Annotated in this window: 56 protein-coding genes (1 of these 56 running past the window's edge); 34 read left to right on the top strand and 22 right to left on the bottom strand. The window is 52.6% G+C overall.

Translation table 11 applies throughout. From position 1 onward, the window contains the following. Nucleotides 1–1120 (top strand): RHS repeat domain-containing protein (locus tag RIC05_RS02115; RefSeq protein ID WP_350047218.1); only part of this gene is annotated, 1120 nt, incomplete at its 5' end. A gap of 5 nt (nucleotides 1121–1125) precedes the next feature. Further along, complete coding sequence (locus RIC05_RS02120) at nucleotides 1126–1728, top strand: DUF4304 domain-containing protein (protein ID WP_350047219.1); 603 nt, start codon at nucleotides 1126–1128, stop codon at nucleotides 1726–1728. A gap of 267 nt (nucleotides 1729–1995) precedes the next feature. Here the strand turns inward: RIC05_RS02120 and RIC05_RS02125 are convergent, their stop codons facing one another. Further along, nucleotides 1996–2784: a hypothetical protein gene (locus tag RIC05_RS02125; RefSeq protein ID WP_350047220.1), complete on the bottom strand. Its 789-nt coding sequence runs from the start codon at nucleotides 2782–2784 to the stop codon at nucleotides 1996–1998. A gap of 143 nt (nucleotides 2785–2927) precedes the next feature. Between RIC05_RS02125 and RIC05_RS02130 the strand changes: the two genes are divergently transcribed. Genes RIC05_RS02130 through RIC05_RS02175 form a run of 10 tightly spaced genes read left to right on the top strand, consistent with a single transcriptional unit; the run spans nucleotide 2928 to nucleotide 10838 of the window. Beyond that, the gene (locus RIC05_RS02130) at nucleotides 2928–3677 is read left to right on the top strand and encodes a prepilin peptidase (protein ID WP_350047221.1); all 750 of its coding nucleotides are present in this window, start codon (nucleotides 2928–2930) and stop codon (nucleotides 3675–3677) included. 20 nt (nucleotides 3678–3697) lie between these two features. Continuing rightward, nucleotides 3698–5413 (top strand): GspE/PulE family protein, encoded by a 1716-nt coding sequence (locus tag RIC05_RS02135; RefSeq protein ID WP_350047222.1) that lies wholly within the window; start codon nucleotides 3698–3700, stop codon nucleotides 5411–5413. A 14-nt stretch (nucleotides 5414–5427) separates the two neighbouring features. Continuing rightward, nucleotides 5428–6642, top strand: a complete 1215-nt coding sequence (locus tag RIC05_RS02140) for a type II secretion system F family protein (protein WP_350047223.1) — start codon at nucleotides 5428–5430, stop codon at nucleotides 6640–6642. Beyond that, nucleotides 6642–7106, top strand: a complete 465-nt coding sequence (gene gspG, locus RIC05_RS02145; RefSeq protein WP_350047224.1) for a type II secretion system major pseudopilin GspG — start codon at nucleotides 6642–6644, stop codon at nucleotides 7104–7106. Before RIC05_RS02140 ends, gspG begins: the two co-directional genes overlap by 1 nt. Nucleotides 7107–7117: 11 nt before the next feature. Further along, on the top strand, nucleotides 7118–7573 hold the full coding sequence (locus RIC05_RS02150; RefSeq protein WP_350047225.1) for a GspH/FimT family pseudopilin: 456 nt from the start codon (nucleotides 7118–7120) through the stop codon (nucleotides 7571–7573). A 3-nt stretch (nucleotides 7574–7576) separates the two neighbouring features. After that, the gene (locus RIC05_RS02155) at nucleotides 7577–7987 is read left to right on the top strand and encodes a type IV pilus modification PilV family protein (RefSeq protein ID WP_350047226.1); all 411 of its coding nucleotides are present in this window, start codon (nucleotides 7577–7579) and stop codon (nucleotides 7985–7987) included. Nucleotides 7988–7995: 8 nt separating this feature from the next. Further along, entirely contained in the window at nucleotides 7996–8619 is a 624-nt protein-coding gene (locus RIC05_RS02160; protein WP_350047227.1) for a prepilin-type N-terminal cleavage/methylation domain-containing protein, read from the top strand. A 23-nt stretch (nucleotides 8620–8642) separates the two neighbouring features. Next, a complete protein-coding gene (locus RIC05_RS02165; RefSeq protein WP_350047228.1) occupies nucleotides 8643–9728 on the top strand; it encodes a PilN domain-containing protein in 1086 nt (361 codons plus the stop codon). Next, nucleotides 9725–10327, top strand: coding sequence for a GspMb/PilO family protein (locus RIC05_RS02170; protein ID WP_350047229.1), 603 nt, complete (start codon nucleotides 9725–9727; stop codon nucleotides 10325–10327). The genes RIC05_RS02165 and RIC05_RS02170 overlap by 4 nt, the downstream gene beginning before the upstream one ends. Further along, nucleotides 10314–10838: a hypothetical protein gene (locus tag RIC05_RS02175; RefSeq protein ID WP_350047230.1), complete on the top strand. Its 525-nt coding sequence runs from the start codon at nucleotides 10314–10316 to the stop codon at nucleotides 10836–10838. Before RIC05_RS02170 ends, RIC05_RS02175 begins: the two co-directional genes overlap by 14 nt. Nucleotides 10839–11433: 595 nt before the next feature. Here the strand turns inward: RIC05_RS02175 and RIC05_RS02180 are convergent. The 7 genes from RIC05_RS02180 to RIC05_RS02210 form a co-directional block, all read right to left on the bottom strand. Then, nucleotides 11434–11892, bottom strand: a complete 459-nt coding sequence (locus RIC05_RS02180; RefSeq protein WP_350047231.1) for an acyl-CoA thioesterase — start codon at nucleotides 11890–11892, stop codon at nucleotides 11434–11436. A 22-nt stretch (nucleotides 11893–11914) separates the two neighbouring features. Beyond that, entirely contained in the window at nucleotides 11915–12394 is a 480-nt protein-coding gene (locus RIC05_RS02185) for a MarR family winged helix-turn-helix transcriptional regulator (protein ID WP_350047232.1), read from the bottom strand. A 28-nt stretch (nucleotides 12395–12422) separates the two neighbouring features. Then, entirely contained in the window at nucleotides 12423–13745 is a 1323-nt protein-coding gene (locus tag RIC05_RS02190) for a TRAP transporter large permease (RefSeq protein WP_350047233.1), read from the bottom strand. After that, nucleotides 13745–14305: a TRAP transporter small permease gene (locus tag RIC05_RS02195; protein WP_350047234.1), complete on the bottom strand. Its 561-nt coding sequence runs from the start codon at nucleotides 14303–14305 to the stop codon at nucleotides 13745–13747. Before RIC05_RS02195 ends, RIC05_RS02190 begins: the two co-directional genes overlap by 1 nt. Nucleotide 14306: 1 nt before the next feature. Beyond that, a complete protein-coding gene (locus RIC05_RS02200; protein ID WP_350047235.1) occupies nucleotides 14307–15359 on the bottom strand; it encodes a TRAP transporter substrate-binding protein in 1053 nt (350 codons plus the stop codon). A 139-nt stretch (nucleotides 15360–15498) separates the two neighbouring features. Continuing rightward, nucleotides 15499–16278, bottom strand: coding sequence for a crotonase/enoyl-CoA hydratase family protein (locus tag RIC05_RS02205; protein ID WP_350047236.1), 780 nt, complete (start codon nucleotides 16276–16278; stop codon nucleotides 15499–15501). A 30-nt stretch (nucleotides 16279–16308) separates the two neighbouring features. Continuing rightward, complete coding sequence (locus tag RIC05_RS02210; RefSeq protein ID WP_350047237.1) at nucleotides 16309–17073, bottom strand: SDR family NAD(P)-dependent oxidoreductase; 765 nt, start codon at nucleotides 17071–17073, stop codon at nucleotides 16309–16311. A gap of 243 nt (nucleotides 17074–17316) precedes the next feature. On the opposite strand from RIC05_RS02210, the gene RIC05_RS02215 reads away from it, so the two are divergent. The 6 genes from RIC05_RS02215 (at nucleotide 17317) to RIC05_RS02240 (ending at nucleotide 24094) form a co-directional block, all read left to right on the top strand. Beyond that, nucleotides 17317–19182 carry a feruloyl-CoA synthase gene (locus RIC05_RS02215; RefSeq protein WP_350047238.1) on the top strand — a complete coding sequence of 622 codons (1866 nt, stop codon included), beginning with the start codon at nucleotides 17317–17319 and terminating at the stop codon, nucleotides 19180–19182. A 1-nt stretch (nucleotide 19183) separates the two neighbouring features. Next, nucleotides 19184–20434, top strand: coding sequence for a thiolase family protein (locus tag RIC05_RS02220; protein WP_350047239.1), 1251 nt, complete (start codon nucleotides 19184–19186; stop codon nucleotides 20432–20434). A gap of 222 nt (nucleotides 20435–20656) precedes the next feature. After that, a complete protein-coding gene (locus RIC05_RS02225) occupies nucleotides 20657–21676 on the top strand; it encodes a TRAP transporter substrate-binding protein (RefSeq protein WP_350047240.1) in 1020 nt (339 codons plus the stop codon). A 68-nt stretch (nucleotides 21677–21744) separates the two neighbouring features. After that, nucleotides 21745–22341, top strand: coding sequence for a TRAP transporter small permease (locus RIC05_RS02230; RefSeq protein ID WP_350047241.1), 597 nt, complete (start codon nucleotides 21745–21747; stop codon nucleotides 22339–22341). Continuing rightward, nucleotides 22334–23629 carry a TRAP transporter large permease gene (locus RIC05_RS02235; protein ID WP_350047242.1) on the top strand — a complete coding sequence of 432 codons (1296 nt, stop codon included), beginning with the start codon at nucleotides 22334–22336 and terminating at the stop codon, nucleotides 23627–23629. The genes RIC05_RS02230 and RIC05_RS02235 overlap by 8 nt, the downstream gene beginning before the upstream one ends. 9 nt (nucleotides 23630–23638) lie before the next feature. Then, the gene (locus tag RIC05_RS02240) at nucleotides 23639–24094 is read left to right on the top strand and encodes a DUF3237 domain-containing protein (RefSeq protein WP_350047243.1); all 456 of its coding nucleotides are present in this window, start codon (nucleotides 23639–23641) and stop codon (nucleotides 24092–24094) included. 226 nt (nucleotides 24095–24320) lie between these two features. Here the strand turns inward: RIC05_RS02240 and RIC05_RS02245 are convergent, their stop codons facing one another. Further along, nucleotides 24321–25199, bottom strand: a complete 879-nt coding sequence (locus RIC05_RS02245; protein ID WP_350047244.1) for a LysR family transcriptional regulator — start codon at nucleotides 25197–25199, stop codon at nucleotides 24321–24323. A gap of 118 nt (nucleotides 25200–25317) precedes the next feature. Between RIC05_RS02245 and RIC05_RS02250 the strand changes: the two genes are divergently transcribed. Next, nucleotides 25318–26481 (top strand): mandelate racemase/muconate lactonizing enzyme family protein, encoded by a 1164-nt coding sequence (locus RIC05_RS02250; protein ID WP_350047245.1) that lies wholly within the window; start codon nucleotides 25318–25320, stop codon nucleotides 26479–26481. Nucleotides 26482–26591: 110 nt separating this feature from the next. Here RIC05_RS02250 and RIC05_RS02255 read toward each other — a convergent pair whose 3' ends face one another. Further along, nucleotides 26592–27353: a GntR family transcriptional regulator gene (locus RIC05_RS02255; protein WP_350047246.1), complete on the bottom strand. Its 762-nt coding sequence runs from the start codon at nucleotides 27351–27353 to the stop codon at nucleotides 26592–26594. A 313-nt stretch (nucleotides 27354–27666) separates the two neighbouring features. Here RIC05_RS02255 and RIC05_RS02260 point away from each other — a divergent pair, with 313 nt between their 5' ends. The 8 genes from RIC05_RS02260 to RIC05_RS02295 all read left to right on the top strand — a co-directional run bounded on the left by RIC05_RS02260 (nucleotide 27667) and on the right by RIC05_RS02295 (nucleotide 36258). Continuing rightward, a complete protein-coding gene (locus tag RIC05_RS02260) occupies nucleotides 27667–28665 on the top strand; it encodes a TRAP transporter substrate-binding protein (RefSeq protein WP_350047247.1) in 999 nt (332 codons plus the stop codon). A 72-nt stretch (nucleotides 28666–28737) separates the two neighbouring features. Further along, a complete protein-coding gene (locus RIC05_RS02265; RefSeq protein WP_350047248.1) occupies nucleotides 28738–29292 on the top strand; it encodes a TRAP transporter small permease in 555 nt (184 codons plus the stop codon). Beyond that, complete coding sequence (locus RIC05_RS02270) at nucleotides 29289–30575, top strand: TRAP transporter large permease (RefSeq protein ID WP_350047249.1); 1287 nt, start codon at nucleotides 29289–29291, stop codon at nucleotides 30573–30575. The genes RIC05_RS02265 and RIC05_RS02270 overlap by 4 nt, the downstream gene beginning before the upstream one ends. Continuing rightward, nucleotides 30572–31594: a 4-hydroxythreonine-4-phosphate dehydrogenase PdxA gene (locus tag RIC05_RS02275; protein WP_350047250.1), complete on the top strand. Its 1023-nt coding sequence runs from the start codon at nucleotides 30572–30574 to the stop codon at nucleotides 31592–31594. The genes RIC05_RS02270 and RIC05_RS02275 overlap by 4 nt, the downstream gene beginning before the upstream one ends. A 170-nt stretch (nucleotides 31595–31764) precedes the next feature. Next, nucleotides 31765–32937, top strand: a complete 1173-nt coding sequence (locus tag RIC05_RS02280; protein ID WP_350047251.1) for an L-rhamnonate dehydratase — start codon at nucleotides 31765–31767, stop codon at nucleotides 32935–32937. Nucleotides 32938–32948: 11 nt separating this feature from the next. Continuing rightward, nucleotides 32949–33935 carry an AraD1 family protein gene (gene araD1, locus RIC05_RS02285; protein WP_350047252.1) on the top strand — a complete coding sequence of 329 codons (987 nt, stop codon included), beginning with the start codon at nucleotides 32949–32951 and terminating at the stop codon, nucleotides 33933–33935. 20 nt (nucleotides 33936–33955) lie between these two features. Then, nucleotides 33956–35470, top strand: a complete 1515-nt coding sequence (locus tag RIC05_RS02290; RefSeq protein WP_350046339.1) for an aldehyde dehydrogenase (NADP(+)) — start codon at nucleotides 33956–33958, stop codon at nucleotides 35468–35470. Nucleotides 35471–35532: 62 nt separating this feature from the next. Beyond that, on the top strand, nucleotides 35533–36258 hold the full coding sequence (locus RIC05_RS02295; RefSeq protein WP_350046338.1) for a ribonuclease activity regulator RraA: 726 nt from the start codon (nucleotides 35533–35535) through the stop codon (nucleotides 36256–36258). An 85-nt stretch (nucleotides 36259–36343) separates the two neighbouring features. On the opposite strand, the gene RIC05_RS02300 is transcribed toward RIC05_RS02295, so the two are convergent. The 5 genes from RIC05_RS02300 to xylF form a co-directional block, all read right to left on the bottom strand. Then, nucleotides 36344–37624 carry an ROK family protein gene (locus RIC05_RS02300; protein WP_350046337.1) on the bottom strand — a complete coding sequence of 427 codons (1281 nt, stop codon included), beginning with the start codon at nucleotides 37622–37624 and terminating at the stop codon, nucleotides 36344–36346. 114 nt (nucleotides 37625–37738) lie between these two features. After that, nucleotides 37739–38923, bottom strand: a complete 1185-nt coding sequence (locus RIC05_RS02305; protein WP_350046336.1) for a fumarylacetoacetate hydrolase family protein — start codon at nucleotides 38921–38923, stop codon at nucleotides 37739–37741. After that, nucleotides 38920–39783, bottom strand: a complete 864-nt coding sequence (locus RIC05_RS02310) for an ATP-binding cassette domain-containing protein (protein WP_350046335.1) — start codon at nucleotides 39781–39783, stop codon at nucleotides 38920–38922. The genes RIC05_RS02305 and RIC05_RS02310 overlap by 4 nt, the downstream gene beginning before the upstream one ends. Before the next feature lie 11 nt (nucleotides 39784–39794). Then, nucleotides 39795–41060 carry a sugar ABC transporter permease gene (locus tag RIC05_RS02315; protein ID WP_350043099.1) on the bottom strand — a complete coding sequence of 422 codons (1266 nt, stop codon included), beginning with the start codon at nucleotides 41058–41060 and terminating at the stop codon, nucleotides 39795–39797. Between the two features lie 100 nt (nucleotides 41061–41160). After that, the gene (xylF, locus tag RIC05_RS02320; protein WP_350046334.1) at nucleotides 41161–42192 is read right to left on the bottom strand and encodes a D-xylose ABC transporter substrate-binding protein; all 1032 of its coding nucleotides are present in this window, start codon (nucleotides 42190–42192) and stop codon (nucleotides 41161–41163) included. Nucleotides 42193–42433: 241 nt separating this feature from the next. Here xylF and RIC05_RS02325 point away from each other — a divergent pair, with 241 nt between their 5' ends. Continuing rightward, on the top strand, nucleotides 42434–43195 hold the full coding sequence (locus tag RIC05_RS02325; RefSeq protein WP_350046333.1) for an SDR family NAD(P)-dependent oxidoreductase: 762 nt from the start codon (nucleotides 42434–42436) through the stop codon (nucleotides 43193–43195). Between the two features lie 88 nt (nucleotides 43196–43283). Further along, complete coding sequence (locus RIC05_RS02330) at nucleotides 43284–45446, top strand: dihydroxy-acid dehydratase domain-containing protein (protein ID WP_350043096.1); 2163 nt, start codon at nucleotides 43284–43286, stop codon at nucleotides 45444–45446. Between the two features lie 101 nt (nucleotides 45447–45547). Here RIC05_RS02330 and purU read toward each other — a convergent pair whose 3' ends face one another. The 6 genes from purU to RIC05_RS02360 form a co-directional block, all read right to left on the bottom strand. Further along, nucleotides 45548–46432: a formyltetrahydrofolate deformylase gene (gene purU / locus RIC05_RS02335; protein ID WP_350043095.1), complete on the bottom strand. Its 885-nt coding sequence runs from the start codon at nucleotides 46430–46432 to the stop codon at nucleotides 45548–45550. 83 nt (nucleotides 46433–46515) lie between these two features. Continuing rightward, nucleotides 46516–47820 carry a type III glutamate--ammonia ligase gene (glnT, locus tag RIC05_RS02340; RefSeq protein ID WP_350046332.1) on the bottom strand — a complete coding sequence of 435 codons (1305 nt, stop codon included), beginning with the start codon at nucleotides 47818–47820 and terminating at the stop codon, nucleotides 46516–46518. An 86-nt stretch (nucleotides 47821–47906) separates the two neighbouring features. Then, entirely contained in the window at nucleotides 47907–49235 is a 1329-nt protein-coding gene (locus tag RIC05_RS02345) for an FMN-binding glutamate synthase family protein (protein WP_350046331.1), read from the bottom strand. 47 nt (nucleotides 49236–49282) lie between these two features. Beyond that, nucleotides 49283–49969 (bottom strand): GltB/FmdC/FwdC-like GXGXG domain-containing protein, encoded by a 687-nt coding sequence (locus RIC05_RS02350; RefSeq protein WP_350046330.1) that lies wholly within the window; start codon nucleotides 49967–49969, stop codon nucleotides 49283–49285. A gap of 84 nt (nucleotides 49970–50053) precedes the next feature. Beyond that, on the bottom strand, nucleotides 50054–50950 hold the full coding sequence (locus tag RIC05_RS02355; RefSeq protein WP_350043091.1) for a class II glutamine amidotransferase: 897 nt from the start codon (nucleotides 50948–50950) through the stop codon (nucleotides 50054–50056). 118 nt (nucleotides 50951–51068) lie between these two features. Beyond that, complete coding sequence (locus RIC05_RS02360; protein ID WP_350059736.1) at nucleotides 51069–51794, bottom strand: helix-turn-helix domain-containing protein; 726 nt, start codon at nucleotides 51792–51794, stop codon at nucleotides 51069–51071. A gap of 356 nt (nucleotides 51795–52150) precedes the next feature. Between RIC05_RS02360 and RIC05_RS02365 the strand changes: the two genes are divergently transcribed. The 5 genes from RIC05_RS02365 to RIC05_RS02385 all read left to right on the top strand — a co-directional run bounded on the left by RIC05_RS02365 (nucleotide 52151) and on the right by RIC05_RS02385 (nucleotide 57428). Continuing rightward, a complete protein-coding gene (locus RIC05_RS02365) occupies nucleotides 52151–53284 on the top strand; it encodes an aminomethyl transferase family protein (protein ID WP_350046328.1) in 1134 nt (377 codons plus the stop codon). An 82-nt stretch (nucleotides 53285–53366) separates the two neighbouring features. After that, nucleotides 53367–53978 (top strand): dimethylamine monooxygenase subunit DmmA family protein, encoded by a 612-nt coding sequence (locus RIC05_RS02370; RefSeq protein WP_350046327.1) that lies wholly within the window; start codon nucleotides 53367–53369, stop codon nucleotides 53976–53978. Then, complete coding sequence (locus RIC05_RS02375; RefSeq protein ID WP_350046326.1) at nucleotides 53975–54940, top strand: PDR/VanB family oxidoreductase; 966 nt, start codon at nucleotides 53975–53977, stop codon at nucleotides 54938–54940. The genes RIC05_RS02370 and RIC05_RS02375 overlap by 4 nt, the downstream gene beginning before the upstream one ends. A 14-nt stretch (nucleotides 54941–54954) precedes the next feature. Further along, nucleotides 54955–55995 (top strand): heme-dependent oxidative N-demethylase family protein, encoded by a 1041-nt coding sequence (locus RIC05_RS02380; protein WP_350046325.1) that lies wholly within the window; start codon nucleotides 54955–54957, stop codon nucleotides 55993–55995. A 68-nt stretch (nucleotides 55996–56063) separates the two neighbouring features. Then, nucleotides 56064–57428, top strand: coding sequence for a trimethylamine monooxygenase (locus RIC05_RS02385; protein ID WP_350046324.1), 1365 nt, complete (start codon nucleotides 56064–56066; stop codon nucleotides 57426–57428). Between the two features lie 143 nt (nucleotides 57429–57571). On the opposite strand, the gene RIC05_RS02390 is transcribed toward RIC05_RS02385, so the two are convergent. Continuing rightward, nucleotides 57572–57671, bottom strand: partial view of a trimethylamine N-oxide demethylase gene (locus RIC05_RS02390; RefSeq protein ID WP_350046323.1) — the 3' portion only. Its footprint extends 2285 nt past the window's final position; only the last 100 of its 2385 coding nucleotides appear in the window; its start codon lies off the right edge, out of view; its stop codon occupies nucleotides 57572–57574.

Raw genomic sequence — 57671 nt, forward strand, 5'->3', positions numbered from 1 at the left:
TGTGAGTGAAGCGATGTCTTATGACGCGCATGGTGCGCGCCGCGAGGCAACATGGGAATCGGCCCTTCTGTCGATCCGTCCGGTTGACACGCCGCGTGGCTTTACGGGGCATGAGCATCTTGATGCGGTTGGCATCATCCACATGAATGGCCGGATCTATGATCCGGAACTGGGCCGTATGCTTAGTCCCGATCCGAATGTGCCGGATCCGACCATCACCCAGGAGTTCAACCGTTACGCCTATGTGCGGAATAATCCGCTTTCTTATACCGATCCGACCGGGTTCTGGACAGCTCAGACACATAGTGAGAGTTGGGGTTCTTTCCCCGGAGACGGTAGCAGTGCATTTGACCGGATGGCGTGGGACAACCATTTGGCTGAACGCAACAAGAATTCCTCAAATCAACTTGCCGGAGGAAGCAGAGACGTCTTTGTTTCTGGTGCAAGTGGCAAGGATATGCTTCAGCGTAACGTTCAGTTAGCGAGAGCTTATAGTATTGGTACGCAGTTCTTGGCGGGTTCTTATGAGTATTCTATAGGTTCATTGGTTGATTTCTTAAATACCCCTTTGGATGCTACTCTTGAGTTAGCGGGAGTGGACTTCAGGTTTGGCGGTACGCCCGAGTTAATGGAATATGTCGGTGTTGAGGCGCCGAATTCAATCGAAGAACAGGTAGCTCGGGCAGGGGGGCAAGTTATTGGAGGAAGTCTAACGCTCGGATTAGCAGAATTGAGTGCTGTCACCAGATTTTCTCAAGTTCCGGTACCTAGGATGGCAATACAAACAGTCAACGAAGTCTTGGAGGAGGGGCTTAGTGCAAGTATTTACAGATCAGCGAAAGGTGCCAATAATCCAGCAGTTCGCAGTGCGCTTGAAAAAGGACGGTTGGCTCACAAGGAGTTCGCAAGAAAAGTTAGCCAAAAGCCTGGGTGGCAATCTGAAAAAACTATAATTGGACCTAACGGTGAAAAGCTCAGACCAGACGCGATTACGCGTGCTGGTAGGCCAGTAGAATTGAAACCCAATACGCCAACGGGTAGAAGGCAAGGAGCGAAGCAAATTGCGAAGTATAAAGAGGCGACAGGGGCGAATGGTCGTGTCGTGTACTATGGAGATTAAAGTAGATGAAGTTAATGCAAGAGTTTGTGAAAGCCGAGTTGGCTCCATTCTTCAAGTCATTAGGGTTTAAGAAAAAAGGTTTAATGTGGAATCGTAGTGTCTCCGGAAAGGTGGAAGTGTTAGGCCTTCAAGTTGCAACATATTCAAAGGAGGGCATGGAGGAATATTTTACTATCAATATGGGTATATTCGAGGAAGAGCTATGGAGGGTTTGTTGGGATAAGGAGGTGCCTAAGTTCCCGAGAACTGAGGAATGTTTTCCACGAGTAAGGGTGGGGCAACTGTTGCTGGAAAATGGGCATTCTTCAAAAGATAAATGGTGGGAATGTGCCGCGTGCACTGTCAATTCTGTACTTGGAAAGGACGTAAGGGGTGTAGTATCCGAATTCTGCTTACCATTTTTTACGGATATGGCGGAATTTGGATCTGTACGCGAGTTGTACAATGGATTGAGCGGGAAAATAGATCCAGTTGATAAGGTTTATTTAGCTATAAAGTGTCATTGGGCTGGGGATGAAAATGCCTCGGAAGAGTTGCTCAAAGAGGTATCTAGCCTCTCGGAGGGGTGGAAGAATAGGGTTGAAGTGGTTCGTTTGAAATTGAGGTGAGATAGACCTCGCCGTTCCGGGCGAATGGGGCAGATGCGTCGCGAACAACTGACCGGCATGTGGTTCTGATTATTGTGTAATTAACATATGCAAACCTAGGTAGAGTATGGTTGTCGCTACTTTGTATAGGTTGTGTGTTTGTCGTAGCAGTGACTGATATTGAACGAACGCTTTCAAGCGTTGAAGGACAGTCTGATTAGACTGCGAAAACGGGGACAGATTTAATTGTTGATGGGAGAACAGTCCAAAACAAGCACGGAATCTGCGTCACATCCAAATGATCTGCACGGGTGCTTCCTTGGGGCCTGTAAGCACAATCCGAACATTGACGTCCCGCAAGGTTTTTCCTGATTGTTGAAGTCGTATTTTCATCTGTACGGCCGAGAGCGGTGATTTTTGAGTTGTGTTGGAGTCAGTAAGTCTAATAATTCCATTTTGGGTTTCAGAAGCGGTCGCAGAACGCTTGCCATCGAAGGAAGGTTGGAGGGTTTCTTCGTTTTGTCGGGAGTGACCAATGGGGCCCGATGAGGTGGGCGAGGATGGTATGATATGGATGAGGCTGTTGACGAGGTCATCATCCATACCGTCAATGGACAGAAGTTGAGCGCGCCTTGATTTATTCTTATTTTCGCTGTCGATATTAGCTGACGACGAGGCATTATTGACCTGAACGGGGCTGCTTGGGATTTGTGAGACGGTGAGGATGTCGTTGGCAATGTTCTTGGCTTCGTCAGCAGAACGTCCATGGGCCATGATAAGTTCAATTAACAGGGAAGCCGAGAGGTTTTGGCTGGTTGTTTGACCTGCACCCTTATCGGTTTCGACGGTCATTCGTATGTCAAACGCGTTTTCTTGCCATGCATAAACAGCGCCTCCGGCCTGCCAGAAGCCCTGTCCCCGTTCGGTCAGAAATCCGTGCGCGACGCGCAGAGCCGTCGCTTCGATCGTTGCGTCGGCCTGGGCGGTAAGTTGCAAGTTCCTGCTGTGGGCCAGATCTACACGCACAAGCATTCCGAAATGCCCGGCGATCATCCCAATCAGAACAAGGCCGAACATAACGCTCACCAGAGCGTAACCTCGCCGTGAGCAACTGTTGCGCGCAGGATGAGGAAAAGAATCCTCGACGGTTGTGCCGTTCGGCGGTATGTCGGATATGCTGACTTTCACGAGACCATGTTCGTTAAGGAAAACCGTTACCGATGAGCCATATGCTGGCCAGCTTCCTGATTATTATAGGGCCCTTTGTCGGAAGTTTCATTGCTGTTTTAACAGTTCGTTGGTCGCGAGGGGAAGGTTTTGTTCTGGGTCGCTCGCGCTGTGAGGGGTGTGGTCACGCACTTGGTGGTTTGGAAATGGTACCGGTGCTAAGTGCCGTGGTCTTAAGATGGCGGTGTCGTGGTTGTGGGGGGCGTTTTTCCAAACGGGATACTGTTATTGAACTTGCGGCCTTGGGTATTGCCATTTGGGCGTTTTTTGCTTTGCCGGGTGACTTGCTGGTTGTGGGGGTCCTGCTTGGCTGGGGGCTACTTGTCCTTGCGATCATTGATTTTGAGAATTTCATTCTGCCCGATCTTGGGATTCTGATCATTCTTGTTGGCGGTATTACGGTGTCGTTCTTTTGGTACCCAGAACGCCTGAATGAGATCGCAATTGGGGTGTTTGTCGGCGCGGGTGGCATGTGGCTTGTTCGCTGGTTGTACAGGCAGTTGCGCGGTCAGGAGGGCGTTGGGTTTGGGGATGTCAAGCTTATGGGGGCGATTGGTGCCTGGGTCGGTTGGCAAGGATTGGGGAGCGTTATTCTGATTGCAGCAATCACGGGGCTGGTTGTGCATGTTGTGGTGCTTGGCAAGGGGCGTCAGACCAGTCGGCATAATATGGTGCCATTTGGCAGTTATTTGGTGTTGGCGTGCTGGATTGTTTGGCTACATGGTCCGCTTGTGACCGGATAAATAAGGGGCTGGGGAAACAAGTGCCACTGATTACAGACTTGAAAGCGTTCGAAGAGGCGCTTGGCGAGAGGCTTGTCGCGACGGGGAAGCTTGACGCCGGTGCATTGCTGCGCGCGCGTTCCGTGCGACAGGAAACAGACGAGCCATTGCATCGTCTGATGCCAAAGCTTGGTCTTGTTGCTGAGGGGGATCTGGCCCGGGCGATGGCCAACGTGCTTGGCTTGGCGTTGATGTTGCCAGAAGATGTTCCAGACACGGTTCTGCTTGGAGAACATTTTCGCCCGGAATTCTTGCGAAATGCAGGGGCGCTGATCCTTTCTGAGGATGATGATTGCGTATTGGTCGCCTTGACGGATCCGTTGAACGAGTTTGTTCTGCAGGCTGTTCAAAACCTTGCGGGCAAGGTGGTGAAGGTGCGCATTGCCATTCCGGCCGAACTTGAACAGGCGATCTTGCGTGTTCATGGATCGGCAGAGGAAATATCTGCTGTCGCAACGGTGGGGGTGGATGATGGCATTGATCTTGCCGCAGATGTTGCACGACTGCGTGATTTGGCCAGTGGAGCACCGGTTATACGGCTGGTGGGGCAGATGATAGCCCGGGCTGTTGAGATGCGGGCATCAGACATCCATATTGAGCCGTTTGAGAATATGCTTAGGGTCCGGTTCCGTCTTGACGGTCATCTGCGAGAGGTCATGAGCCCGCCACTGTCCATGCATGCAGCATTGGTTTCGCGCATCAAGATTATGGCCAATCTGGATATCGCAGAACGGAGGTTGCCGCAGGATGGAAGGGTCAATACCAGTGTGCGAGGGGCGCCTGTTGATTTGCGCGTGTCCATCATCCCGGGGTTCGGTGGCGAAACCGTTGTTTTAAGGGTGCTTGATCGCAATACTGTCAGGTTATCCTTTGACGCCCTTGGCATATCGGCGGATCATCAGTCACAGCTTGACCGGTTGTTTGCCCAGCCACATGGTATTGTTTTGGTCACTGGGCCGACCGGTAGTGGTAAGACAACATCGCTTTACGCGGCACTTTCCAAACTTAATGTGCCTGATGTCAAGATTTTGACGGTTGAGGACCCGATTGAATATCAGATTTCGGGCATTAATCAGGTGCAGGTAAAGCCTAGTATTGGGCTCACATTCCCGTATGTGTTGCGTTCTTTCCTGCGTCAGGACCCTGATATTTTAATGGTCGGTGAAATCCGTGATGCGGAAACAGCAGAAATTGCGGTTCAGGCTGCCTTGACGGGGCATTTGGTGTTTTCCACGCTTCATACGAACGATGCCGCCAGTTCGGTCGTGCGTTTAACAGATATGGGTATTGATAATTATCTGGTCAGTTCGACGCTTATTGGCGTTGTCGCACAGAGGCTTGTAAGGCGGCTTTGCGAAGAATGTAAGGAGCCGATCCAACTGACGCCGGAAATGGTAGAGCATTTTCAGCTTGCGGAACTGGATCAGAATCAGAAGCTTCCCAAACATATTCACCGTGCAGCAGGAGCAGGATGCGAGAAATGTGGTCAAACGGGATATCGTGGCCGGACAGCATTGCTGGAAGTTCTGGAGATGAATGATGAAATTGGACGGCTTGTCCTGCAGAATATTTCGGTAACTTCACTTCGTGAAGCGGCAATTGATGCCGGTATGACGACGCTTTATGCGGACGGGATGCGACGTGTGTTGGCTGGTGATACAACGATTGAAGAAGTCTTGCGTGTCGCGAAGCGCTAAGTGGAAAATGGATTATGCCACAGTTCAAGTTTACGGCCATTGACGAGACTGGGAAGAAAACCGAGGGGCGGCAAAGTGCTGAAAACAGCGAAGCTTTGACGCAACTTCTGCGTAAACGTCGCCTTATCCCGATTAATGTCGAACAGGCTGACCGTGGCGGCATCTTCGGTGGTTTGGAATTGCACAGCACCAAGCGATTGAAAGAGGTTGATCTGGTTTTGTTTATGCGAAATCTGTCAACCTATGTTGATGCAGCATTGCCATTGGACAAAGCGTTGGCAATGATTGCCGATATCAAAGGAAACAGTGCCGTTTCGGATTTGGCGAAGCGTATTCTTTCTCATGTGAATGATGGCGGTACTTTGTCCGGCGGCCTGGCAACAGAGGGAAACCTTTTTCAACCGCAATATGTCGCATTAATTCAGGCAGGAGAAGCTGGGGGGAAGCTGAAATCAGCTATGTCTGACGTTTCAAATCAGATGGAAGGTGCATTGGTATTGCGTCAGAAGCTCGCCAATGCTCTGCAATACCCTGTGCTTGTTCTGATGGTTGCACTGGTTACGATTACGATTCTGGTGTCTGTGGTTTTGCCACAGTTTGCGCCAATTTTTGAACAAGCAGGGGATAGTATTCCACCCCTTACGTCGGCGATGTTGTCGCTGTCCCAGTTCATGCGGAGCTATGGTTGGTTACTGCTTCTTGGATTGGTGCTGGCTGCATTGATGGTCATTCGCGATGTTCGGTCGGAGCACGGGCGTCAAAGATGGGACAGATGGCTGCTTGCGATACCACTTATTGGCGAAATGATCGGTAAGGCGGACGCGGTAAGGTTTTGCCGTACGTTGGGTGTTCTGCTGACGTCTGGAGTCTCCACGCTTCGCGCATATGACTTGTCTCTTGCGACAATATCTAATCGTCACTTATCCAAAAAAATGGGCCCGGTTCGCGGCAAGATTGAACGCGGTGAGGGTATTGCTTTACCTGTTGCCACAGCGGATGTCTTTCCAGCGATTGTCGCACAGATGACGCAGGCCGGTGAACAAAGTGGAAAAATACAATCAATGCTAGTAAAAGTGTCCGAGATTCAGGAGAACGAGTTAAGCCGTCAGATCGACCAGTTCATGAAGATGCTTGTGCCAGCAATCACGATTGCACTTGGTGTTGTGGTTGCCCTGATTTGTGGGTCAATTCTGAGTGCTATCCTTAGTATTTATGACATTCCAATGTAATGAGTTTTGGTCTTATGTGTTCAGGTAAACAGAAAAAGTATACCGATCGAAAAGTTCGGCAGCAGTCGGGTTACACACTGATCGAGTTGTTGGTCGTTCTTGTTATCCTTGGTGGGATCATTGCAATAGCAGCGCCGCAAGTGTTCAAATATCTTGATAGCGCCAAGGCAGATACGGTGAAAATCCAGATTAGCCGTTTGTCAGGTGTGCTTGATCTATATCGGCTTGATGTCGGCAGGTATCCAAACGCAACAGAAGGGTTGGGAGCATTGATTGAAACGCCCCAATCGTCAGATGGTTGGAATGGTCCGTACCTGAAGAAAGATGACGCCCTTACTGATCCTTGGGGAAACAAATACGAATATCGCATTCCGGGAACTCACGGCGAGTTCGATATTTATTCCCTTGGCGCTGATGGAAGAGAAGGTGGGGATGGCATAAACGCGGATCTGGGAAGCTGGTAGTGCAAAGCCGGATGGATGACGGCTTCACGCTTATCGAGCTAATGGTCGTTTTTGCAATTGCGGGATTGATCCTGTCTTTCGCGCCAATCAACTGGACGGGCATTATCGGAGGGCGCTCATTTGATCGCGATATTGAGGATGTGACCCGTATGCTTGATGATACGAGAATGAGTGCCATTCTAGGGGGAACTGAGAGGCGGGTTTTGTTTGATGTCGTCACGGGAAACTGCAGTAGCGACGCTGGCAATGAAATCAAGGCTACCCAAAAGGCCTGTTTTGATAACGAGACGGAGGTTTCTTTTGTTTCGGCCAGACAGGAACAGATAGACGAGAATACATCTGCAATTCGCTTCTTTGCGGATGGTAGTTCAACGGGAGGACGGATCGTCGCGCAAAGAAATGGTAAGCAGGTTCAAATCATCGTTGACTGGCTTACGGGTGATGTAACTGTTAGCAAGCCGGACTGAGAGGTGAATCCGTTGGTTTGTTTTCGGGAATTTGGGGTTAAAGGTGTACGTGGATTTACGCTGCTAGAAAGCCTGATCGCGATCACCATTCTAGCCCTTGCGCTTGTACCCATATACGGCAAGTTTTCTGATGGTGTCATGGCGATATACCGAAGTGAAGAAGCGGCTTATGGTGCACTTTATGCCCAGTCCTATCTTGCTTCTGTCGGAAGCTTGTACTCTTTGGAAAATGGGCGCCACATTGTCCATGAAGATAACGGGTATGAAGTCGACATTCATATAAGTGACGGTGCTAGTTCACGTGAGGTGAATGATAACCGCAGGTTTTCTTTGTTCGATGTTCATGTCGTTGTGAAACTTGATGCACGGACGGTCGCTGAGCTGCGCGGTCTAAAAGCCAAGGTCCTACCGTGAGAGATTTGATGGGAACGCGGCGGGCCGGCTTTACCCTTATTGAGTTATTGATTGTCTTGGTTATCGCGGGGACAATTTTTACAGCCGTTTTTGGGGGGCTGAGTTTCGGATCGCGCATATGGGATGTTAGCTACAAGAGTATTGAAGCGCGTTCCAAAATCATAGTCGTACAGCAGATTGTTCGACGACAACTGGCAGATATTGTTCTGTTGACCGAGACTCATCCAACCAAAAATGGAGAAGAGGAGCGCTCATCAATCGTTGGAAATTCAACGCGATTGCAGATGATTTCAGGTTATCCAAGGGCACTCTCTAATGGATCGGCGAACGAATTCGCCTTTTATCTTGATGGAGCTCAGATGGTGATGGAATGGTGGGCTGTTGATACATTAGGCCGACGATCAAATGCAGAACAGCTTCACGAAAAAAGGGTTTTGCTTGATGGCGTTAGTTCTCTGACTTTTCGGTATTTGCCGCGTGGCCCCGCAGGACCCCTGTGGCAATCATTCTGGCAGCGGAACACCGCAATTCCGGATTTAGTGGAAATGAATGTTGAATTTGCAGATACCAGACTTGAGTGGCCGAAATTTCTGGCTGAACCGAGATGGGCCAATGAACCACGGTTCTACTAAAGTGACTTGTTGGAGTGCAATAGATGGCTATTGATCGCTATCTGGATAGTGTCTTTCGAGGTGTGGCATGGTGGTGGGAAGGACTTCTTGGTTGTCTCCCCTCCCGAGTGGTAGGCTTTTTTACAAGAGAAAATGAAATTGTTTTCCTCACGCTATTGCACAATAAGCCCAATGTAACTTATCGGTTCAGAGATATTAATGGCAGTGCGCAGGATATATCTACTCTCGAAAGTAAACTTGCGTCTTTGGCAAAATGGGGAGACGGATATGAGTTATCGATCGAGACCAATCCTGATGACGTGTTCTGCCGAGCAATAGAATTGCCTGCCACCGAGGTTGATCGTTTAGAGGCTTATGTCCACCGTCATTTCTCAGAGATCTGTCCATACGACCCAAGCACAGTTAAGTTCCAATGTAATGTTCGCTCGGCTAATGTCGATGCAGGTACGGTATTGGTTGATGTCACATTCATGTTCTCCGACATTGTTGAGCGTTGTAGAGGTTTACGTCTGGGGGGAGAGTTGCCCAGAAAAGTATCCATTCGCACAAAATTTGGCAGTGAAGATATAAGGTTGCATCGTTGGGATGAACAGCCGAGAACGCCTGTTTTTAAGAACGGCGTAATCGCACTTGTATTGTTGACTGCAATTGTACTGCCCTCGGCGACGCTTCATTACGCTGAGGCATACTTTAGATCTCAATACGATGATCTGTTAGTTGAACAGGAAGCAATAAAACGCGACGTTAATGAGTATATGGAACTCGTACAAAGTGCAGATGAGTTAAGAGCTGAGGAGCTGGCCATCAATCAAACACGTGGTCGGTCGAATACTGTGAGTTCGGTTCTTGATACAGTTGCTGGAGTGCTACCAATCGAGAGCTGGTTACAAAAATTGGAATTGCATGGTGATACAATCGAACTCACCGGGTATGGGGAGGAGGCCGCTAAACTAACGCAAGTTTTTGACCAAGTGAGAGTCTTTCATTCAGTTCAATTGTCGGCCCCTATCGTGCCGGACCCGATAACTGGAAAAGACAGGTTCTCAATTCAAATGAAAATTGAATCAGATGTTATTGGGGCGTCCTCGTTATTGGAGGAGCGGTTTTGAATTCTAGTTCACCTCACAAGCCGCCGCTTTCGCAGCGCTTGATTTCAGTTTTCTTCACAATCGTATTGATGACTGGTGCTACCATTTTTCTTTATTGGAAACCAGCGTCACAAGTGGCTCTTTCGCGTCAGCAGATTTCTGATCAGGCGGAGAATCTTGAAAGCCTGAAGAGGAAGATTGGCGATAGGTCACGCATTGCAGAATATGTATCTTCTGCAACATCTAGGCTTGAAGAAACAGAAGCAGTTCTTCACTCACCAACATATTCTTTGGCAGGATCATCCCTTCAGGTGCTTGTTTCCGACCTAGCAAAGAAGCATGGATTGGTGGTGCGACGACTGCAAAGCTTGCCGAGAGCAGGAAGCGACGAAAGGCAAGTGGAGGTTCGGTTGCGGCTGCAAGCTGTAGCAAAAAACATCGACGTTGCAAGTTTCTTACAAGAAATTGAATCCCAACCGCTTCTGATAAATATTGATCTGGTCGATTTGGCTGTCCGACGGGCTGCAAAACAAGACAATGAGCGATCTTACATCGAAGATATTGATATAGATGTGACAGCTGTGCTCTCAGCATTGTGGAGAAGGGATGTTGATCTCTAAAATCAAGCTCAAGATTGGCGCGCCGTTTTTGATTTTGTTGGTATCTTTTCTGATATCAACACTAGTCTTCTCGTACTTGATGAATGATGACCCACGAAAAGAGGCATCCCGCGAATTCGCGCCTACGGAAAAACGGTCTCTTGAGGTGGTTGAGGAACAGTCCGGCGGGGCTTCGTTGCAGCATGCAGGGGCCTTTTTGACAAAGCCGCTGTTTTTGGCAGAACGAGACGCTACCCTCAAGCCTTCTAAACCAGTCGTGAAGCTTCAGAAAGAAGAGCAACAGCAGCCAGTCCCTCAAATGTCATTACTGGAACCATTAGAGCTCAAAGTTGTTGGCACGATCAACGATGACGGTGAATACATCGGGTTGTTCTTGCCGGCAGCTGGTGGAGATATGGTTCGTCTCGCGGTGGGTGATAGTTACAAAAAGTGGAGGTTGGTTAAGTTTGAAGCTGATAGCGTTTTGTTCGTGTCAGGTAAAAAATCGGAAATTTTACATATTGCAGAATGAAGTGTTCTTGAGGGGATATTAGAACCAAAAAGATGCCTTTGTTGGAAAATGTCAACTTTTCTGTCAATCACGCAGCTTTTTGTCATCTTTTGTGTCAATTCGTGTCAACTTTTCTGGCAAACGGAACTGCCAAGTCGTTGATTCTGTTGTATATCGAATGTCGGCTTTTGTGGCACGTGACATGAGCATTGCTGCATCGCTCTCAAATTCCCCATACTTTTTAAAGAATGATTGCCACCTGAGTTGTCATAATTCGGGGGTATGGAGTAATTCCTGTGTTTTGGCGCTTCTAATCCTGTTTTTTCAGCACGTGAGATCAATTTCGAGCTTTGTTGGATGTAGTCCTGATAGGCATCGGAAAAGGCAGGTGGCATTTTCCTCCGACCATCTTCAAACCTGCAGCCTTCTTGTCGCCGAGCTGACTAGTGGGCGCTATGATATCTTCTGTGAAGCAGGCGAAATGACTGAGGATTTCAGTGGTCGTTTCCGCATCAAATGCGTTTGATCATGGTTGGTATATGACAGCCGATTGCCGACAGAGCATTGAGAATATCATCGATCAGAGCCCGGAACGGGATCACTTTGGCGTCTCGTTCTACCGGGTTTCCTGATGGATGGTTTGGCGGATGTGCTTGTCTTCTGACAGAGCAGCCTTGATCACATCAGGGACCGGTACGGCAGCAAGGCTTTGTGGGTTATCTGGATTGGCGCGTGCCCAGACACGGGTCTGGTTTGCTTCAATCAGGGTCGCGTCATCAAGAGTAAAGCGATGATGCAAAGCAAATGACTTTGTGCCCCAACGCGAGACTTCGACATGATGGACAATCAGATCGCCTACCCGGGCAGGTGCCATGAAACTGGCATCGCCGCGAACCAGTGGTGTTCCGCGAAAATCGGCATCCTTGGCAATCATCGGTGCCATATCAAATCCGGCCGCAGCAAACAGCGCAAGAAGACCGCCTTCCATCCAGTCGTAGAAATTCGGGTTATAGACAATCCGGGCCGGGTCACAATGGCCCCATTCGACGCGTATTTCGCGGGACAGTCGCAGCATGGAATATCACCTGATCTGGAGGCTATTTGACCTTTTGGATACGGATTAACATCCGGACAAGAAGGTCGCGTTCTTCTGGGTTAAAATCTTCGAGGAGTTTTTCCTCGTGACGTTGGACTGCGCGGCTGGCCTCGGCGAAAAGTTCAATCCCCTTTGCCGTTGTGCGCAGCGCATAGACGCGGCGATCGGTTGGCACTTTGTTGCGCACAATAAGACCACGCGACTGAAGTTCGTCGACCATGACGACAATGTTTGAGCGTTCCATCGCCAGCGCACGGGCAAGGTCCGTCTGACTGATGTCGGGGTTCTCATTGATGATCGCCAGCGCACTGAAAGTGGTCGGTTTGAGGTCAATATGGGTCAGGCTGGCGACAAAGTCGCTATGGATCGACATATAGGCGCGTTTGAGGTTATAGCCGACAAATCCACGCAGCGGGCTGTCGGTTGAAAGCCCGCGCAGGTTCGGTTGATCATCCGTGTTTTTCTTTTTGCTTGCTTGCAAGTGGGTCTCCCTTTCTTGGATTTGGGGGCTATTGAATGACAATATCCACAAGCCAGAACGTCAATGCAGGAAACGCGACAATGATCGCGATGCGCAAGAATTCAACCATCAGGAATGGCACAGCACCCCGGAAAACTTTTCGGGTCGGGATATCTGGCGCCATCGCCGATATCATAAACAGGTTTAGCCCGACAGGTGGGGTAATCATCCCCAATTCAACAACAATCAGCGTAATGATCCCAAACCAGAGTGCCTGATGTGTCGGATCCATCGCGAAATCCATCGCCATGAAGGCCGGGAAGAATACCGGTACGGTCAAAAGGATCATCGACAGGCTGTCCATGATACAGCCCATTACGATGTAAAACAGGATGACGGCCATCAGAACCGTCATCGGTGCAATACCGGCCGTACCGACCCATTCGGCGGCCATGGTCGGAACGCGCGTCAGGGCCAAGGCCACATTAAACAGGTCCGCCCCGAATATGATGGCAAAGATCATCGCCGTCGTACCAGCGGTATCAATAACGCATTCAAACAGGCCCCGTATTGAAAGGCTGCGCATCAAAAATCCGGTGAGTGCAATCAGAATGACGCCAACAGAAGCCCCTTCTGCCGGGGTGAAAACACCGCCGTAAATGCCGCCAAGCACGGCAATGAAAACAAGCGCTACATGCCAGATCCCGCCCAGTGATCTGATGCGTTCACGCAAGGGAAGGCCTGCATGTGCCGGGCCTTCTTCCGGGAACAGGCGGACATAGACCGCAATTGCCAGAATAAAGCCCAAGACGGCAAGGATGCCCGGAATGGTTGCAGCGAGAAAGAGTTTGACGATATTCTGTTCGGTCAAAAGTGCATAAATAATCAGAACCACCGAAGGCGGGATCAGAATGCCAAGGGTGCCGCCCGCAGCAAGCGTACCGGCACCCAGTGCCCCGGAATATCCGTGTCGGCGCATTTCCGGAAGGGCAACCCGGCCCATGGTGGTGGCCGTTGCAATTGACGACCCGCAGATCGAGCCAAAAGCCGCACAGCCAGCAACCGATGCCATGGCAAGGCCGCCACGCCAATGGCCAAGCCAGGCATTCGAGGCGGTAAAGATCGCCCGGCTGATGCCGGTACGGGTGGCGATTTGCCCCATCAGGATAAACAGCGGAATAACCGCAAGATCATAAGATACGTATTTGTCGACAATGGCGGTCTTTAAATAGGCCGAAAGCGGCAGCCATCCCGACAGAAAGATATAACCACCCGCACCAACCACAGCCATGGCAAGGGCGATGGGCATGCGCAGAAAGATAAGGATCATCAGGACGGTAACCATGATGATACTGATTTCAACGGGACTCATTATCGGGCATCCGTTCGGGAGATATGGAAGGTGGGGCGCAAAAACTGTTCGATCATGTTGGTCAGCGCGGTCAGTGCGGAAAGTCCAAGCCCAAACAGGGCGATCGCGTAAACGATCCAGGTTGGTACCCGAAGCAGCATGCTGCGATCATTATAGTCGTACATATCGACCAGACCGAGTGCGATGCGCCAAGTAAGGATCACCCATGCCATGCCAAAGACAAACTCCCAAAACTGATCAAGTCTGTTTCGGGTCCGCTCGGGCAATGCCATGCTGAAGATATCGACCATCACGTGGTTGCCTTTGCGCTGACACAGCGGAAGAAACAGAAAGGCGGCAATGCCGCATCCGATTTCAACCAGTTCGAAATCACCGCGAATGCCGCCAATACCGATATAGCGCATCGTCACAGAAAGGGTCACGGTTGTTGCGACCATAAGAATGATCACCCCGGCAAACCCGGCTGATGCAATACAGGCACGGTCGATGAGCTGAATGATGAGATCAATGGGCGCAGCGTCTTTGCTGCGCCCATCATGATCAGGTGTGGTGCCTGTCATTTCAGGCCGTCTCTGCATCTATCAGTTGGTTGAGGCGATCAATCATCGCCTTGCCATCATGACCGGCATCGTTAAGCGTTTCGATCCATTCATCAATCACGGGCTGACTTGCCGTTTGCCAACGTGCAATCTCGTCCTTGGGAATCTCGACGAATTTGTTGCCGCGATCGGCACACATCTTTTTGCCAACCGACTCAAAGCTGTCGAACTGTTTACCGATCTGACGTGAAAGATCGATGCCGGAATTGGCATCAATAACTGCTTTCAGATCATCGGAAAGGCGGTCATAGGCAGCACCTGCCATCAACAGGGCAAACGAGTTGGCGTAAAGACCACGTCCGCCTTCGGCCGGGGCGCAATGGACAGATGTCAGTTCATGGAGTTTGAAGGCCGGAACGACCTCATAAGGCAGGCAGGTGCCGTCAATCACACCATTGGCCAGCCCGACGGCCATTTCAGTGACCGGGAAGAAGACAGGCTCGGCACCCAGGATGGACAAGGCCTTGCCAACACTCTGGTTCGGGGCGCGGATTTGAAGTCCTTCAAGATCGACCTGGTTTTCAATGGCTTTGTCACGCATATGGAACTTGCCACCGGCATGAACATGGAAGGCCAGTGGCTTCATGCCGCGATATTCATCCTGACCGAATTCATCCATGAATTTGTGCATGGCGACCGATGTTGCCTCGGCCGTTGTTACCATGAAGGGCAGGCTTGGCGTTTCGGAAACCGGATAACGACCCGGCGTATAAACCGTTAGCGTCCAGGCGATATCAACGACATTATTTGCAACCTGGTCGGCAAGTTGCGGTGGTTTGCCACCAAGCTGCATGGCCGGGAAAATCTGAATATCAATACGTCCATCGGACTGTTCGCGAATGGTCTTGGTCCAAGGTTCAAAGAACGCTTTGTGCATCGGGGCAACAGGGGGCAGCATATGATGCAGTCGAAGGGTTACTTCGGCGGCACGTGCCTTGCCGATAATTGCCGGTGCGGCAAGGGCGCCGCCCATGATGCCAAGCATCTGGCGGCGGTTGACTGAAAATCCTGACATCGAACGTCTCCTCATAATGCGGGCGCACTTTGTGGTGGCCCTGTTCCTTCCTGAATATTCTGGCGTCCGCTTTATGCGGTTTCTTGCCGGGTGTTTTACGATGATGGCCACAATTGCCTTGCGGCTCTGTTATGGGTCGTTACTTAAAGTTCGGTGTGCGTTTCTCAAGAAAGGCTTTAAGCCCTTCTTGGGCGTCTTCGCTGGTTTGGGTCAGAGCCGCACACAGGCTTTCGGTGAATAATCCGTCGGCCTTGGCCATATCTTCAATACGGGCCAGTGCCTGGATCATGATGTAATTGGAAAGCTGGGCATTTTCGGCAACGGTGTTGGCAAGTTCAATGGCCTTTTGCTCTGCTTCCTGTTCGTTGGTGCAAACATAGTGTGTCAGGCCTAGTGAAAGGCCGTCTTTTGCATCGTATTTGCGCCCGGTCAGCATCATTTCGATCATCCGGTCAGCACCAAGGATTTTACCAACCCGTACCGATGCGCCGCCGCCAACAAAAATGCCGCGGCGGCCTTCGGGAAGTTGGAAGAATGCGGTTTCGTCGGCAATTCGGATATGAGTTGCGGTGGCCAATTCAAGGCCGCCACCAATTACCGCACCTTTCAAAAGTGAAATCACTGGCAGACCGCCAAACTGGATCATATCCATGATGCGGTGCCAGTTGCGGGAATGGCGCATGGTTTCGGCCGCATTGCGCGCAACATGTTCGCCAAGATCCAGACCGGCGGAAAAATGCCCGCCTTCACCGGCAAGAATGACCACCCGGACATCTGCCGGCGGGTTGGCAAAAAATGCTTCAAGCGCATCCATCAGCGTATCGCTTACAGCGTTACGCTTTTCGGGTCGCGTGATGGTCAAACGCGCAATCGTTCCGTTGATTGCAACGTTCAATACGTCACTCGCGCCATTCGTCATGTTCTTATTCCTTAACTATGCAATCTGTCGTCATCGTGCCTGCAGGCGAACCGCGCCATCCAAACGGATAACGGTGCCATTCAGCATGGTGTTTTCAATAATATGTCGTGCGAGATCGGCAAATTCCTGTGCTTTGCCCAGACGTTTGGGAAACGGAATATTGGCGGCAATTGCCTCGCGGGCGTCATCGGGTAGGGTGTCTGTCATTGCGGTGGCAAAAAGTCCCGGCGCAATCGCCATGACCCGAACACCGATACGGGCAAGTTCGCGTGCCGCCGGAAGCGTCATGGATGCGATACCACCCTTGGATGCGGCATAGGCGCACTGACCAATCTGACCATCCTCATAGCCAACCGATGATGTGTTGATGATAACACCACGTTCGCCATCTTCATTAAGCGGAGTCGCATCCGACATCATTTGTGCCGCATGGCTCATGGTGATGAAGCTGCCGGTAAGGTTGACGTTAAGTGTGTTGATGAAGTCATCAATTGGCAATTCACCGTCGCGCGGCAATATGCGGTTGGCCGTTCCAATCCCTGCGCAATTTACCAAAGCGCGCGGAACGCCAAGATTCTGTCTGACGATCTTGAAAGCGTCGGCGACTGAGTTTTTGTCGGCAATGTCGACTTCGATCCCGATGCCGCCCGTTTCACGCGCCACACGTTTGGCGGCTTCCTTGTTGCGGTCAAGAACAGCAACCCTTGCGCCAGCAACCGCAAATGTGCGGGCCGTCGCAGCGCCAAGGCCGCTGCCGCCGCCGGTTATGATCGCGGGGACCTGATTGAGGTGCATTTCCTTACCCAATTTTGTTATGTTTTATAACAATTATGTTTACACATCAAATTCACGGCGTCAATTGCCTTTAGGGGCATGGAATATGAAGAAAATTTGTTCTTACACGCGCGTGATCAATATAATCATTTCAGAGAACCCATCCCATAATAATGAACGTCATAAGATATTGCTCTTGATGTAATGTTTTATGATTGTTATGAATTATAACAAATAAGAAAAGATAACTGGAGGTTTCGTTTCATGCCGATGATTGCTGAACCCGGACTGCGTCCGGTTCGCATGGGCGATACACGTGTTTCGGTGTCAAAAAATGACAACGGCACGATTTATATTCATTCGGTTGAGACGCCCGATGAATATCCGCGCGCCATCACTGACCGACTGGATTTCTGGGCAAAGGAAGTCCCCGATCACCTGTTTCTTGCTGATCGGGATCAAACCCGTTCCTGGCAGAAACGCAGCTATCGGGAAACCCGCGATGAAGTGCGCAACCTTGCGCAATATCTGATTGATCTTGACCTGTCGGAAGATCGCCCGGTTTTGATCCTTTCGGGGAACAGTCTTGAGCATGGCCTGCTTGCGCTGGCGTCAATGTATGTGGGGATCCCGTACGCGCCGGTGTCACCGGCCTATTCGCTGGTTTCGACTGACTTTGCCAAACTGGCGCATATATGTGATCTGTTGAATCCCGGTTTAATCTTTGTCGATGACGGCGCGAGATATGCCAAGGCGCTGGCGGCTGTCATGCCAAAAGATGCAAGGCTTCTGGTGGTTGAAAATCCGCTTTCCCAGTATGAATGCGAAGTGTTTTCCCGTGCGCGTCAAACGCAACAATCCGATGCCATCGATCTGGCAAACAGCAAAATAACCGAAGACACCATCGCCAAGTTTCTGTTCACGTCCGGTTCGACCGGGATGCCAAAGGCCGTCATCAATACCCAGCGGATGCTGTGTTTTAACCAGATGATGTTGCGCCATGCGCTGGCTTTCCTTCAGGACGAACCACCGGTGATGGTCGACTGGTTGCCATGGAACCACACAGCGGGCGGCAACCACAATTTTGGCATCGCCCTTTATAACGGCGGCAGCTTTTATATCGATCAGGGGAAGCCGACGCCGGACGGCATCCATGAAACCGTGCGCAATCTATGCGAAATTTCGCCAACGCTTTATTTCAATGTTCCCAAGGGCTATGAGGCACTTGTCCATCATCTGCGTGACAATCAGCCCCTGCGCGAGACATTTTTTGCCAAGCTGAAACTGATGCAATATGCCGGTGCCGGTCTGTCGCAATATGTCTGGGACAATCTTGAAAAGATCGCCCAAGACACGGTCGGGGAAAAGATTGTCATTGTCACCGGTTATGGATCGACCGAAACCGCCCCCTTTGCCTTTACCACGACGTGGGCTGTCAATCAGGCCGGAAGTGTCGGCCTGCCTGCTGTCGGGCTTGATGTGAAGCTTGTCCCCAACGGGGAGAAACTTGAAGTCCGCCTTAAAGGGCCAAGCATCACGCCGGGATATTGGAAACAGCCCGACAAAACCCGCGAATCCTTTGACGACGAAGGATATTATTTGATCGGGGATGCGCTGAAATTCGTGGACCCGGACGATACTGATCGCGGTTTTCTGTTTGACGGGCGGGTGTGTGAAGATTTCAAACTTTCGACCGGCACATGGGTGCATGCCGCTGCGATCCGGACCGCCATTGCGCAAACCTTTGCGCCCTATGTCCGGGATGCCGTTCTGGCAGGGCTGGATAAGGACTATCTTGGTGCGCTGATTTTTGCGGATTTCACGGCCTGTCGAAAATTATGCCCGGATCTTCCGGCCCATGCAGACGAGCGTGACATCGCAACCCACCCGGCCGTCCGGGCACATTTTCAGAAATGCCTGAATGATCTTGCGACCAAGGCAACGGGAAGTTCCAACTTTCTTGCGCGTGCGATCCTGCTTGAAAGTTCGCCGGAGCTCGATGCCCATGAGGTCACCGATAAGGGGTCCATCAATCAGCGTGCCGTTTTGGCAAAACGGGCTGACAAGGTTGCCGAACTTTATACCGACCCGTCGCCGGCCGGTGTCCTGATCGCCAAGAGGGAAAAATAGAATGACCGCCAAAGCAAAAGGTCTTCGGACCGAGTTTGAAGATGTCTGGCTGTTGGGTGGGAAACGCACGCCGTTTGTCGATTACATCGGTGCATTCGGCCAAGTGTCGCCAATTGATCTTGGCATCAAGGCGGCCCGTGCGGCGATTGAAGATGCCGGTGTGCGTGCGTCAGACATTGATTTTACCGTCGCGGGATCGATGGCGCAGGCATCCTTTGATGCCTATATGACGCCGCGCCATATCGGCCTTTATGCCGGGGTGCCGGTGGACCGCCCCGCCCATCTTGTCCAGCGGATTTGTGGCACCGGGATCGAAGTGATTTTGCAGGCTGCTGATCATATTTCACTGGGGCGTGGTGATCTTGCGCTATGTGTCGGCACAGAATCCATGAGCCGCAATCCGGTTGCGGCCTATACCCATCGCAGCGGTTTTCGGATGGGGCAGGTCGAATTCAAGGACTTCCTGTGGGAAGCCTTGATGGACCCTGCTGTCAGTTGCACGATGGGCGATACGGCGGAAAATCTGGCCAAGAAATATGGCATTACCCGCGAAGACGTTGACCGCTTTGCAGAACGCAGTTTTGCCCGTGCTGTGAAGGCACAGGAAAGTGGATTTCTTGCCGGCGAGATTGCCAATGTCACCAACGAAACCTTTGCGTTTGATGGCGGAAATGCACGCTCCATTCAGCTGCCGCGCAAGGTTGAGCTGGTGGACAAAGACAGTCATATCCGGCCGTCCCCTTATGACATTCTGGCCAAGCTCCGCCCGGCCTTTGGCGGGGTGCAGACCGGCGGTAATTCATCGGCCGTGGTGGATGGTGCAGCGGGTGTCGTTTTGGGCAGTGCGGACTATGCCCGTCGCAACGGTCTGATACCGCGTGCGCGTATTGTTGCCGGGGTTTCGGTTGGCGTGCCGCCGGAAATTATGGGAATTGGCCCGGTGCCGGCCATTCAGGCATTGCTTGATCAAACCGGCTTGTCACTTGATCAGGTGGACCGGATCGAAATTAACGAAGCCTTCGGGGCACAAATCCTTGCGTGTATGCGCGAGCTTGGCCTTGACGAGGACAAGGTAAATGTCAATGGGGGGGCGATTGCGATTGGTCATCCGCTGGGGGCGACCGGGGTGCGGATTACCAATACGCTGGCCCGGGAGCTTGCCAGATCCGGGGGGCGCTACGGTATCGCATCAGCCTGCATCGGTGGCGGGCAGGGGATCGCCGTTCTGATTGAACGTGCTGAATTAGTCTAGGGCAAAGGCGGGCAGAACAGAGATCATCTGTTCTGCCCTTTTGCCGATATCGGGCGTGACGTGAATTTAACCGGGTCCGTTGTTTAAGGCCCGTTTTGGCGGCTGTTTGTGCAGATTGTTATGTTTTGTAATTATTTGCATTTATAGCCAGTTCGAGTATCTGGCGAACATGGTGACACAGAAAATAATTGCACCAGTGCCAGTTCTCTCAGGGAGGAAACAATGAAACACCTTCGTCTTGGTTCTCTGGTTGCTTTGGCATCATTTGCGGCCATTTCTTCGGTTTCCGCCGAAGGAGTGAACTTCCGCCTTGCGCACTGGCTTCCGCCAACGCATCCCGTGCAAACCATGGGGCTTGAAGAATGGACAAATTCCATTCGCGAAGCATCTGGTGGGCAAATTGACTTTACCATTTTCCCGGCACAGCAACTTGGATCGGCACCTGATCACTATGACATGACCCGCGATGGGATTGCCGATATCGGATATATCAATCCGGGCTATCAGGCAGGCCGTTTCCCGATTTATGGGATGACGGAAATTCCGTTCAATGTGAAAGATGCGCTCAACGGATCAGTCGCCCTTCACAAATGGTATGCCAACTATGCCGATCAGGAAATGCCGGAAGTCAAGCTGTGCCTGGTTAACCCGCATGATCCGGGCACGATACATTCAAAAATGCCGGTGCATGTTCCGGAAGACATCAAGGGCCATGCTGTCCGCCCGGCACATGCGACGATGGCACGATTTGTCAATCTTTTGGGGGGCGCCAGTGTTCAGGTGCCAGCCCCCGAAGCACGTGAAGCGATTGCCAAGGGAACGGCGGATGCGATCACCTTCCCGTGGAACTCGATGTATATTTTTGGCATCGACAAGGAAACGAAATATCACCTTGATATGCCGTTCTATGTGTCGTCCCAGATTCTTGTGATCAATCGCGCCAAATATGATGGATTGTCCGCGGAAAATCGCAAAGTTATGGACGAACATTGCACGCCCGAATGGTCAGGACGTTTTTCCAAAGGATGGGCTGAAAACGAAGCATCGGGCCGCGATAAGATGATTGCGTCCGGTGAGCATGAACTTTATCAGCCGACCGCAGAAGAACTGCAACAATGGCGTGACGCAGCGGCACCGCTTGTCGATCAGTGGCGGGAAAGTGTTGCCGCAAAGGGCGGTGATGCCGATGCGATTTACAAGGCCTTCATCGACGCGCTCGAAGCGGAAAACACCAGATACTGATGATGTTTGTCTTGTGTCGGCGGTGCTGCGCCAAGGTGCCGCCGACACCTTTAAAATGAGCGACCAAGATGCAGGTTCTTCGTCATTCCCTTCGATTTCTTGATGCGTTTTCACGCAAGGTCGAGACGGTCTCGGCTGTCTTGCTTGCGGTGATTACGCTTCTTGTTCTGGCATCTGCAATTGGCCGGTATTTATTTGCCTGGCCGATCCCCGATGCCTTTGACTTTTCGCGGCTGTTTCTTGGCGTGGTCATCATGTGGGGATTTGCCTGTGTCGGTTATCGCGGATCCCATATCAAGGTGGATTTGTTTGCCTTGATGCTACCGGCACCTGTTCGGCGCTGGACGGATTTCTTCGCCTGGCTGGTGCTGCTTGGCTTTACCGGTTTGCTGTGCTGGAAAATGATGACGCGTGTCACCAGTGCCTATGACAGCGGTGAAACGACGTTTGATCTGCAATTACCTGTCTGGCCGGTTATGGCCCTGATCTGGCTGGGTGTTGCGGTCAGCATGCTGACCATTCTTGCCCGTGCATTGATGATTGCAATATCGGGGGCCGGTCTGGATGATTTTGAACCGGCGGATGCCGCACACGATGCGGATGACGTCGTCGGCACAAAACACAAAAAAGATCAGGAAACCATGACCGGGGGCAATCATGGCTGAAGCCGACTTTGTTGCATTGGGCGGTTTCGTTGCCCTGTTTGCCTTGATGGTTTTACGCGTGCCGATTGGCATCGCCATGGGGATTGTCGGTGTTGGGGGATTTGCCGCGATTGTCGGGCCAGGACCGGCTTTGAACCTTTTGGCGCAATCGCCAATTCGAACGATTACCGACTTTAATCTGAGCCTGATACCGTTTTTCATTTTGATGGGTGTGCTTGCCACCAATTCGGGCATGTCGCGCGAACTGTTTCGTGCCGGACAGGCGTGGCTTGGGGCGTTTCGCGGTGGGATGGCGCTTTCAACGATTGCATCCTGTGCCGGATTTGCCGCTATTTCAGGATCATCGGTCGCAACGGCGTCGACCATGACCAAGGTTGCGCTGCCTGAAATGCAACGCAATGGCTATCAGGACCATGTGGCAACCGGGGTGATTGCCGCGGGCGGAACGCTTGGGATCCTGATCCCGCCATCGGTTGTTCTGGCGGTTTATGCCTTCATTACCGAACAGGATGTTGGCAAGCTGTTCATCGCCGGGATCGTTCCGGGGGTCCTTGCGATCATTATGTATATGCTGGCTGTTCGTGTGGCCTATGCCCGCAATTTGCCGGCGGGCGATGCATTTGATTTCCGCCGTGCGATCCGTTCGCTTAAGGATGTCTGGGCGGTGTTGGCGTTGTTCATAGCCATCATCGGCAGTATTTATCTTGGAATTGTGACCGCAACAGAGGCGGCAGCGGTTGGTTCGGTGCTAACCGCGTTAATTGGTGTCTTGCGGGGGCGATTGGGATGGCGTGGCATTCTTGAAAGCCTTGTCGAAGCCCTCAGAACATCTGTTGCGATATATACCATTTTAATCGGGGCGATCCTGTTTGGTTATTTCCTCGCAATTACCCAAACACCGCAGAAAATAACGGCATGGCTGGTGGGGCTTGATATCGGCGCCTATCCGACCCTGGCGTTGATCTTGATCTTTTTCCTGCTTCTGGGCTGCATTCTTGATGCCATGGCCATGATTATCCTGTTGGTGCCGATTGTGTTTCCTGTCATCACCCAGCTTGGGTTTGATCCGATCTGGTTTGGCATCATTGTTGTGATGACGGTCGAGCTCGGATTGATCACGCCACCCGTCGGGATGAACGTTTTTGTGATCAATTCGATTGCCCGCGAGGTGCCCTTGCAGAAGGTATTCCGGGGGGTGATCCCGTTTGTTGCGGTGGATATCATCCGTCTGATCTTGCTGGTTGCAGTGCCATCTATCGTTCTTTTCTTACCGATGACGATGAATTAGGGGAACGCCATGAAACCCGAACTCGAACATTTTTGTGATCTGACGGTGGAGTTGGAAGCGCCGATAGAACTTGGGAATTCCATGCGCGGCGCCCGAAAGATTATCCCGATCATCGGCGGGCATGTTGAAGGCAAGCATTTGAACGGAAAGGTTCTGTCGTTAGGGGCAGACTGGCAAACCGTTTTTGAAAACGGTGTCGCCGAACTCGATACCCGTTATTGTATTGAAACCTATGACGGGGCGCTGATTGACATCCGCAACTTCGGATACCGACACGGATCCAAAGACGTATTGGCGGCTCTTGCACGCGGCGAGCATGTTGATTCGTCCAAATATTACATGCGCACCCAGCCACGTTTCGAAACCGGCGACGAACGCTATACATGGATTAATCATCGTATTTTTGTCGGATCCGGGCGACGGGAAAAGAGCACTGTTTACGTGTCTGTGTACCAAGTTTTGTGAATGGTTTTACCAGATTTGAGGTTTCAGAAACCTGCTTTACCCAATGTGTGACTTCTGATTGGAGGAGTTGGATGCATGTCTCCAGAGCCCTTTGAGCTGAGTCAGGCATAGCGAATACATCAATGTGTTCCCGGAAGTGACGTTGTTCCTGCCTAATTTGATGGTGAATTAGGTGTAGGGCAGAGCCGAAATCAGTTTGCAGGCTGATGTCGGCATAGGCTCAGGTTCAGGCTAAGGACGACCAAAGTTCTTCGGCGATCTTGCTTAGTCTTCGTCGGGGTCGGCTGATGCGGATCTCAAGTGCGATTGTTGGAAAGTCTGGATTGAAGATTTCCAGCTGTCTGGTATCGCGGTCGCGCCCGGCAAGGCTTTCGGGGAGCCACGCAACACCTGCACCACTTTTGGTCATTGAAAGCAACGTTGCGGCGAGATGGGATGTGAATCCTGCCTTGGCCAAGTCATCTGTATTGGTGTGTTTGCAGGTTGCATCAATGATCCGGCCAAGGCCGGATTTTTGGCTGTAGGCAAGGTAGGGCGCGGGTTGTTTTGTGGTTTTGATCTGTGATGCCAAAGATGGGCTGACCATGGCAACAAGCTGATCATGGCCGATGATCCGACTTTGAAACAGCGGCGGTTGCAGTTCCGAAGGGGCATCAGGATGAGCATGGGCAATCAAAAAATCGATCTCGCCCTTTTGCATCAGGTTTTCACAGGCTTGCATGCTGTCAGATACCAGATTTAACGGCCCCAATGACATCACGTCATTTTGCTGGCGCAGCCATTCCGGGATGAAGGTAAAAGAAAGTGCGTGGGTCGCCGCGATGTTGAGCGACGCATGGGTGGATTTTGCAAGTTCGCTGGCTTCGCGTTTGGCTTGGGCCAGTGAAAAACAAACAGCACGGGCATGGGCAAGAAAATGTTGCCCGGACGGGGTCAGGGCAACCGAATGGGTTGTGCGTTCGACCAATTTGGCACCAACCCAGCCTTCAAGCGCACGGATGCGGCGGCTAAAGGCCGGTTGCGTGATGTTTCGCCGTTCTGCCGCGCGAGAGAAATTAAGCGTTTCACTCAGCACAACAAAATCTTCAAGCCAACGCAGTTCCATATTGGTTATGCCAAATCAGTATAAACATAGTTGGAGTTCACATTGGATATAAGCCGGTGGCAAGCTTTATTATTATGAGAAGTAAGCAGTTCACGGATTTTATTCAAAGGATACGGTTATGCAAATTGTCGATATCGTCGAGGTCACCAAGCCAATAGCTTCGCCTATTCGAAATGCCTATATCGATTTTTCGAAAATGACAGCCAGTTTGGTCGCGGTGGTGACCGATGTGGTGCGTGATGGACGGCGGGTGGTGGGCTATGGGTTTAATTCCAACGGGCGTTATGGACAGGGCGGGCTTATCCGTGAACGGTTTCGCGATCGCGTTCTGGCGGCGGACCCGGCATCTTTGTTAAATGACGCTGGCGATAACCTTGATCCGCATCGTATCTGGGCGACCCTGATGCAAAATGAAAAGCCCGGCGGGCATGGGGAACGATCCGTTGCGGTCGGCACGGTCGATATGGCCGTCTGGGATGCGGTTGCCAAGATTGCCGGAAAGCCATTGTTCCGGTTGCTGGCGGAAACTTATGGGGTGGAAGCCAACCCCAAGGTCTTTGTTTATGCAGCGGGTGGTTATTATTACCCGGGCAAGGATTTATCCGCCTTGCGCGCAGAAATGCGTGGCTACCTTGACCGCGGTTACACCGTGGTAAAGATGAAAATCGGCGGGGCGTCTATTGACGATGACCGGGCGCGTATCGAGGCGGTTCTGGATGAAATCGGGACTGAGGCACAGCTTGCTGTTGATGCCAATGGCCGCTTTGATCTTGAGACGGCCATTGCCTATGCCAAGATGCTGCGCGAGTATCCTTTGTTCTGGTATGAAGAGGCGGGTGATCCGCTGGACTATCAGTTGCAGGCAGCACTTGCGGATTTTTACCCCGGCGCAATGGCGACGGGCGAAAACCTGTTTTCCCATCAGGATGCCAAGAACCTTTTAAGATATGGCGGAATGCGCCCGGATCGCGACTGGTTGCAGTTTGACTGCGCGCTTTCTTATGGGCTGGTGGAATATCTTCGCACGCTTGAGGTTCTTAAAACCCACGGCTGGTCACCGAAACGCTGCATTCCCCATGGCGGACATCAGATGTCACTCAATATCGCAGCCGGACTGGGGCTGGGCGGCAATGAAAGCTATCCCGATCTGTTCCAGCCCTATGGCGGTTTTCCTGACAGTGTAAAGGTCGAGGATGGCTACATCACCATGCCTGAACTGCCTGGAATTGGGTTCGAAGGAAAGTCTGATCTGATTTCGGTGATGCGCGATCTGGCAGAATAAGGTTGGCGGCATCCGTGCCCATTTGGCGTGAGGGTGCCGTTTTTTGCCAAAAAAGAAGGCCCCCGCTTTCGCGGGAGCCAGTTCCAGCAGTGCCGGTCTCTTGTGTTCTTTTATTCGTCGTTATCGTGATGGTCGGCTGCGCCAACCTGACCATCTTCGCTAACCTTGGTCCAGGTGCTGCCAAGGTGGTTGCGCATAAGATCGTTCAATTTGACGGCATCGCGGTTTTCGATGGCCTTGAGGATTTCTTCATGCTCGCTAATGGCGGTCGGCCATTTCGTGTTGCGCATGTTTGACCGATACCGAATGCGATACAGGCGTGCATTCATGCGTTCGTGGGTTTCGATCAGTAACGGGTTGCCCGAAGCCAGAACAAGGGCGCGGTGTATGCGTTGGTTAAGCTTGAAATAAGCGAGACGGTCTTTGCGGGCAAAGGCTGCGAGCATCTCGTAATGCAATGCGCGAATTTCATCTATTTCTGCGTCGGTTGCGCGTTTGCAGGCCAGTTCGCCAGCAAGACCTTCGATCCCGCCGAGAAATTCCAGCATATGCTTAACATCTTCCGGGCTGGGATTAGCTGCAATCGCCCCGCGCGATGGCAGAAGTTCGACCAAGCCGTCAACGGCGAGAATGCGCAACGCTTCGCGCAGCGGTGTGCGCGATACATTAAGCTGTTGGGCTAACGTGCGTTCGCGGATCGGTTTGCCCGGTGGAATGATGTCCTGAACAATCATGTCACGCAGAACATTGGCGGCCTGCTGCGCAAGCGGCAGGTCGCTATTTTCCGAGATGGTTGCGATTGGCGCATCAGTAATCAGCTCGTTGAGAGTGAGCTCAGATTCTGACTTGGCGTCCAGTGTGATGTTGCTCAAACCGTGTGTTTCCTGCGTAACGTTATTACGCGAACAATACGGTGGTCCCGGAGGAAGAGCAAGGTAAAAATGGTATACCAAAATAAATGGTATACCATTTTGCCGCGTTAGAAGGCGGTTCTTGCTGAAGGAAATAGTATCTAAAGTGATGAAAAACAGCGAAAATAATGAGGTTGGCATTGAAATTATTGAAAGAGCTGGAATTTTCATTGACTCCCGGTATCTTTAATATGGTATACCAAAATCAAGCGCGGCAAAGATCGTGCGTTCCCAGCTACCGGTGAACAACGAAATTTATAAACGGGAGGAATACATGACCCACACAGGTCGTATCCGTAAATTAATCACTGCCGTTGCTTTTGGCAGTATCGCGTCCATGTCCGCACTCGCTACTGCAAATGCAGCAGATGATATCGTATTTGCCATCAGTGCCGAGCATGGGTCTCTTCAGGCGAATACTGCCGCTGAATTCACCCGTCTAGCCAATGAACGCCTTGGCGAGAAGGCAACCGTGAAGCTTTTTGACTCTGCCCAGTTGGGTAAGGACAAAGAGCTGATGCAGCGCCTGAAGCTTGGGACGGTCCAGATTACTCTGCCATCCTCGACCATGCCGACCATTGCGGACAAGTTCGCCCTTTTTGATCTTCCGTTCCTTGTGAAGGACCGTGATCAACTGGCAAAAATCGAAGAGTCGGTTTTCTGGCCGACTGTTGCCCCACAGGCTGAAGAATCCGGTTACAAAATCCTCGCTCTTTGGGAAAACGGTTTCCGTCAGATCACCAACAATGCGCGTCCGATCAATGTTCCGGCCGATCTTGACGGCATCAAGTTGCGCACACCGCAATCTGAATGGCGTGTCGCCATGTTCTCAAGCTATGGCGCGAACCCGACCCCGATGGCCTTCTCTGAAGTCTTCGTTGGTCTTCAGACCGGTGTCATCGATGGCCAAGAAAACCCATTGACCAATATCGAGGCAGCCAAGCTTAACGAAGTGCAGAAATATCTGACGCTTTCGGGGCACATTTATTCGCCGTCTTATCCTACCATGTCGGTGGCGGCCTATAACGATCTTGATCCGGAAGTGCGCGACATTCTGGTTAAGACTGCGCGGGAAGTGGCTCTTTGGTCACGTGATGCCGGGGCAAAGGCAGACAAGCAGCTGCTTGACGAGCTTGCGGCGGGCGGTATGGAAGTCAATACCGCTGATCGTGCTGCGTTTGTTGAAGCTTCCAAGCCAATCTACGCCAAGTTCGCATCGGAAATTGACGGTGGTCAGGCCTTGGTCGACGCCGCACTTGCAACTGCAAATTAAACCGGATCGGGGCAACCATTCCACCGGTTGCCCCGCTTTTTGCGACTTTCGTTTTCGATAGGAGAGAACGTGATGCAGTTTGCTGCAGTTCTGTTCAGGCGCACACTTGAAGTCTTCACCATGACATTGATCACGCTTTTGGCGCTGATTGTGATTGTGGCAGTGATTTTCCGTTACAGCGGCAATTCACTGGTTTGGTACGATGAAGTTGCTTCGGTGATGTTGGCCTGGATTACATATTATGGCGCTGCGTTGGCCGCAGTACGCCGGTCCCACCTTAGTTTTTCCGGGGTTCTTCTCGCCCTTCCACTCACCATGCGCAAGATCGTCTTCCTGATTGGCGAAGCCATTGTGATTGCAATGTTTGCCGCTATGGCATGGGCTGGCTGGTTTGTGCTTCAGATCATGGGCGGAGAAACCCTTATTTCCCTGCCATGGGTTGGGTTGCAGTTTACGCAATCTGTCATTCCGATTGGCTGTGCACTGTTTGTGATTGGCCAGTTGCTCAGCTTTCCTGAAGCATGGCACCGCATGGTGACGGCACTTGATGTCGAAACCGAAGATATGAACCACGAAATCGCCAAAGCCACACAAGGTGGTGCGCCGATCAATGAAAGGGCAGCATGATGGCCGTTTCAATCATTCTTCCTTTGATGTTTTTCCTGGTCTTCATGGGGGTGCCGATTGCGGTTTCCATCGGTGCTGCGGCATTGGTGGGCGTGTACTCCCTGCATGGTATTCCTGGATTTTATAACGCTGCGCTTGCCCTGTTTGATGGTGCGACCAGTTTTCCTCTGATCGCCATTCCGTTGTTCATTCTGGCGGGTGCCTTGATGAATACATCATCAATTTCGCGCCGTCTGATCGAGTTTGTCTCCGCGCTGATCGGGTTCATGCGTGGCGGACTTGCGATGGTCAATATCGGGGTTTCGTTATTCTTTGCTGAAATATCAGGGTCGGCAGTGGCTGATGTTGCCGCGACCGGTTCAGTTCTGATCCCGGGCATGAAGCGCAAGGGATATAAAGGGACTTTTGCTGCGGCGATTACGTCGTCTTCGGCATCCCTTGCCATCATTATCCCACCATCCATTCCAATGATCCTGTATGGCGCACTTTCTGATACCTCGATCGTTCAGTTGTTTGTTGCCGGTGTTGTGCCGGGCCTTCTCGGCGCCTTCGGGTTGATGTGTGTGAGTTATTACTTCGCCGTCAAGTATGACATTCCGCGCGATGAACGGTTTGATCTGAAACGGGTCCGCAAAACCTTTGTCGATGCAGCATGGGCACTGACGCTGCCGTTCATCATTCTTGGCGGTATCTTTGGGGGGCTTGTGACAGCAACCGAAGGCGCCGGTCTGGCCGTGGTGGCCGCCGTGGTGATTGGTGCCTTTATCTATCGTGAACTTGATTTTTCAATGTTCCTTGATGCTCTGCGCGAAGGCATCAACCAAACGGCAACGGTGATGTTGCTGGTGGCGACATCGGCTGTCCTTGGTCTTTACCTGACGGAAGAAGGCCTGCCGCAGATGCTGGCAGCGGCGATCACGGGCTTTACCGATGATCCGTTCGTTGTGCTGATGTTGCTTAACGTTTTGCTGCTGGTGCTTGGCTGCATTCTGCACGGGGCAGCAGCAATTATTCTGGTGGTACCAATTGTACTGCCCCTGATCCAACAGGTCGGGATCGACCCGGTCCATTTTGGGATCATTCTGACACTTAACCTTGCAATCGGTCAGCAGACCCCACCTGTCGCCAGTGTTCTGGTGACATCCTGCTCGATTGCCAAAACAGATATCTGGGAAACGACCAAGGTCAATGTGCCTTTCATCGGCGTGCTTGTTGCGGTGCTTCTTGCCGTCACGTACTTGCCGTTTATTCCCATGACGCTTGTGGAGATCTTCTACCGATGACAACGAATGTAAAACCGCGTTTGGCGGTAATCCCCGGTGATGCCAATGGTATTGGCCCGGAGCTTCTTTTACGGCTTCTGTCACGCAGTGACATTCGTGAAAAGGCAGATGTGGTTGTGATTGGGGACAAATGCCTGATTGAACGTGGCCGCAAGGATTCTGGTCTGGATATTGATCTGCTTGCTGTGAATGACCTTCCGACAAGCTGGCCGACCGACGCCTATCCTTACATCGAAACATCTTTCTTCGATCCGGACCAAATCAAACCGGGTGTGGTTGATGCCAAATCCGGGGCGGCAAGTCTGAGAACGCTTGATGTTGCCCTTGATCTGGCACGCGATGAAAAAGTCGATGGCATCCTGTTTATGCCGTTTAACAAAGAAGCCATGATCCGTGGTGGTATGGGGCATGAGGACGAGTTGCATTATATGGCAGAACATATCGGTCATGACGGACCGATATGTGAGTTCAATACCATGGAAGGCATGTGGACCAGCCGCGTGACCAGCCATATTGCGCTGGCACGTGTAGTGGAAAACATTTCAGTCGACCGCATCGTCGATGCTGTTCGCCTGATTGCCGATGCGCTTGTTGCCAATGGTATTGATCAGCCACGTGTTGGTGTTGCTGCCCTTAATCCGCATGCCGGGGATGGTGGCAATTTTGGTCGCGAAGAAATTGACATTATCGCGCCTGCAGTAGCAAAGGCCAAAAGCCTTGGTCTTCCGGTCGAGGGTCCATGGCCTGCTGATACCATCTTTTTGAAAGCACAGGCAGGTGAGCTTGATGCGATTGTGACGATGTATCATGACCAGGGTCAGATCGCGATCAAACTGCTCGGCTTTGATCGCGGTGTTACGGTTCAGGGTGGTTTGCCGATCCCCGTGGCAACACCGGCCCATGGCACAGCCTATGACATTTCTGGTCTTGGTAAGGCCAATGTCGGTGCTACCCTTGCGGCATTTGAAATTGTTGTACGCATGGGTGGCAGCCGCCGACAGGCCCGACTGGCCGCATAAAGCCATTTGGTAAAGGCCGGGGTGTGCTTTTACGCGCCCCGGCCAAGTAATCGGCTCTTTCCAAAATAGTGGATCAACCCGGAGGCCGCGCAAGAACCGTTCTTGTGTGAACGCCACCGCTTTGTCCAAAAGCCCGGAATATGGGCACTGCATCGAAAAGGATGATCGTGATGAAAATCAAAAATATCCGCACGCGGGTTTTGCGCTGGAACGGCAAAACTGTCGCGCCACAAGCCAATTTCTGCACCAATGCATCAGATGCGCTTTATGAGCGCGGCGACAGCATGGGCTCGTTCCGTTTTCATGAATGGCTGATCTGCGAAGTTGAAACCGATGACGGTATTGTTGGCATCGGTAATGCCGCTTTGGCCCCGACAATCACCAAACAGATCATTGATACGTATCTTGCGCCACTGGTCATTGGTGAAGACCCGTTTGATAACGAATATCTTTGGCAGAAGATGTATCGCCGTACCCATGCCTGGGGCCGTAAAGGTGTTGGTATGGTGGCAATTTCGGCGATTGATATTGCGCTGTGGGACATCATGGGCAAGGCCCTTGGCAAGCCGGTGTTTAAACTGCTTGGTGGGCGAACCAAGGAACAAATTCCGGTCTATGCATCCAAACTGTACGGGCAATCGATTGATGCTTTGGCCCAAGAAGCTCAAAGCTATGTCGATGAGGGCTTTGATATGGTCAAGATGCGCTTTGGTTGGGGGCCAAAAGATGGTCCGGCAGGCATGCGCAAAAACCTTGATCTGGTCAAAACCGTGCGTGAAGTTATCGGCCCTGACCGCGACTTGATGCTGGAATGTTACATGGGCTGGAACCTTGAATACACCAAACGCATGTTGCCCAAATTGGCCGAATTCGAACCCCGCTGGCTTGAAGAGCCGGTCATTGCAGATGATCTGGCAGGCTATGCAGAACTCAACAATATGAACATCGTACCAATTTCTGGTGGTGAACATGAATTCACCAATTTTGGTTTCAAGACGCTGCTTGATATGAATGCGCTCAGTGTCATTCAGTACGATACCAACCGGGTTGGTGGTATCACTGCCGCGCAGAAAATCAATGCGCTGGCCGAAGCATACCAAGTGCCGGTCGTTCCCCATGCAGGCCAGATGCACAACTATCATCTGACCATGGCTAATCTGAATTGCCCGATTTCCGAGTTCTTCCCGGTGTTTGACGTCGAAGTCGGGAATGAGTTGTTCTACTACGTCTTCAAAGGTGATCCTGTGCCCAAAAACGGTTTCATAGATCTTGATGACAATCTGCCGGGTCTTGGTTTGGAAATTGCCGAAGACGCTCTTGGTGAATTCGAGATCATTGAATAGGAACCATGAACATGCGTTTGGTTCAGTTTATTACCGAAAACGGGAAACGTCGTGTCGGGGTTGTGGATGGGGATAATATCGCACCGTTGGCCGGTGTTGAAACCGTAAGCAAGCTTGCCGCAATTGCGATTGACGGCGGAATGACCATGATCGAGGCGGCGGAATGCCGTCTCGATGAGGCACGTGAAAGCTATGACGTCATTGTATCTAGTGGTCGATTGTTATCACCGATTGATCATTCTGACCCGGCCCATCTTCTGGTGACGGGAACCGGGTTGACCCATTTGGGATCGGCATCAGCCCGCGCGAATATGCACCAAGCCACAAGTAAGGCTGCGGACGAAACTGATTCGATGAAGATGTTTCGATTGGGCCTTGAAGGCGGGAAACCGGTGTCGGGCGAAAAAGGTGTTCAGCCTGAATGGTTCTACAAAGGGGACGGGTCAATTATCGCCGCGCCCGGTGATGATATTCCAAGCCCGTCATTTGCACTTGATGGCAGCGAAGAACCGGAAATTGCCGGGGTTTACATCAATGATCCGGATGGAACACCGGTGCGCGTCGGGTTTGTGATTGGGAATGAGTTTTCCGATCATGTGATGGAACGTCAGAATTATCTGTATTTGGCGCATTCCAAACTGCGTGCATGTGCGATTGGACCTGAATTATTACTCGGCGAGTTGCCGGGGCATGTTGAAGGTGTCTCGCGGGTTTATCGTGATGGTGAAATTCTTTGGGAAAAGCCGTTTGTCAGTGGTGAGGAGAACATGTCACATTCCATCGACAATCTTGAATATCACCATTTCAAATATGATTTATTCAGGCGCCCGGGGGATATTCATTTGCATTTCTTCGGGACTGCGACGCTCAGTTTTGCCGATGGTGTTCAGATCCAAGACGGCGACGAATTCGAAATCACGGCAGAGCCGTTCGGGCGAGCTGTACGCAATCGCCTTGCAGTTCAATCAGCAGAACCGATTAAAGTTCGCGTGATCTGACCAAGGCAACGGAGAGTTTGATGACCTATACCCTTACCGGCAAACATCTGATCGCAGGCGACTGGGTCGCAGGTGAGACGACGTTCCAGTCCGAACCGGCACATGGCCCGGCCAATACCTTCCCGGTCGGAACCCCGGCCCTTGTGGATCAGGCAGCCAAGGCTGCAGAAGACGCATTCTGGACGTTTGGCTATGCCACCCGTGAAGAACGCGCAAAGCTTCTCAACACCATTGCCGATGAAATCGATGCACGCGGTGATGAAATCACCGAAATCGGCACACAGGAAACCGGCCTGCCCGAAGCCCGTCTTCAGGGCGAACGTGGCCGCACGGTTGGTCAGTTGCGTTTGTTCGCAAGCCACATCCTTGATGGCGCCTATCTTGATCGTCGTTATGACGAAGCATTGCCTGATCGTGCACCATTGCCGCGCCCGGATCTGCGTTTGATGCAGCGCCCGATTGGCCCGGTTGCCGTATTCGGTGCCTCGAACTTCCCGCTGGCCTTTTCGGTTGCCGGTGGCGATACCGCAGCGGCCCTGGCCGCAGGCTGCCCGGTTGTTGTGAAGGGCCATTCCGCCCATCCGGGAACCGGTGAAATCGTTGCACAGGCAATTGATGTCGCAATCAAGAAATGCGGTGTTCATCCCGGCGTGTTCAGCCTTATTCAAGGTGGCAAGCGCGATGTCGGTCAAAGTCTTGTGCAGCATCCATTGATCAAGGCGGTCGGCTTTACCGGATCGCTTGGCGGTGGTCGTGCGCTGTTTGATCTGTGTGCCGCACGCCCGGAACCGATCCCGTTCTTTGGCGAACTGGGTTCGGTCAATCCGATGTTTATGATGCCAGCAGCCGTTAAGGCACGCGGTGCTGCGCTTGGTACCGGTTGGGCCGGGTCGCTGACCATGGGTGCGGGGCAGTTCTGCACCAATCCGGGGATTGCGGTTGTGATCGATGGGCCGGATGCAGATGCCTTTATCGCATCGGCCAAAGAAGGTTTGTCGGGCGTTGCTGCCCAGACCATGCTGACCGATGGCATGGCAGAAACCTATCGCGCCGGTGCCAAACGGATTGCCGGTACGTCTGGTGTGAAAGACGTTCTGACCACGTCATGTGATCTTCGTAATGCAACGCCTTATCTGTTTGAAACCACCGGTGAAAACTGGCTTTCAAATCATGAACTGGGTGAAGAGGTCTTTGGGCCGCTTGGTCTGGTGGTTCGGGTTAAGGATGTTGCAGAAATGCGCACCATTGCCAAATCGCTTGAAGGTCAGTTGACCTGCACGCTGCATCTTGATGCGGATGACGCGGCTGATGCCCGTTCATTGCTTCCGATCCTGGAGCGCAAAGCAGGGCGTGTTCTGGCCAACGGTTTCCCGACCGGGGTGGAAGTTTCCGACACCATGGTTCATGGCGGGCCGTATCCGGCATCGACCAACTTTGGCGCAACATCGGTTGGCACGATGTCGATCCGACGTTTCCTGCGTCCGGTTTGCTATCAGAACATTCCGGCCGATGTGCTGCCGGCTGATATTGCCTGATTTCTTTTTCACCATGATATCGCCCGGCTGTGATCAGCCGGGCACCCCACGGAGTACGAAATATGAGCGATTATGTCCTGAGCGACGCAATCCGTGCCAAGCTTAAACGCGTAAGCACCGCGTCGCTTTGCACAGCGCTTTACAAGCGCGGCATTCGCAACCAGTACATCCAGAATGTGCAGCAGGTTGCGCCCAAGGATGAAAACATGGTCGGGCAGGCTTATACACTGCGCTACATCCCGGCCCGCGAAGACCGCAACCCGATTGAAGTTTTCCGCGATCCCGATCATCCGCAACGCGTTGCCGTCGAACAATGTCCGGCCGGTCATGTTTTGGTGATGGACAGCCGTAAAGATGCCCGCGCGGCATCGGCGGGTTCGATCCTGGTCACCCGTCTGATGAAACGCGGCGTAGAAGGTGTTGTGACCGATGGTGGTTTTCGTGATGCCGATGGCATTGGTAAGCTTGCCATTCATTCCTATCACTCACGCCCGTCCGCACCCACCAACCTGACCCTGCATGAAGCCTATGACATAAATGTGCCGATCGGCTGTGGCGATGCGCCTGTCTTCCCCGGCGATGTTTTGGTTGGCGATAAAGACGGCGTTGTGGTTCTTCCGGCCCATCTGGCTGATGAGCTGGCCGAAGAATGTGCCGGCATGGAAAGCTTTGAAGACTTCGTTCTTGAAGAAGTCATGTCAGGCACATCAATCATTGGTCTGTATCCGCCGACCAAGGATGAAACCAAGGCCAACTTTGAAGCCTGGCGCAAGAAAACGGGGCGTTAAGTTCGTTTTGACAGCCAAAAGAAAAGCCGCTCCTGAACCGGGGCGGCTTTTTTATGACAATAGTGCAGGATCGTCGTGCTGCGGATCAGACAGCGACGGCTGCCTGAAACATATTTTCGTCGTGGCGCAAAAGGCTTTGCCCAATGGCCCCTTGAAGGGCCAAATCCTTGTCCCATGCCAGATGGATGATTTCCGGTCCTCGGCGCAGCTCGGGCACTTGCGCCAAGCTCAGCCCGCGCATGAGTTCCGGTTCCATCATGTCATAGGCACGGGCGCCCGATCCGGTGATGAAAATCTGTTTCGGACCCAAAAGCGCGATCAGATTGGCAATGCCGTATCCAAGAACCTTGCCGGCATGGCGGAATAAATCGGCCAAATCTTCATCGCCACCACGCGCACGCGCAACCAGATCCATCATTTGTTCTTCGCTGGGATGCAGGCTGTTGGCATCTGGCAGGTCAATGATCCCGCGCGCATCGCGCAAAATGGCGTAATCACCGATATAGGCTTCAAGACAGCCACGGCGTCCGCAATTGCATAACGGACCGTCAGGTTGGTATTTCGTATGGCCAAATTCGGCGGCCGTTCCGAAATCACCGTTGTAAACCGACCCGTTTAAAACCAGCCCCATGCCAATGCCATAGCCCAGCATGATCACGGCAAAATCACCGCCGCGATGCAAGTTGGTGTTTTGCGAAATGGCGGTGGCGATGCAGTTGGCATCATTTGACATTTGCACAATGCCGCCGAACCGTTCGCTCAGTGCCTTGGTCAGGGCGATGTTGCGTTGACGCAAGGCAGGCGACCAGATGATTTCACCGCTATTGCTGTCGCAGACACCTTGGACGGCGATGCTGATCCCGACGGGTGGGCGGGCTGAAAAATTCTTGTGCTTATCGATAAAACGATCAATCAGTTTGATCAGGGTCGCGATCAGTTCGGCTTCATCAAGATCACGGGTATTGATGCTGTGTTCTGAACTGTGTTCGATCTCGCCCTTGAAATTTCCAAGGGCGATTTCAATCAGATTGATGGTGATTTTAACCCCGATGACACAGGCCGCATTGGGCACCAGATCAAGCAGAACCTTGGGGCGGCCACGTGTGGCGCCATGATTGCCATTCGCATTTCCGTTGCCGTTGCCGTTGCTATTGACCGTGCCAGTAGCTTGTGCGTTCGCACCTTGGCTTTCCTGCACCAATCCTTGTGTCATCAGATCAGCGGTAAGGGACGTTACCGTTGCCGGACTAAGGCCCGTGGCACTGCCGATATCAATACGTGCAGCCGGGCCGTGAATGCGCAAATAACGCAAGATCGCGATCTGGGATGGTTGGCGTGGGGTGTCGCTGTCCGTGCGGCGGTTCATGGGGCTGGTATGTATCCTGTGAAATGGACAAGGCGGGTTTTGCACCCGCCTTGTAGATATAGGCATTTTTTGTCCCGTTTTGGCAAGGGATCAGGACAGGAAGCGTGCAGGTTTTTACAGCAACCCGCGCGCCGCAAGGTTGGTCATCAAGGCGGTGATGCCAAACTGCCATGGATTGATGGCATCGGATCGGTCCACCTGATTGACCAGTTTGCCAAGGCTTGGCGTGGCGATGGTGACAAGATCGCCCATCTGGTGGGTGAAGCCTTTACCCGCACCGCCGCGATCATCGGTTGGCGCAAACATCGTGCCCAAAAACAGCATGAAGCCATCGGGATATTGGTGATGTTTGCCAATGGCCTGACCGACAAGGCTTTCCGGTGTGCGGCTGATCTGGCTCATGGAGCTCACAGCATCAAGGTGATAGCCATCATTCTGTCCATCAACCGCCATGGCGATATCGGCACCCTTGATGGTTTCAAGGGTGAAATGATCATCAAACAGGCGAATGAACGGCCCGATTGCGCAAGAGCCGTTATTGTCTTTGGCCTTGCCCAACAGAAGGGCGGATCGGCCTTCGACATCGCGCAGGTTGACGTCATTGCCAAGGCTGGCGCCAACGATTTTGCCGTTGGAGGTTACCGCAAGCACCACTTCAGGTTCCGGGTTGTTCCATGTTGAAATGGGGTGCAGGCCAACATGCGCCCCATGACCAACCGCCGACATAACCGGCGATTTGGTAAAGATTTCCGCATCCGGGCCAATGCCGACTTCAAGATATTGCGACCATGCGCCTTTCTCGATCAAGATACGCTTGATCTCGGCAGACTTTTCCGACCCCGGTTTGACCTGGGACAGGTCATCACCAATGATGCCGGTGATTTCAGTCCGGATCTGATCGGCCTTGCTGGCATCCCCGCGGGTTTGTTCTTCGATCACGCGTTCCAGCAGGCTGGCGACAAAGGTGACACCGCTTGCCTTGATGGCCTGAAGGTCATTGGGGCTAAGGAAATGTGCGGTTTTCGTATCTGTGCCCGGGCGCGATTGCGCAAGAATATCGCCAAACGATGCAACGGTTGGAAAGCTTGCCGCATTCGACAGGCGCGCCACCAGATCGTCACGTTCAAGAAGCTGGCTTATGGTCGGGGCAAGGCTGCTGATATCGCGCAGATTTTCGCCATCAACCAGAACCGGTGTCGGGCCTGATACGCGTGGGTCCCAGATGCGCCCGACCAGAATGGCACGGTTGGCATCATCGGGCAGGATATCGGTTTGGGTCACCGGAAAGCCGTCGGTCATAAGGTGGTCTCGCTTGTTTCGCTGTTAATGGCACTTGTCTCGCTAACTGCATCAGATGATGCAGGAATATTGGTCGCACCCGGTCCGGCCAGATGCAAAAGATGTTCGGGCATCTTACCCAGAATGATCATGCCAAGTACATCATCATGGGTGACATCTTCGGTGCGGACACTGCCGACCAATTTGCCGTTTTTCATGACATGCAGGCGATCAGAAAGATCAAACACATCATGAAGATCGTGGCTGATCAACAAAATACCCAACCCGTCGCGTTTAAGCTGATCAATCAGTTCGCCAACCATTTTGGTTTCATGTACGCCCAAGGCGGCACAGGGTTCATCCATGATCAGAACCCGGGCTTCGAACAAAAGCGCGCGCGCAATGGCAACCGATTGGCGTTGCCCACCCGACAGGGCGGAAACAGGCGATGTGAACTTCTTGAAATTCGGGTTTAAACGATGAAGAACTTCACGGGCCTTATGTTCCATCTTGGCATCATCAAGAAACCCGAATTTGTCGACAAATTCGCGGCCCAGAAACAGGTTCTGGGCAGCATCAAGATTATCAGCCAAGGCAAGGTTTTGGTAAATCGTCTCGATATTATTGTCGCGCGCATCACGGGCATTTTCGATTTTGGCTTCTTTGCCATCGACAATGATCTGACCGCTATCGGCCTGATACGCACCCGACAGGATTTTGATCAAGGTCGATTTGCCCGCACCATTATGGCCAAGCACACCGACAACTTCGCCGGGGTACAGGTCGATGGAAACGCCATCAACCGCCTTGACCCCGCCAAAGCTGATATGGATGTCGCGCATTTCGACCAGCGGATCTTTGTTGATGTTGCTATCTGTCATGTCCGGTCTCCTTACGCGGTCGGGTCGCTGTAACGACGATGGAAATATTTGTCGCTAAAGACAGCCAGAACAAGGACCAACCCGATAACGATGCTTTGAAGCGACGTATCAACACCCAAAAGCGCCATGCCGCTTTGCAGGCTTTGCATCACAAGGGCGCCGATCAGCGCACCGTAAATCGTACCGACACCGCCTGCCAATGACGTGCCACCAATAACAACTGCGGCAATCACACGCAATTCGTCAAGCGTGCCCAGATCATTGCCAGCCGATTGCAGGCGGGCGGATGAAATCGCCGCACTGATGGCGCACAAAACACCCATCAGGGCAAAGACGGCAACAGTCATGCGTTTGACATTGATACCGGCAAGTTCAGCCGCCTGCGGGTTGCCGCCAATGGCAAAGATATAACGACCAAACCGGGTGCGTTTAACGACAATGGTCAGAACAATCGCAACCAAAGCAACAATCAAAAGCGGGATCGGAATGCCATGGGAAATTTCAAGATTTTCCGGTGTGACCGGGATGCCCTTGTTTTCCAAAAGACGTTCAGCCGCACGGGTTGGCAAGTGATAGGCATTCAGTGTCGTGATCGCCACCAGAACCAGACCGGCCTTGATAATGGTGTTGGTATATTCTGCCCAGATCGGTTTGACCGGGAATTCAAAGGACAAGCGACGGCGGCGTTCCATGATCGCGGCATAGATGATGGCCAGAATGGCGATCAATGCGACGATCCAGCTCCATGTTGCACCAATGGTGCCTTCGATCCCGCCACCCAGCAAAATGAAATTCTGATCAAGCGGGGCAACGGTGCGCCCCTGTGTGACCCACCAAGCTGATCCGCGCCAGACAAGAAGGCCACCCAGTGTGACGATAAAGGCTGGAACACCAAGATACCCGACCGCCAGACCCTGAATGCCGCCAATCGCAGCACCGAGAACGATGCCGATCAAAAGGGTCAGGATCCACGTCATCGGATGATTGTAATCAAGGAATTGCGGCAGGAAGTCGGTTTGAACAACCCCCATGACCATGGCAAGAACGCCAAGGATCGCACCCACAGAAAGATCAATGTGGCGGGTAACAATAATTAAAACCATCCCGCAGGCCATAACGGCAACGGACGCCGTCTGAACCGACAGGTTAAAGATGTTTCGTGGCGTAATAAAACGTCCGCCAGAGGCGATATCAAAGCCGACCCAGATGATCAGCAAAACGACGGCAAGGCCAACCAGTCGACGGTCGACTTCCATTTTCGAAAGTAGTCGTGACATGAAAAAGCTCATAAAGCAGCGGGGCCGACATCCTATGATCTGCGCATAGATACGGCTGTCGGCCCCGGGTTAAGCAAGGTCGGAGGAAGTGCAGTTTGTCTTAGTTACAAGCTGCGACCTTGTCGCTCGAAACGCCTTGGCAGACGACGTCTTTGCCAACCCAACCGGCGTCAATGACCAGACCAAGTTTGTCTTGGGTGATGGCAACCGGATCAAGGAAGTAAGACTTCATGGTGACACCATTCGGGCTCTGCCAATCCTGAGTGCCTTCGACATCGCCAAGTTTGGTGCCTGCTGCCAGATCAACTGCGATTTCAGCTGCACGTTTGCCCAAAAGGCGGGCGTCTTTCCAGACAGAAACAGTCTGGGTGCCCTGCGCAACACGGTTCAGTGCGGCAAAGTCGCCATCCTGACCGGAAACAGGAATGCCTTGCATACCCTGCGCAGAAAGGGCGGCAACCACACCACCCGCTGTACCATCGTTGGAGGCAACAACGGCATCAACTTTGTTATCTGCTGCGGTCAGGAACTGTTCCATGTTGCGCTGGGCAATAGCTGGCTGCCAGCTATCGGTATAGGCTTCACCAACCACTTTTATGTCGCCTGAATCAATCGCAGACTGAAGGATTTCAAGCTGTCCTTCATGCAAAAGATTTGCGTTCGGGTCGGTCGGTGCGCCTTTGATAAAGACATAATTGCCTTTTGGCTGTGCGGCAAAAACGGCTTCTGCCTGCAGACGACCAACTTCTTTGTTGTTGAAGGTGATGTAATAGGCGTTTTTGTCTTCGATCAGGCGGTCATAACCAACCACCGGAATGCCTTCGTTAAGGGCCAGCTCGACAGCCGGGCCGATCGAAGACGAGTCTTGCGCCAGAACGATCAGTGCATTTGCACCGCGTGCGATCAGGCTTTCAATATCTGCAAGCTGCTTGGACGGCGAGCTTTGCGCATCGGCACTGATATATTCAGCGCCTGCTGCTTCAAGGGCTGCCTTAATGGCGGCTTCGTCTGTTTTCCAGCGTTCTTCCTGGAAGTTCGACCAGCTTACGCCAACGGTGAGATCGGCTGCAAAAGCATTTGCAGACAGCAGAACGGTACCGGCCAACATGGCCGTTGAGAGGAGTTTTTTCATCGGTTTCTTCCCTGAATGAGTGTGTCTTGCGGCGACATTTATTTTTATTGTCGAAAAAATGTTGACGTGAAGAAGCCGTCCTGTCAAATTTTTTTTAGTGAATAAATTAAAAACAGTGCTTTTGACGATCAAATGACCCATATATCGGCATCTACAGTTGATTTAGGGTGTTTTATTCATGGTGCAGTGCATCATTTAATTTGGTCGTCTAAAATAAAGCAAAGAAATGGCAGGGAACGTTATGACAGCGAGTTATCACGACATTGACGGGAAATCCGTGCTTGTTACCGGCGGTGCGTCGGGGATTGGTGCGTCTATCGTGCGTGCATTCTGTGCGCAGGGTGCCCATGTCGGGTTCTTTGATATTGATGATGACGCGGCGCAATCGCTTATCGATGAAATCCGCGGCGAACACGGTGTTGCCCCGGTCTATAAATCATTGGATTTGCGCGATCAGGCCGCGATTCCCGGTGCGGTGCGTGAAGTGTCTGCTGCCATCGGGGTGATTGATGTTCTGGTCAATAATGCCGCACGCGATGACCGCCACGCGCCGGAAGATATCGGGCCTGAGCAATGGCGTGACGGGCTGGATGTGAATTTGAGCCACCATTTCTTTTGTGCCAAGGCGGTTGCGCCGGGCATGAAGGAAAAAGGGACTGGCAGCATTATTAATTTCAGTTCGGTAAGTTATATGATGGGTTTGCCCGATCTGGTGACCTATGAAACCGCCAAGGCCGGTATCATTGGCCTGACCCGGGCACTTGCCCGCGACTGGAGCCACGATGGCATTCGGGTTAATGCGGTCACGCCAGGCTGCATCATGACCCAGCGACAGCTTGATCTCTGGATCACGCCCGCAGACGAAGAGCGCATTCAGGAACAGCAATGCGTCAAGCGTCGCCTGGTGGGGGATGATGTCGCACAAATGGTGCTGTTTTTGGCATCTGATGTATCTTCTGCTTGCTCGTCGCAGAACTTCATTGTTGATGGTGGTATTGTCTGACCGGCATCTTCGTGCTTAATCCTGTTCCCGTTGCTGTTTCCCGTTGCCGCTACCCGCGCCACTCGCCATGAATTGAGAACATAACGCCATGTCGCCGACCAATTTGCCAGCATCCCCGATCATCATTGATGAGAAGGCCAACCCCTATCGCGATTGCATTCAAGGATTGGCCAATCAGCCAATCACCGTGATCAGGCTGTTGCGTGATGCGGTGAATGAAAATCCTGTTGTGGCGCGTGACCGGCATTTTGATGTGCCCGAAATCAAGGATGTGGTCGGGCGTCTGGTCGAAAACCGGCCGCGTATTGCGATCATTGCCGGTGCACCGGACCATCCGGCGCATCTTCTGGATCGGCCACAGGCCTTGATGGCGGCCCTTCGCATTTGGGAAATGGGCGGGGTGCCGTTCCTGTTCCATGTGCCGGTAATTTGCGATGGCACAGCACAGAACAATATCGGGCAAAGCTATTCGCTGGCATCGCGCAATCATACGGCGGCTGCGGTCAATATCACCTTTGAAGGGCACAGCTATCATGCGGCCTATGTGATTGCCGGATGTGATAAATCCCCGGCCGCCGTGGTGGCCGGGTTGGCATCTGCTGATCATGCGCGGGCTTATCGCGGGGATCAGGCGCCGGTCTGGGCGGTGTTTGCGCCATCGCATGTTCTAAAGGGCGGGGAAATTCCTGATGGCACGCGCAGACTACTTGAAAATATCGCAGCCGATGCCGATCGTGCGGGGCATAGTGATCTTGGCGGCGATATCCGCGAAAACATGCGCTATATCCTGCAATGCACGTCGGACGAAGCCTTTGCCGGGTTGTTGGAACGCGCACGGTTGCTAAGCCTGATTGATGGCAAGCTGGAGCGCCGCGTTCTTGATGAACTGGCCGCAGCAACCTGTGATTCCAAAGGCGGCATTTGTGCCTTTAACGGAACAGGCAATTCATCGCGCACCATGTTAGCCGCCTTTGGCTTAACCCCGCCGGAATTGGAATTGCTGACCGATGTACCGCCTTTTGCAGCCGTGGCTGCGGGGATTGATGCGTTGTTCGGTGTGTTTAACAAACCGGAATACGCGATTGGCAATTTGCTGAAGGCCAACTTTGCCAATTTCGTGCGCATTCATAATGCGACGGGATCAAGCAGCAACATGCTTTTGCATCTGCCATTTATGATGCGCTATGCCGGGTTTGATGTGTCGATCGATGATTATCAGGATGTGCGCACCAAAACGCCGGTTCCGGAAATATTTGCCCATAGCCTGACAGAAAACCGCGATACGTTTGTTCTGGCCCAGCAAATGGCCGAAGGCAAAAACCGTGGCATGGAAAGCATCTATCGCGTTCTGGCCGATTTGGGTGTTGCGATGGATCTTGATGCGCCCACCATCCTTGGCAAAACCTGGGCAGAGCGGATTGCAACGCTTGAAAACCCGGTTGATCTGTCTTTGGGCGATGCATCGGTTATCCGGGCAACCCCGGTACGGCAGCGATCGGGTGTCGATGTGATTACGGGCAGTTTCTTTGAAAATTGTGCGGTCAAAACATCAGGCATGAGCGATCATTTGCTATCGCATTTTGACGACCATGTTTTCATTGTCCGCTATTACGAAAACGAACATCTGTGTAATGCCGACTTTGCATCGCCCGATCTGGTCACGCGCCTGATTGAAACCGACGGCGTTGACGAAGACCTGATCGCAGCGGTCGTGCGCCGTAATGGGGGCAACCGGGTTGATATGGATGCGCCAAAGGAAATGCTTGAACAGGGTCATCTGTCCTTTGCCTTTGTCATTGGCGGGCAGGGACCGGAAGCCTATGGCATGCCCGAAATGTTTTCCCCGTCGCAGAATTTGCGCCATCACCGCATTCTCGAAGCTTCATCGATGTTGATCACTGACGGGCGGTATTCCGGTGTGACCAAGGGGGCCTGCATTGGCCATATGGTCCCCGAAGCCTTCGCCGGTGGCGGGATCGGGTATCTGCGCGATGGTGATGTTTTGCGGCTTAACCTGACAACGCTGACACTGGATTGGCTCGACCCCGAAGCCTTCCACAATGGCGAAGAACGTGCGGCCGATCCAAGACAACTTGCAGAACGGGCTGAATTCTTCAAGGCGCGGATGGCGCGGATGGAAGCCCGCCAATGCGATATCGCGGCAAGCAATGTTCTTGATGCGATTGGCAATGCTGCGCGCGGCATCGTCCCGCGGGCTGTAGATCGCCGTGCGGTCAAGGCGTGGCGCTAAGCCGTTTTGCGATGCTGACAGTCACCGACATCCCTGAATAGAAAACGCCCCGAACCAGTTTTGGTCGGGGCGTTTTTTGCATCGCATATCAGACGGGGCGATCAGCCCATGCGTTCGGACGCATAGCTTCCCGGGCTTGGCGGGAAGACAATCGTGCGATTGCCATTGATGAAGGATCGATGATGAATATGGGCGTGAACCGCACGTGCCAGAACCTGACTTTCAACATCGCGTCCGATGGACACATAGTCGGCTGAATTCTGGCTGTGGGTAACGCGGGCAAGATCCTGTTCAATGATCGGACCTTCATCAAGGTCTGCGGTAACATAATGCGCAGTTGCACCGATCAGTTTGACCCCACGTTCATACGCCTGACGATAAGGATTGGCCCCCTTGAAGCTTGGCAGGAACGAATGGTGGATATTAATGATCTTACCGCTCATTTTCTTGCAAAGACCGTCTGAAAGAACCTGCATATAACGCGCAAGAACAATCAGTTCGACATCGCTGTCCGAGACAAGATCAAGAAGCTTTTTCTCAGCTTCGGGCTTGTTGTCCTTGGTCACCGGAATATGGTGGAACGGGATGTCGTGATTGACTACGACTTTCTGGTAATCGAAATGGTTTGAAACCACCCCGACGATATCAATCGGCAAAGCGCCAATTTTCCAGCGATACAGCAGATCGTTCAGGCAATGACCGAACCGCGATACCATCAGAAGAACTTTCATCTTCTGGGCGCTGTCGTGGAACTGATAGGACATGCCAAATTCGGTTGCCCGACCATCAAAGCCACGTGTCAGTGTTTCCTGATCAACACCTTGTTCGCTTACAAAGGCGACCCGCGTAAAGAACAGGCCGGTTTCCATATCGTCAAACTGGGAGCTGTCGGTGATGTTGCAACCCTGTTCGGCCAGATAGGAGGATATGGCTGCAACGATCCCGCGCTGAGAGGCGCAGGTGACTGTCAGAACGTAACTTTTCATCTCTTCCAGCTTTCAAACTAGCAGTTATTAAAAGTCACCCGGCCCCGTCCATCGGGGAATGTTGTTGGGGCCGGGCATAAACATCAAATATCAAGCGTGTTTTCGCGCTCCCAAGCTGAGAAATGCGAAACATATGAATTCCATTCCTTTTGCTTAAGCTTCAGGAACGCTTTGGAAAATTCCATGCCGAGCTCGGCTTGAAGGGCAGTATTACGTCCCATTTCCCGTAGCGCATCCAAAAGATTAAGCGGCAGAAGCGGTGCATCTTTTACAAGATGGCCCTCTTCGTACATATCAATGTCATAGTGCGGTCCCGGATCGGCGGCATTCGCCATACCGTCAAGTCCCGCAGCCATAATCACAGCTTGAAGAAGATAAGGGTTAACGGCCCCGTCTGGCAAACGTAATTCGAACCGTCCCGGTCCGGGAACCCGAACCATGTGGGTTCGGTTATTGCCGGTCCAGGTCACACTGTTTGGTGCCCAGGTCGCACCGGACATGGTGCGCGGTGCGTTGATACGCTTATAGGAATTCACCGTCGGGTTGGTAATTGCGGCCATGGCGGATGCATGTTTCATGATGCCACCAAGGAATGTCTTGCCCTGTGCGGATAGTCCAAAGGGCATATCATCATCGGCAAAGGCATTTTTGCCTGCCTCATCCCAGACCGACACATGGCAATGGCAGCCATTGCCCGTCAGACCGGCAAACGGCTTGGGCATGAAGGTCGCCCGCAGGCCGTGCTTTTCGGCAATCGATTTGACCATGAACTTAAAGAAGGAATGCTTGTCTGCGGTTTTAAGCGCATCGTCGAATTCCCAGTTCATTTCAAACTGGCCATTGGCGTCTTCGTGATCGTTTTGATAAGCGCCCCAGCCAAGTTCAAGCATGTAATCGCAAATCTCGGCAATCACATCATAGCGGCGCATGACGGCTTGCTGGTCATAGCACGGCTTTTCGGCGGTATCGGCGGGATCGGAAATCTCCGCGCCATCCGGTGTGATCAGAAAAAACTCTGCTTCAACCCCGGTTTTAACATTAAGGCCAAGCTTGCTGGCCTTGGCAATCTGGGCTTTCAGGACATTGCGCGGTGCCTGTTCAACCGGTTTGCCTTCCATCACGCAATCGGCAGCAACCCATGCAACATCGGGTTTCCACGGCAATTGAATGACCGAATCCGGGTCAGGAACGGCGAACATGTCCGGGTGGGCGGGGCTCAGGTCAAGCCATGTGGCAAAACCGGCAAAGCCGGCCCCGTCTTCCTGCATGTCAGCGATCGCCTGGGTGGGGACGAGTTTGGCACGCTGTCCACCAAACAGGTCGGTAAAACTGATCATGAAATACTTTATGCCGCGTTCCCGGGCGAAGGCTGTTAGATCCTTGGTCATTGAAGTCCCCTGACGAATTTTATGCAGTGCCAACCGTTATCCCGGCGCGCCAAAAGGCACACCGGGTCCGGTGGTGCGTTAATGTTCTAGAATCCTCCCTGACCGGGAATCCAGCTGGTCCCGGCAAGCGGTACACCGGCCATGGCCGCCGCTTCGATATTAAGTGCACATAGGTCCTCAGGTTCGAGGTTGTGCACATGATTTTTGCCGCAGGCGCGCGCAATTGTTTGCGCTTCAAGGGTCATAACCTTCAGATAGTTGGCCAAACGCCGCCCTGCGGCAATCGGGTCAACCCGTTTCATCAGGTCGGCATCCTGGGTCGTGATGCCTGCGGGATCACGGCCTTCATGCCAATCATCATAAGCACCCGCCGTGGTGCCAAGTGCGTTATAATCTTCTTCCCATTTCGGATCATTGTCGCCAATGGCCACCAATGCCGCCGTTCCGATGGAAACCGCATCCGCACCAAGTGCCAATGCCTTTGCAACGTCGGCACCGTTGCGAATGCCACCAGATACGATCAACTGTACTTTGCGGTGCATGCCCATATCTTGCAATGCTTTTACCGCCGGGCGGATGCACGCAAGGGTTGGCTGACCAACATGCTCGATAAACACTTCCTGTGTCGCGGCCGTGCCGCCCTGCATCCCGTCAAGAACAATGACATCGGCACCGGCCTTGACCGCAAGCGCAACGTCATAGTACGGGCGCGCACCGCCGACCTTGATGAAGATCGGCTTTTCCCAATCGGTGATCTCGCGCAATTCCTGAATCTTGATTTCCAGATCGTCCGGGCCGGTCCAGTCCGGGTGACGGCAGGCAGACCGCTGATCAATGCCTTTTGGCAGATTGCGCATATGGGCGACCCGGTCGGAAATTTTCTGACCCAGCAGCATCCCGCCACCGCCCGGCTTTGCCCCCTGACCAATGACGATTTCAATCGCATCCGCACGTTTAAGGTCGCGCGGGTTCATGCCGTACCGTGAAGGAAGGTATTGATAGACAAGGGTTTGGGAATGACCGCGTTCTTCTTCGGTCATGCCGCCATCGCCCGTGGTGGTCGATGTGCCGGCAATGGTCGCACCACGGCCAAGGGCTTCTTTGGCGGGGCCCGAAAGGGAGCCGAAACTCATCCCGGCAATGGTGATCGGGATTTTAAGTTCAATCGGTTTTTTGGCAAAGCGCGTGCCCAGCGTGACCGAGGTTTCGCATTTCTCGCGGTATCCTTCAAGCGGGTAACGCGACATCGATGCGCCAAGGAACAACAGATCATCAAAATGCGGGACTTTACGTTTCGCACCACTGCCGCGAATGTCATAGATGCCGGTGGCTGCGGCGCGACGGATTTCCGAAAGCGTATAATCATCAAACGTTGCCGATTTGCGCGGCGTGGTAACGGGATTTTTGTGGCTCATGGTCTGATCCTGTTTCTGGGCTGAAAACGCTGTTTCAGCTCTGCGCGTCAATAAGCGTCGGCATTGTCGATGTTGAAATTATAAAGCGTCCTGGCCGAGCCATATCGCGTGAACTCTTCGGGCTTCACATCCGTGATCCCGGCGTCATCAAGAAGCTTGCTCAGAATTTCGATATGTTCGGGACGCATGTCCTTTTTGATGCAATCCGCACCAAGCGATTTAACAGTGCCACGGACAAACAGGCGGGCTTCATAAAGGGAATCGCCCAGCGCATCCCCGGCATCGCCCAAAACAACCAGATTGCCTGATTGCGCCATGAAGGCAGACATATGGCCGATATTGCCTTTGACCACGATGTCGATGCCCTTCATCGAAATGCCGCACCGTGATGATGCATTTCCTTCAATCACCAGCAATCCGCCATGGGCGGTGGCACCGGCATATTGGCTGGCATCGCCTTTGATGACGACTTTGCCCGACATCATGTTTTCAGCAACCCCCGGCCCGGCATTGCCATGCACCGTGATGGTTGCTGTTTCATTCATACCGGCACAGTAATAGCCAACACTGCCCTTGATATGGACATCAACTGCGGCGTCAATCCCGACAGCAACAGCGTGGCTGCCGCGCGGATTGGTGATTTCGAATTGCTCGTTTGCACCACTTTTATCAAGCGCATGCAGCGATTGGTTCAAATCGCGCAAGGTCGTGGTTGCAAGATCAAACACTGGCATGTGTGTTCCTTCCTCATATGACCGCATGTGAAATTTTGCGATCAGTCGGCTGCGCGTCATCGCTGCATCCGACGGGGTTCTTAATCAATGTTCCCAGAAATAAACCGTGGCCGGTTCCGGTTCCCAAACACGGGCGTCTTCGATGCCCGGCAGGTTGACCAAGGCCCGGTATTCCGACCCGAACGCGACATAGGCATCGGTTTCGGCCATCACAGCGGGCTTGCAGGCAATCGGATCACGGACAACGCCAAAACCCGACTTGGTTCCAACGACAAAGGTAAAGAACCCGTCGAGATCATCGAGCGCGCTGGTCAATGCCTGCCCAAGGTTTTTGCCCTTGGCCATTTCACCGGTCAGATAGGCCGCCGCAACTTCGGAATCGTTTTCCGTTTCAAGGTGAATGCCCTGATGGGAAAGTTCGCGGCGCAGATTGTTGTGATTGGAAAGCGATCCGTTATGCACAAGACACTGATCCGATCCGGTCGAAAACGGATGCGCGCCAAGGGTGGTCACCGCACTTTCGGTTGCCATGCGGGTATGGCCAATCCCGTGGGTGCCCGACATATCGGAAATCTTGAACCGTTCCAGCACATCTTTCGGCAGGCCGACTTCCTTATAGATTTCCATCACACTGCCCGTGCCCATAACCCGCACGTTCGGGCGAAGTTCGCCAAGGGCGGCACGGGTGGCATCCATTTGATCAGCCGAAATCGTGATCACCGCATGGGTGCTTTTGGGAAGGATGGATACGTTCGCAATGCCGCTGTTGCGCAATTCTTCGGTCAATCCGGCGAAATCGGTTTCCGGATCCGGGGACTGAATTGTGAGTTTGGCCAGATTGTTCTGATCTGCACCATAAATGGCGATGCCCGCGCTATCGGGGCCGCGATCGGTCATGGTCACCAGCATTTCGGACAGCAAGGTGCCGAGCTGCGGTTCCAGACTTTTGTCTTTTAAGAATAAACCAACAATGCCGCACATGGCAGGACAGTCTCCATTCTGTTTGTCGAATGGAGACTAGCTGCTCAAATTTACGGAATCAACTGTTAAGAATAAAAATTTCATGAGGGTGAATTATAATTTTCACCATCAAGAAAGTTTACCCCCGGGCCGGGTAACAGATGATCGATAGGTAACGTATTGGGAATGAAAGAAGTTCTTCTGGGCCATGACGCGCATCAGCATCAAAAAACAGGCTGTCGCCCGCTTGCATGTAAAAAAGCTGATCACCGTGGCGATAGCGCACTTCACCCTCAAGCATATAGATGAGTTCCATGCCTTCATGCTGGAAGGCGGGGAAGCTGCTCGACTCCTCGGTCAGCGTCAGCAGGTAGGGTTCGACCACAACACCGCTTGTGTTGTTATCGATATGACCCAGCAGGTTATATTCATGACCCGCGCGGGTTCCGCGACGCTCAATCGCAATGCCTTCACCCGATTTCACAAACACCGCATTGCGCGGTTCTTCATAACGTCGGAAGAAATCGGTCAGGGGCACGCCAAGCGCACTTGCCAGGGCCTGAAGCGATGTCAGGGATGGCGAGGTCACGCCATTTTCAATTTTTGACAGCATCCCCATCGAGATGCCGGTGGCAGATGCGAGGTCGGCAATCGTGATGCCAAGTTTTTTACGCAGGGCACGGACTTCATGTCCGATCGCGATTTCCAGATTGTTTTCCTTCGGTTCACGAAGGGCATGCGGGTCCTGGGTGAGGGCAACCGGTTTGTTCATGGGATCCATGTGTACTCCTTGCGCGCGTGTCATGTCGGTCGGGTGCGGTTTCTTGGTCTTTTCGCTTGCCATGTCGGCGGCTTCCTTCGTCACCGGGGCATTGCCCGGTGCTTTCGCTGTTCGTTTCCTGGGTTTCCACTCGGGCCGTTTTTTACGGTCTGATTTTTGTGTTGGACGCTGGTTCATACGCCGCCCTTCCTGTCACATCTAAACTGTCAGGAAAGGTTTATCAACTGATGGGAAAATAATTGTCGGCCTGATCGGGATATGAGGACGCGATTTGAATGTTGCAATGCCGTGCTAAAATAGCCCATGAGGAATAAATATTGAACTAAATGAAAATAATTGTTGCGTTAGCGAATGAGATACGGCCAGAATACGCACCATAAAAAGCCAGTGTTTGCGTGCTGATTGTGCGCCGCGGCGACTATAATCAGGAGGCCATAACAATGACTGCAAGCTGGAGATTTTCCGCCCTTGCCGACCGACACCGCGCCCTTGGGTCCAATCTTGAAGACTGGAGCGGAATGGGCACGGCCTGGACGTATGATAAGGACTGGGACGAAGAATATATCGCGATCCGGACCAAGGCCGGGATCATGGATGTATCGGGCCTGAAAAAGGTCCACATCACAGGTCCGCACGCGTCCCATGTCATTGATTATGCCACGACCCGTAATGTCGAAAAAATCTATCCGGGCAAGTCTGTTTATGCCTGCATGCTCAATGATCAGGGCAAGTTTACCGACGATTGCGTCATCTATCGCATGGGGCCGAATTCATGGATGGTTGTCCATGGTTCAGGTACGGGTCATGAAGAACTGACCAAGGCCGCCGTTGGCCGCGATGTATCGATCCGCTTTGATGATGACCTGCATGATCTTTCCCTGCAGGGGCCGATTGCGGTCGATTATCTCGCCGAATATGTGCCGGGCATTCGCGACTTGCCGTATTTCCATCATATGCAGACACGTCTGTTTGACGCACCGGTGATGATTTCACGGACCGGCTATACCGGCGAACGGGGGTACGAGATTTTCTGTCGCGGGCAGGATGCAGGGATGATCTGGGACCGGATCGTTGCCGAAGGTGCCGATATGGGCATCATTCCGTCGCGCTTTACCACCCTTGATATGCTGCGTGTCGAAAGTTACCTGCTGTTTTATCCCTATGATAACTCGCAGATGTATCCGTTTGAAAATGAAGGTCCGGGCGATACGCTTTGGGAGCTTGGCCTTGATTTCACGGTCAGCCCCGGCAAAACCGGTTTCCGCGGGGCCGAAGAACATTACCGTCTCAAGGGCAAGGAACGCTTTAAAATCTTTGGCCTTTTGTTTGACGGCAAAGAAGTCCCGGCCGAAGGCGCGGAAATATCGAAGGACGGCACCAAGGTTGGTGTTGTGACCTGTGCGATGTATTCCCCGCTCAAAGATCAAACCATGGCGATTGGCCGGATGGCGGTCGAATGTGCGGAGCACGGCGTGCGGCTTGACGTCGCTGGTGAAAACGGCCCGCTAGGTGCCATTGCCCACACGATGCCGTTCGATGATCCAAGCAAATCAAAAAGAACAGCCAAAGGATAACAGGCCACGCCGGGGGCTGTTAGACGCCCCCGGATCACCTGCCTGATCCATGTGGTTTCTAACAGAATGGGACCCCGCTACCATGTCTGAGAGTCTTATCGAAGAAAGTATTCTATCCCGGCCAACCTATGGCACCTTGGCGATTGCGCCGGGGCTGGCACATTATTTTGTCGCCGATGCATCCGGTGCCGAATGTGTCATTCGGGTCGCCGAGGCCGCACCCAAGGGATTTATGGACAAGGTCCATATCCTTTACGTGCCAACACCGGGTGAAAATGGCCTGATCACCGCCCTTTATGCCCTTGGTGCCAAGCAGTTCGAACATTTCCCGACCATTGATGACGCCATGACCAAACTGGGTGAATGGCTGTCCGATGCCAAGATGGGCAGTCAGCTTTACCTTGCCGGGACAGAAGGCCTGATTGGCAAGGCGGTTGCCAAGGGCGAAGAATGCGGTTTGGACCATAGTGCTGTTCACTGTGAACATCGCGGCAGTCTTGCCCGCCGGGTTCAATGCGTTCATTGCAAAACCATGATCGAAAACGTCACCACCCAGCCGGCCAAATGCCCGTCTTGTGATTTGCTATTGTTGGTGCGCGATCACTATTCCCGCCGACTGGCCGCCTTTCAGGGGGTGTGCATCAATGCCGAAGACCGCTCGGAAACGGTCGAGATCAGGGAGGTGTTCAAATGAGTGCGTCCGATCATTTGATCCCGGTGGTTGTCAGCAAGGTTGTTGACGTCAATTCAATCATCAAGCGGTTTGAATTCAAGCATATCAATGGCGATATCCTGCCGGCCTTTTCCGGCGGGGCGCATATCATGGTTGAAATGCTCGACGGTCCGACCAAGCGCAAAAATGCCTATTCGCTGATGAGTTCACCGTTTGACCGCGGGCAATACGCCATTTCCGTCCGTCGTGATGATGACGGGCGCGGTGGGTCGAAATTCATGCATGAAAAGGTCAAAACGGGGATGGAGATGAAAATCTCAAGCCCGGTGAACCTGTTTGCCCTCGATCTGCGGGCCAAGAAGCATTTGATGATCGCAGGCGGCATTGGCATCACACCGTTTATCGCCCAGATGACGCAGGCGCGTGAATTGGGGATGGCGTTTGAATTGCATTATACGGCCCGTTCCGCATCGCAAGCGGCCTATATGGACAGTCTCAATGACCAGTTTGGCGATGTCGTGAATTGTTGCTGCGACGATGTTGGCGACAAGCTGGATCTAAAAGCGCTGTTATCGGATCAGCCGCTTGGCACGCATGTCTATGTCTGTGGGCCCAAAGGCATGATCGAAGCGGTGGTTCAGGCCGCAACCAGTCTTGGCTGGCCCGCAGCGCACATTCATTTCGAACATTTCCTTTCCCCGCCGATGGGCAAGGCATTTTCGGTTCATCTGGCCAAGGCCGGGATCGATATTGATGTCGGGCCGGAGCAAAGCCTGCTTGAAGCGATCGAGGCTTCCGGGACGCCGGTGAACTGCCTGTGTCGTTCCGGCGCCTGCGGGCAGTGTGAGACCCGGATTATCGCCTGTGACGGGGACATTGCCCACAATGATCACTGGCTTGAAGGTGATCAGCGTGCGTCCAGGAAATTCATCATGCCCTGCGTGTCGCGGTTTAGCGGCAAGCGGCTTGAACTTGATCTGTAAGGGAGGATGGAAACATGACCATTCAGTTTAGAAACGAAACCTTCCGCAACGATTTCACCTATGCCAACAGTCCGGGAAATATCCCGCGTTTTCCGTTCCCGTTTCCCGAAGACACATACATGTATTCGACCAATGTGGAACCGCATCATGCAACACGGGTCGGAAGCCCGTTTGAACATGCCTTTGATGTTGATGAACATTATGTCGCGGAAATGAAGGATCGCGCCCTTGTGCTGGCCGATGATCCGGGCCGGTGTCAGGCCTTGCCGCATATGGAAACCGCCGGATGGGATTTCGTCGAACTGGTGATGGTATCCAAGGCGCGGGATTATCCCGATTTGTTTGAACTGACCATGGATGGGGATCGTTGGCGCTGGATCAACAAGCCGCTTCAGATCGACGATACATTTACCTTTGGCGATGCATCGACTTTGCCGTGCCATCCGATGGAATATATCGGCCGTCAGGTGCAGGGTGATCATGCGATTTTGGATCAGCGCGATGGCAATTTGTGGCTGGATGCCGGGATCATTACCGCACAGGCCGACTGGTCGCTTGATTTTGACATCGGCATGAACTTTTTCGAATGGCATGCGCCGGTTCCACTTGCTCATGAACTGGGTGTGTTTCAGCGGGCCTTGAAATACCTGTTATCCTTGCCACAAGGCCAACCGTCACGGCGTTTGAACTGGACGCTGACGGTCAATCCGCGTCTGGATACCAGCCCGGAAAACTATCCCAAATGGGGCCCGGACCGAATGACCGTGACGCCGGAAAATATCGGCGAGAAAATCCATCTGCGGGTGGAACTTCAGACCTTTTGGCGTCTGCCGCGCTCCAACGCGATCCTGTTTCCGATCCGGACATATTTGATGGCGATGAACGAAGTCGTCACCCAGCCGAAATGGGGCCGCCGCCTGCATCGTGTGATGCGCGATTTGCGCCCGGAACTTGTCGAATACAAAGGCTTGTCGCGCTACCACCCGATACTGGTCGCGTGGCTTGCGCAATTTGACGACGGTGCGCCGACGTCGCCGGGGATTTTCCCCGACTGATCAACCGCCTTGCATAAAAAACGCTCGGCGGACACGACCAAAAAAGGTTTATCAGGGGATATAAGGCTATGACACTTCGCGTTGCTATCATTGGGGCAGGCCCGTCGGGCATGGCACAAATGCGTGCCTTTCAATCCGCAGCTGCCAAGGGGGCGGAAATCCCCGAAATCGTTTGTTTTGAACGGCAGGATGACTGGGGGGGATTGTGGAATTACACATGGCGCACCGGGCTTGATGAATATGGCGAGCCGATCCATGGATCGATGTATCGCTATCTGTGGTCAAACGGGCCAAAGGAATGTCTGGAATTTGCCGATTACTCGTTCGAAGAACATTTCGGCAAGCCCATCGCATCCTATCCGCCGCGTGCGGTGGTCTGGGATTACATCAAGGGCCGGGTTGAAAAGGCCGATGTGCGATCATGGGTGCGGTTCAGAACCCCGGTGCGCAGTGTCGAATTTGACGATTTCAGCAAGACCTTCACGGTGACATCGCACGATCTTGAAAACGATGTCGTCGCGTCCGAAGAATTTGATTATGTCATTGTCGCCAATGGGCATTTCTCAACGCCAAATGTGCCGGAATTCCCCGGTTTTGATACCTTTGGCGGGCGTATCCTCCATGCCCATGATTTCCGCGATGCGCTGGAATTCAAGGACAAGGATATCCTGATCATCGGCACATCCTATTCGGCCGAGGATATCGGATCGCAATGCTATAAATATGGCTGCAAATCGGTCACGGTCAGCCACCGGACCAATCCGATTGGCTTTGACTGGCCCGATAACTGGTCAGAAGTGCCGCTTCTGGAAAAGGTCGAGGGCAATACGGCCTATTTCAAGGATGGCTCAACCCGCGATGTTGACGCGATTATTCTCTGTACCGGCTATCAGCACCACTTCCCGTTTTTGACCGATGATCTGCGTTTGAAAACCGCTAACCGTTTGTGGCCGCTTGGACTTTATAAGGGGGTTGTCTGGGATGAAAATCCCAAGCTTTTATATCTTGGCATGCAGGACCAGTTTTATACCTTCAACATGTTTGATGCCCAGGCATGGTATGCGCGCGATGTGGTGATGGGGCGGATTGCGATCCCGGACAAAGATGAAATGAAGGCTGATAGTCAGGCATGGCGGGACCGTGAAGAAGCGCTGAAAGACGATCACGACATGATCTGGTTCCAGGGCGATTATACCGCCCATCTTATTGAAATGACGGACTATCCGATGTTTGACATCGAAGGGGTGAACAAGACGTTCGAGGAATGGGAACATGACAAGGCGCATGACATTATGGGCTATCGCAACAAGTCCTATCGGTCGCTTATGACCGGCAATATGTCACCCGCCCATCATACGCCATGGCTTGAAGAACTTGATGACAGTCTGGAAGCTTATTTGCAGACCGGATTAAACACCAGCGCTGCAGAATAAGGCTTATTATTCAAAATTAGTGAATAATCACACAGCCTTTCCGCAGCAAAACGACCACCCAGTTAATCCCGCGCATTTTGCGCGGGATTCTTTTTGTATGAGGATTGCGGTTTGAGGATATTTTTCCGGATCGAAAGCGGCGATCAGGACCGCGGTTTGGTCTTTTCCGGATCGTAATGCGGGAAGGCGGTGATTTTGGCGGGCAGGCGCATCATCTGACCATCAAGTTTGCCAATCTCGATA

Source organism: Thalassospira sp., from assembly GCF_040218635.1.
Lineage (GTDB): Bacteria > Pseudomonadota > Alphaproteobacteria > Rhodospirillales > Thalassospiraceae > Thalassospira.

Coding starts and splice junctions, on each gene's coding strand:
- xylF (WP_350046334.1), bottom strand. CDS start 42,192: ATGAAAAAACTCCTCTCAACGGCCATGTTGGCCGGTACCGTTCTGCTG.
- gspG (WP_350047224.1), top strand. CDS start 6,642: ATGAGTTTTGGTCTTATGTGTTCAGGTAAACAGAAAAAGTATACCGAT.
- RIC05_RS02190 (WP_350047233.1), bottom strand. CDS start 13,745: ATGAGTCCCGTTGAAATCAGTATCATCATGGTTACCGTCCTGATGATC.
- RIC05_RS02385 (WP_350046324.1), top strand. CDS start 56,064: ATGACACTTCGCGTTGCTATCATTGGGGCAGGCCCGTCGGGCATGGCA.
- RIC05_RS02180 (WP_350047231.1), bottom strand. CDS start 11,892: ATGCTGCGACTGTCCCGCGAAATACGCGTCGAATGGGGCCATTGTGAC.
- RIC05_RS02380 (WP_350046325.1), top strand. CDS start 54,955: ATGACCATTCAGTTTAGAAACGAAACCTTCCGCAACGATTTCACCTAT.
- RIC05_RS02350 (WP_350046330.1), bottom strand. CDS start 49,969: ATGCCAGTGTTTGATCTTGCAACCACGACCTTGCGCGATTTGAACCAA.
- RIC05_RS02370 (WP_350046327.1), top strand. CDS start 53,367: ATGTCTGAGAGTCTTATCGAAGAAAGTATTCTATCCCGGCCAACCTAT.
- RIC05_RS02175 (WP_350047230.1), top strand. CDS start 10,314: ATGTTGATCTCTAAAATCAAGCTCAAGATTGGCGCGCCGTTTTTGATT.
- RIC05_RS02300 (WP_350046337.1), bottom strand. CDS start 37,624: ATGAACCGCCGCACGGACAGCGACACCCCACGCCAACCATCCCAGATC.
- glnT (WP_350046332.1), bottom strand. CDS start 47,820: ATGACCAAGGATCTAACAGCCTTCGCCCGGGAACGCGGCATAAAGTAT.
- RIC05_RS02270 (WP_350047249.1), top strand. CDS start 29,289: ATGATGGCCGTTTCAATCATTCTTCCTTTGATGTTTTTCCTGGTCTTC.
- RIC05_RS02295 (WP_350046338.1), top strand. CDS start 35,533: ATGAGCGATTATGTCCTGAGCGACGCAATCCGTGCCAAGCTTAAACGC.
- RIC05_RS02150 (WP_350047225.1), top strand. CDS start 7,118: ATGGATGACGGCTTCACGCTTATCGAGCTAATGGTCGTTTTTGCAATT.
- RIC05_RS02290 (WP_350046339.1), top strand. CDS start 33,956: ATGACCTATACCCTTACCGGCAAACATCTGATCGCAGGCGACTGGGTC.
- RIC05_RS02365 (WP_350046328.1), top strand. CDS start 52,151: ATGACTGCAAGCTGGAGATTTTCCGCCCTTGCCGACCGACACCGCGCC.
- RIC05_RS02275 (WP_350047250.1), top strand. CDS start 30,572: ATGACAACGAATGTAAAACCGCGTTTGGCGGTAATCCCCGGTGATGCC.
- RIC05_RS02125 (WP_350047220.1), bottom strand. CDS start 2,784: ATGTTCGGCCTTGTTCTGATTGGGATGATCGCCGGGCATTTCGGAATG.
- RIC05_RS02305 (WP_350046336.1), bottom strand. CDS start 38,923: ATGACCGACGGCTTTCCGGTGACCCAAACCGATATCCTGCCCGATGAT.
- RIC05_RS02325 (WP_350046333.1), top strand. CDS start 42,434: ATGACAGCGAGTTATCACGACATTGACGGGAAATCCGTGCTTGTTACC.
- RIC05_RS02215 (WP_350047238.1), top strand. CDS start 17,317: ATGCCGATGATTGCTGAACCCGGACTGCGTCCGGTTCGCATGGGCGAT.
- purU (WP_350043095.1), bottom strand. CDS start 46,432: ATGAAAAGTTACGTTCTGACAGTCACCTGCGCCTCTCAGCGCGGGATC.
- RIC05_RS02345 (WP_350046331.1), bottom strand. CDS start 49,235: ATGAGCCACAAAAATCCCGTTACCACGCCGCGCAAATCGGCAACGTTT.
- RIC05_RS02195 (WP_350047234.1), bottom strand. CDS start 14,305: ATGACAGGCACCACACCTGATCATGATGGGCGCAGCAAAGACGCTGCG.
- RIC05_RS02235 (WP_350047242.1), top strand. CDS start 22,334: ATGGCTGAAGCCGACTTTGTTGCATTGGGCGGTTTCGTTGCCCTGTTT.
- RIC05_RS02220 (WP_350047239.1), top strand. CDS start 19,184: ATGACCGCCAAAGCAAAAGGTCTTCGGACCGAGTTTGAAGATGTCTGG.
- araD1 (WP_350047252.1), top strand. CDS start 32,949: ATGCGTTTGGTTCAGTTTATTACCGAAAACGGGAAACGTCGTGTCGGG.
- RIC05_RS02375 (WP_350046326.1), top strand. CDS start 53,975: ATGAGTGCGTCCGATCATTTGATCCCGGTGGTTGTCAGCAAGGTTGTT.
- RIC05_RS02160 (WP_350047227.1), top strand. CDS start 7,996: ATGGGAACGCGGCGGGCCGGCTTTACCCTTATTGAGTTATTGATTGTC.
- RIC05_RS02130 (WP_350047221.1), top strand. CDS start 2,928: ATGAGCCATATGCTGGCCAGCTTCCTGATTATTATAGGGCCCTTTGTC.
- RIC05_RS02225 (WP_350047240.1), top strand. CDS start 20,657: ATGAAACACCTTCGTCTTGGTTCTCTGGTTGCTTTGGCATCATTTGCG.
- RIC05_RS02120 (WP_350047219.1), top strand. CDS start 1,126: ATGAAGTTAATGCAAGAGTTTGTGAAAGCCGAGTTGGCTCCATTCTTC.
- RIC05_RS02140 (WP_350047223.1), top strand. CDS start 5,428: ATGCCACAGTTCAAGTTTACGGCCATTGACGAGACTGGGAAGAAAACC.
- RIC05_RS02240 (WP_350047243.1), top strand. CDS start 23,639: ATGAAACCCGAACTCGAACATTTTTGTGATCTGACGGTGGAGTTGGAA.
- RIC05_RS02330 (WP_350043096.1), top strand. CDS start 43,284: ATGTCGCCGACCAATTTGCCAGCATCCCCGATCATCATTGATGAGAAG.
- RIC05_RS02250 (WP_350047245.1), top strand. CDS start 25,318: ATGCAAATTGTCGATATCGTCGAGGTCACCAAGCCAATAGCTTCGCCT.
- RIC05_RS02245 (WP_350047244.1), bottom strand. CDS start 25,199: ATGGAACTGCGTTGGCTTGAAGATTTTGTTGTGCTGAGTGAAACGCTT.
- RIC05_RS02355 (WP_350043091.1), bottom strand. CDS start 50,950: ATGTGCGGCATTGTTGGTTTATTCTTAAAAGACAAAAGTCTGGAACCG.
- RIC05_RS02280 (WP_350047251.1), top strand. CDS start 31,765: ATGAAAATCAAAAATATCCGCACGCGGGTTTTGCGCTGGAACGGCAAA.
- RIC05_RS02260 (WP_350047247.1), top strand. CDS start 27,667: ATGACCCACACAGGTCGTATCCGTAAATTAATCACTGCCGTTGCTTTT.
- RIC05_RS02310 (WP_350046335.1), bottom strand. CDS start 39,783: ATGACAGATAGCAACATCAACAAAGATCCGCTGGTCGAAATGCGCGAC.
- RIC05_RS02205 (WP_350047236.1), bottom strand. CDS start 16,278: ATGACGAATGGCGCGAGTGACGTATTGAACGTTGCAATCAACGGAACG.
- RIC05_RS02165 (WP_350047228.1), top strand. CDS start 8,643: ATGGCTATTGATCGCTATCTGGATAGTGTCTTTCGAGGTGTGGCATGG.
- RIC05_RS02210 (WP_350047237.1), bottom strand. CDS start 17,073: ATGCACCTCAATCAGGTCCCCGCGATCATAACCGGCGGCGGCAGCGGC.
- RIC05_RS02230 (WP_350047241.1), top strand. CDS start 21,745: ATGCAGGTTCTTCGTCATTCCCTTCGATTTCTTGATGCGTTTTCACGC.
- RIC05_RS02265 (WP_350047248.1), top strand. CDS start 28,738: ATGCAGTTTGCTGCAGTTCTGTTCAGGCGCACACTTGAAGTCTTCACC.
- RIC05_RS02315 (WP_350043099.1), bottom strand. CDS start 41,060: ATGTCACGACTACTTTCGAAAATGGAAGTCGACCGTCGACTGGTTGGC.
- RIC05_RS02200 (WP_350047235.1), bottom strand. CDS start 15,359: ATGTCAGGATTTTCAGTCAACCGCCGCCAGATGCTTGGCATCATGGGC.